At 64.8% G+C, this 56,749-nt stretch carries 53 protein-coding genes (2 of these 53 only partly in view); 40 read left to right on the top strand and 13 right to left on the bottom strand.

All coding sequences use genetic code 11. The annotated features are described in order from the left end of the window. Positions 1-358, top strand: the 3' portion of a protein-coding gene (locus tag C1A13_RS13335) for a prolyl-tRNA synthetase associated domain-containing protein (RefSeq protein WP_101552809.1). Its footprint begins 131 nt before the window's first position; only the last 358 of its 489 coding nucleotides appear in the window; the start codon falls outside the window, past its left edge; the stop codon is at positions 356-358. An 11-nt stretch (positions 359-369) separates the two neighbouring features. After that, on the top strand, positions 370-978 hold the full coding sequence (locus tag C1A13_RS13330; protein ID WP_101552808.1) for an HAD family hydrolase: 609 nt from the start codon (positions 370-372) through the stop codon (positions 976-978). A gap of 78 nt (positions 979-1,056) precedes the next feature. On the opposite strand, the gene C1A13_RS13325 is transcribed toward C1A13_RS13330, so the two are convergent. Next, the gene (locus C1A13_RS13325) at positions 1,057-2,208 is read right to left on the bottom strand and encodes a DEAD/DEAH box helicase (protein WP_101552807.1); all 1,152 of its coding nucleotides are present in this window, start codon (positions 2,206-2,208) and stop codon (positions 1,057-1,059) included. A gap of 202 nt (positions 2,209-2,410) precedes the next feature. Between C1A13_RS13325 and C1A13_RS13320 the strand changes: the two genes are divergently transcribed. The 6 genes from C1A13_RS13320 to C1A13_RS13295 all read left to right on the top strand — a co-directional run bounded on the left by C1A13_RS13320 (position 2,411) and on the right by C1A13_RS13295 (position 6,896). Further along, positions 2,411-3,673 carry a competence/damage-inducible protein A gene (locus tag C1A13_RS13320; RefSeq protein ID WP_101552806.1) on the top strand — a complete coding sequence of 421 codons (1,263 nt, stop codon included), beginning with the start codon at positions 2,411-2,413 and terminating at the stop codon, positions 3,671-3,673. Positions 3,674-3,854: 181 nt separating this feature from the next. Beyond that, a complete protein-coding gene (locus C1A13_RS13315; RefSeq protein WP_101552805.1) occupies positions 3,855-4,352 on the top strand; it encodes a DNA-deoxyinosine glycosylase in 498 nt (165 codons plus the stop codon). A gap of 2 nt (positions 4,353-4,354) precedes the next feature. Next, on the top strand, positions 4,355-4,816 hold the full coding sequence (locus tag C1A13_RS13310) for an S-ribosylhomocysteine lyase (protein WP_101552803.1): 462 nt from the start codon (positions 4,355-4,357) through the stop codon (positions 4,814-4,816). Next, the gene (locus C1A13_RS13305) at positions 4,813-5,157 is read left to right on the top strand and encodes an MmcQ/YjbR family DNA-binding protein (protein ID WP_101552801.1); all 345 of its coding nucleotides are present in this window, start codon (positions 4,813-4,815) and stop codon (positions 5,155-5,157) included. Before C1A13_RS13310 ends, C1A13_RS13305 begins: the two co-directional genes overlap by 4 nt. After that, positions 5,154-5,855 (top strand): DNA alkylation repair protein, encoded by a 702-nt coding sequence (locus tag C1A13_RS13300; RefSeq protein ID WP_172439291.1) that lies wholly within the window; start codon positions 5,154-5,156, stop codon positions 5,853-5,855. Before C1A13_RS13305 ends, C1A13_RS13300 begins: the two co-directional genes overlap by 4 nt. A 312-nt stretch (positions 5,856-6,167) precedes the next feature. Next, the gene (locus C1A13_RS13295; RefSeq protein WP_101552797.1) at positions 6,168-6,896 is read left to right on the top strand and encodes an NAD-dependent protein deacylase; all 729 of its coding nucleotides are present in this window, start codon (positions 6,168-6,170) and stop codon (positions 6,894-6,896) included. An 81-nt stretch (positions 6,897-6,977) separates the two neighbouring features. On the opposite strand, the gene C1A13_RS13290 is transcribed toward C1A13_RS13295, so the two are convergent. The 3 genes from C1A13_RS13290 to C1A13_RS13280 are packed head-to-tail and all read right to left on the bottom strand — an operon-like array spanning position 6,978 to position 9,535. Next, a complete protein-coding gene (locus C1A13_RS13290) occupies positions 6,978-7,142 on the bottom strand; it encodes a FeoB-associated Cys-rich membrane protein (protein ID WP_101552795.1) in 165 nt (54 codons plus the stop codon). 15 nt (positions 7,143-7,157) lie between these two features. After that, positions 7,158-9,302, bottom strand: a complete 2,145-nt coding sequence (gene feoB, locus C1A13_RS13285; RefSeq protein ID WP_101552793.1) for a ferrous iron transport protein B — start codon at positions 9,300-9,302, stop codon at positions 7,158-7,160. Further along, positions 9,299-9,535 (bottom strand): FeoA family protein, encoded by a 237-nt coding sequence (locus tag C1A13_RS13280; RefSeq protein ID WP_101552791.1) that lies wholly within the window; start codon positions 9,533-9,535, stop codon positions 9,299-9,301. Before C1A13_RS13280 ends, feoB begins: the two co-directional genes overlap by 4 nt. Before the next feature lie 310 nt (positions 9,536-9,845). Here C1A13_RS13280 and C1A13_RS13275 point away from each other — a divergent pair, with 310 nt between their 5' ends. Together C1A13_RS13275 and C1A13_RS13270 are read left to right on the top strand one after the other, a co-directional pair. Then, entirely contained in the window at positions 9,846-10,679 is an 834-nt protein-coding gene (locus C1A13_RS13275) for a DegV family protein (RefSeq protein ID WP_101552789.1), read from the top strand. A gap of 19 nt (positions 10,680-10,698) precedes the next feature. Beyond that, entirely contained in the window at positions 10,699-11,256 is a 558-nt protein-coding gene (locus C1A13_RS13270) for a flavodoxin family protein (RefSeq protein ID WP_158595615.1), read from the top strand. 1,103 nt (positions 11,257-12,359) lie between these two features. Here C1A13_RS13270 and C1A13_RS13260 read toward each other — a convergent pair. The 3 genes from C1A13_RS13260 to dinB form a co-directional block, all read right to left on the bottom strand. Beyond that, complete coding sequence (locus tag C1A13_RS13260) at positions 12,360-14,345, bottom strand: fructose-1,6-bisphosphatase (protein ID WP_101552783.1); 1,986 nt, start codon at positions 14,343-14,345, stop codon at positions 12,360-12,362. A gap of 452 nt (positions 14,346-14,797) precedes the next feature. After that, positions 14,798-16,444: a WG repeat-containing protein gene (locus C1A13_RS13255; protein ID WP_101552781.1), complete on the bottom strand. Its 1,647-nt coding sequence runs from the start codon at positions 16,442-16,444 to the stop codon at positions 14,798-14,800. A 192-nt stretch (positions 16,445-16,636) separates the two neighbouring features. Then, positions 16,637-17,866 carry a DNA polymerase IV gene (gene dinB, locus C1A13_RS13250; protein WP_101552779.1) on the bottom strand — a complete coding sequence of 410 codons (1,230 nt, stop codon included), beginning with the start codon at positions 17,864-17,866 and terminating at the stop codon, positions 16,637-16,639. Positions 17,867-17,976: 110 nt separating this feature from the next. Between dinB and C1A13_RS13245 the strand changes: the two genes are divergently transcribed. From C1A13_RS13245 to C1A13_RS13200, 10 genes are all read left to right on the top strand, one after another. Then, entirely contained in the window at positions 17,977-18,801 is an 825-nt protein-coding gene (locus C1A13_RS13245) for a 4Fe-4S binding protein (RefSeq protein ID WP_101552777.1), read from the top strand. Positions 18,802-18,965: 164 nt separating this feature from the next. Beyond that, positions 18,966-19,805, top strand: coding sequence for an Mrp/NBP35 family ATP-binding protein (locus C1A13_RS13240; RefSeq protein WP_101552775.1), 840 nt, complete (start codon positions 18,966-18,968; stop codon positions 19,803-19,805). A 363-nt stretch (positions 19,806-20,168) separates the two neighbouring features. Next, entirely contained in the window at positions 20,169-20,714 is a 546-nt protein-coding gene (rbr, locus tag C1A13_RS13235) for a rubrerythrin (protein ID WP_101552773.1), read from the top strand. A 476-nt stretch (positions 20,715-21,190) separates the two neighbouring features. Next, positions 21,191-22,147 carry a substrate-binding domain-containing protein gene (locus C1A13_RS13230; protein ID WP_172439290.1) on the top strand — a complete coding sequence of 319 codons (957 nt, stop codon included), beginning with the start codon at positions 21,191-21,193 and terminating at the stop codon, positions 22,145-22,147. A gap of 165 nt (positions 22,148-22,312) precedes the next feature. After that, on the top strand, positions 22,313-23,182 hold the full coding sequence (gene pstC, locus C1A13_RS13225; protein WP_101552771.1) for a phosphate ABC transporter permease subunit PstC: 870 nt from the start codon (positions 22,313-22,315) through the stop codon (positions 23,180-23,182). Continuing rightward, on the top strand, positions 23,182-24,075 hold the full coding sequence (pstA, locus tag C1A13_RS13220; protein WP_101552769.1) for a phosphate ABC transporter permease PstA: 894 nt from the start codon (positions 23,182-23,184) through the stop codon (positions 24,073-24,075). The genes pstC and pstA overlap by 1 nt, the downstream gene beginning before the upstream one ends. 8 nt (positions 24,076-24,083) lie before the next feature. Further along, entirely contained in the window at positions 24,084-24,836 is a 753-nt protein-coding gene (gene pstB / locus C1A13_RS13215) for a phosphate ABC transporter ATP-binding protein PstB (protein ID WP_101552767.1), read from the top strand. After that, positions 24,837-25,493, top strand: coding sequence for a phosphate signaling complex protein PhoU (gene phoU, locus C1A13_RS13210; protein WP_101552765.1), 657 nt, complete (start codon positions 24,837-24,839; stop codon positions 25,491-25,493). It abuts the gene before it with no gap. A 22-nt stretch (positions 25,494-25,515) separates the two neighbouring features. After that, a complete protein-coding gene (locus C1A13_RS13205) occupies positions 25,516-26,193 on the top strand; it encodes a winged helix-turn-helix domain-containing protein (protein ID WP_101552763.1) in 678 nt (225 codons plus the stop codon). A gap of 26 nt (positions 26,194-26,219) precedes the next feature. After that, on the top strand, positions 26,220-27,941 hold the full coding sequence (locus C1A13_RS13200) for a sensor histidine kinase (RefSeq protein WP_101552761.1): 1,722 nt from the start codon (positions 26,220-26,222) through the stop codon (positions 27,939-27,941). 145 nt (positions 27,942-28,086) lie between these two features. On the opposite strand, the gene C1A13_RS13195 is transcribed toward C1A13_RS13200, so the two are convergent. From C1A13_RS13195 to C1A13_RS14950, 3 genes are all read right to left on the bottom strand, one after another. Beyond that, positions 28,087-30,648, bottom strand: coding sequence for an ATP-dependent helicase (locus C1A13_RS13195; RefSeq protein ID WP_172439289.1), 2,562 nt, complete (start codon positions 30,646-30,648; stop codon positions 28,087-28,089). A 297-nt stretch (positions 30,649-30,945) separates the two neighbouring features. After that, complete coding sequence (locus C1A13_RS13190; RefSeq protein WP_101552758.1) at positions 30,946-31,524, bottom strand: xanthine phosphoribosyltransferase; 579 nt, start codon at positions 31,522-31,524, stop codon at positions 30,946-30,948. Between the two features lie 84 nt (positions 31,525-31,608). Then, entirely contained in the window at positions 31,609-31,854 is a 246-nt protein-coding gene (locus C1A13_RS14950; RefSeq protein ID WP_172439288.1) for a helix-turn-helix domain-containing protein, read from the bottom strand. Positions 31,855-32,011: 157 nt separating this feature from the next. Between C1A13_RS14950 and C1A13_RS13180 the strand changes: the two genes are divergently transcribed. From C1A13_RS13180 to C1A13_RS13095, 18 genes are all read left to right on the top strand, one after another. Further along, a complete protein-coding gene (locus tag C1A13_RS13180) occupies positions 32,012-32,560 on the top strand; it encodes a helix-turn-helix domain-containing protein (protein ID WP_101552754.1) in 549 nt (182 codons plus the stop codon). 39 nt (positions 32,561-32,599) lie between these two features. Then, positions 32,600-34,264, top strand: coding sequence for an AMP-binding protein (locus tag C1A13_RS13175; RefSeq protein WP_101552752.1), 1,665 nt, complete (start codon positions 32,600-32,602; stop codon positions 34,262-34,264). Between the two features lie 1,114 nt (positions 34,265-35,378). Continuing rightward, positions 35,379-35,987 carry an FMN-dependent NADH-azoreductase gene (locus C1A13_RS13170; RefSeq protein ID WP_101552750.1) on the top strand — a complete coding sequence of 203 codons (609 nt, stop codon included), beginning with the start codon at positions 35,379-35,381 and terminating at the stop codon, positions 35,985-35,987. A gap of 173 nt (positions 35,988-36,160) precedes the next feature. Continuing rightward, positions 36,161-36,649: a ribosome maturation factor RimP gene (gene rimP / locus C1A13_RS13165; protein WP_101552748.1), complete on the top strand. Its 489-nt coding sequence runs from the start codon at positions 36,161-36,163 to the stop codon at positions 36,647-36,649. A 42-nt stretch (positions 36,650-36,691) separates the two neighbouring features. After that, on the top strand, positions 36,692-37,750 hold the full coding sequence (nusA, locus tag C1A13_RS13160; RefSeq protein ID WP_101552746.1) for a transcription termination factor NusA: 1,059 nt from the start codon (positions 36,692-36,694) through the stop codon (positions 37,748-37,750). 46 nt (positions 37,751-37,796) lie between these two features. Further along, a complete protein-coding gene (rnpM, locus tag C1A13_RS13155; protein ID WP_101552744.1) occupies positions 37,797-38,072 on the top strand; it encodes an RNase P modulator RnpM in 276 nt (91 codons plus the stop codon). Continuing rightward, positions 38,065-38,391 carry a L7Ae/L30e/S12e/Gadd45 family ribosomal protein gene (locus C1A13_RS13150; protein WP_101552742.1) on the top strand — a complete coding sequence of 109 codons (327 nt, stop codon included), beginning with the start codon at positions 38,065-38,067 and terminating at the stop codon, positions 38,389-38,391. The genes rnpM and C1A13_RS13150 overlap by 8 nt, the downstream gene beginning before the upstream one ends. Positions 38,392-38,482: 91 nt before the next feature. Further along, on the top strand, positions 38,483-41,083 hold the full coding sequence (gene infB, locus C1A13_RS13145; RefSeq protein WP_101552740.1) for a translation initiation factor IF-2: 2,601 nt from the start codon (positions 38,483-38,485) through the stop codon (positions 41,081-41,083). Between the two features lie 45 nt (positions 41,084-41,128). Then, complete coding sequence (rbfA, locus tag C1A13_RS13140) at positions 41,129-41,470, top strand: 30S ribosome-binding factor RbfA (protein ID WP_101552738.1); 342 nt, start codon at positions 41,129-41,131, stop codon at positions 41,468-41,470. A 10-nt stretch (positions 41,471-41,480) separates the two neighbouring features. Then, positions 41,481-42,455: a DHH family phosphoesterase gene (locus C1A13_RS13135; protein ID WP_172439287.1), complete on the top strand. Its 975-nt coding sequence runs from the start codon at positions 41,481-41,483 to the stop codon at positions 42,453-42,455. 26 nt (positions 42,456-42,481) lie between these two features. After that, on the top strand, positions 42,482-43,387 hold the full coding sequence (truB, locus tag C1A13_RS13130) for a tRNA pseudouridine(55) synthase TruB (RefSeq protein ID WP_101552733.1): 906 nt from the start codon (positions 42,482-42,484) through the stop codon (positions 43,385-43,387). Positions 43,388-43,390: 3 nt separating this feature from the next. Continuing rightward, positions 43,391-44,335, top strand: a complete 945-nt coding sequence (gene ribF / locus C1A13_RS13125) for a riboflavin biosynthesis protein RibF (protein WP_101552731.1) — start codon at positions 43,391-43,393, stop codon at positions 44,333-44,335. 165 nt (positions 44,336-44,500) lie between these two features. Next, positions 44,501-44,767, top strand: a complete 267-nt coding sequence (rpsO, locus tag C1A13_RS13120) for a 30S ribosomal protein S15 (RefSeq protein ID WP_101552729.1) — start codon at positions 44,501-44,503, stop codon at positions 44,765-44,767. A gap of 186 nt (positions 44,768-44,953) precedes the next feature. Continuing rightward, positions 44,954-47,077 (top strand): polyribonucleotide nucleotidyltransferase, encoded by a 2,124-nt coding sequence (locus tag C1A13_RS13115; RefSeq protein ID WP_101552727.1) that lies wholly within the window; start codon positions 44,954-44,956, stop codon positions 47,075-47,077. A gap of 397 nt (positions 47,078-47,474) precedes the next feature. After that, positions 47,475-48,785: an HlyC/CorC family transporter gene (locus C1A13_RS13110; protein WP_242970878.1), complete on the top strand. Its 1,311-nt coding sequence runs from the start codon at positions 47,475-47,477 to the stop codon at positions 48,783-48,785. 37 nt (positions 48,786-48,822) lie between these two features. Continuing rightward, positions 48,823-49,797 (top strand): glutamate 5-kinase, encoded by a 975-nt coding sequence (gene proB / locus C1A13_RS13105; RefSeq protein WP_437177255.1) that lies wholly within the window; start codon positions 48,823-48,825, stop codon positions 49,795-49,797. After that, positions 49,700-50,896 carry a glutamate-5-semialdehyde dehydrogenase gene (locus C1A13_RS13100; protein WP_437177257.1) on the top strand — a complete coding sequence of 399 codons (1,197 nt, stop codon included), beginning with the start codon at positions 49,700-49,702 and terminating at the stop codon, positions 50,894-50,896. The genes proB and C1A13_RS13100 overlap by 98 nt, the downstream gene beginning before the upstream one ends. A 23-nt stretch (positions 50,897-50,919) precedes the next feature. After that, positions 50,920-51,681, top strand: coding sequence for a hypothetical protein (locus C1A13_RS13095; protein WP_101552720.1), 762 nt, complete (start codon positions 50,920-50,922; stop codon positions 51,679-51,681). A gap of 63 nt (positions 51,682-51,744) precedes the next feature. Here the strand turns inward: C1A13_RS13095 and C1A13_RS13090 are convergent, their stop codons facing one another. From C1A13_RS13090 to C1A13_RS13080, 3 genes are all read right to left on the bottom strand, one after another. Beyond that, positions 51,745-52,668, bottom strand: a complete 924-nt coding sequence (locus C1A13_RS13090) for a hypothetical protein (protein ID WP_101552718.1) — start codon at positions 52,666-52,668, stop codon at positions 51,745-51,747. 170 nt (positions 52,669-52,838) lie between these two features. Beyond that, positions 52,839-53,213: a hypothetical protein gene (locus tag C1A13_RS13085; protein ID WP_101552716.1), complete on the bottom strand. Its 375-nt coding sequence runs from the start codon at positions 53,211-53,213 to the stop codon at positions 52,839-52,841. 59 nt (positions 53,214-53,272) lie between these two features. Next, complete coding sequence (locus tag C1A13_RS13080) at positions 53,273-54,652, bottom strand: citrate synthase (protein ID WP_101552714.1); 1,380 nt, start codon at positions 54,650-54,652, stop codon at positions 53,273-53,275. Positions 54,653-54,809: 157 nt separating this feature from the next. Here C1A13_RS13080 and spoIID point away from each other — a divergent pair, with 157 nt between their 5' ends. Then, positions 54,810-55,901 carry a stage II sporulation protein D gene (gene spoIID / locus C1A13_RS13075; protein WP_101552712.1) on the top strand — a complete coding sequence of 364 codons (1,092 nt, stop codon included), beginning with the start codon at positions 54,810-54,812 and terminating at the stop codon, positions 55,899-55,901. A gap of 68 nt (positions 55,902-55,969) precedes the next feature. Beyond that, on the top strand, positions 55,970-56,749 hold the 5' portion of the coding sequence (locus C1A13_RS13070; RefSeq protein WP_101552709.1) for an aminotransferase class I/II-fold pyridoxal phosphate-dependent enzyme. The gene runs 387 nt beyond the window's last position; 780 of the gene's 1,167 nt are visible here — the first part of the coding sequence; its start codon is at positions 55,970-55,972; the stop codon falls past the right edge of the window.

The raw sequence follows: 56,749 nt of genomic DNA, 5'->3' as shown, positions 1-56,749 counted from the left end.
CAAAAACCTCTTCCTGCGGGACGCGAAGGGCAGGCGGCACTTTCTCGTGGTGGTGCCGGGGGAGGCGCGCGCCGACCTGCGCGCGCTTGCCGCACAGCTGGAAAGCTCCAAGCTGAGCTTCGCGTCGGCCGAGCGGCTGGAAAAATACCTCGGCCTCAAACAGGGGGAGGTCACGCCGCTCGGGGTCCTCAACGACGCGGACGCGGCGGTGGAGGTCGTCTTCGACCGGGGGCTCGAACGGTTCCCGTGTCTCGGCGTGCACCCGAACGACAACACGGCGACCGTGTGGCTGTCCCTCGCGGACATCCTGCGGGTGGTGGAAGGAAACGGAAACGAGATCCGCTGGGTGACGCTGTAAAGGAGAAGGATATGATCAGAAACATCGTCTTTGACATGGGAAACGTCCTGATGCGCTGGGACCCGGACTCCTTCCTGCGGGAGTTCTTTTCCGATGAGGAGGACTGCCGCGCGGTGGGCGCGCGGCTCTTCGGCGGGGCGGAGTGGCCCGCGCTCGACGCGGGCGCGATGGAGGAGGACGAGGCGATCGTCCGCGTGCTCCGGGACCTGCCCGAACGGCTGTGGCCGGGGACGGCGCGCCTCTTCCGGGAGTGGCACCTGCACTTCCCGCCCATCCCCGGGGTGAACGCGCTCGCGCGGGAGCTCAAGGGCAGGGGCTACCGCGTCTACCTGCTCTCCAACGCGGGCACGCGGTTCACCGCCTACCGGGAGGCGATCCCCTGCCGTGACTGCTTCGACGGGGAGGTGGTCTCCGCCTTCGTGCGGCAGGTGAAGCCGGACCCCGCGATCTACGAAACGCTGCTCACCCGGTACGGGCTTTCGGCGGCGGAGTGCTTCTTTATCGACGACATGCCCGCCAACATCGCCGCGGCGAAGGACGCCGGCATGGCGGGGTTCGTCTACGGCGGCGACGTCGACGCGCTGCGGCGCGCGCTGCGCGAGGCGGGCGTGGAGATCTAGCGGGACCGCCCGGGAACGCAAAACAGAAAAAGCCTCCCGGCGTTTCCAAGGGAAACGCCGGGAGGCTTTCGATCGTTCTTACGCCTGGAAGAGGCCCTTTTCGACCAGGTCGCCGTTCTCGTCGAATTCGAGTTCGGTCACCTGCGAGCGGGTGTAGCGGATGATGTTGCGCAGCCGCTTGAGGTCGTCCTGGCTGTAGAAGATGTAGGAGGCGCCCTCCTTCTTCGCGCGGCCGGTGCGCCCGATGCGGTGGGTGTAGTACTCGTTTTCGAGCGGGATCTCGTAGTTGACCACCGCGTCGACGTCCTCGACGTCGATGCCGCGCGCGGCCACGTCGGTGGCGACCAGAATTTCGATCTTGCCCGCGCGGAAGTCGGCCATGATCTTGTTGCGCTCCGACTGGCGCATGTCCCCGTTGAGGCAGTCGGCGTTGAAGCCGCGCTCCCGCAGCAGGTTGCTGATGCTGGTGGTCGTGTACTTGGTGTTGCAGAAGACCATGACCCGGTGGTAGTCGTTTTCTTTCAGGATATAGCAGAGGTCGGCCATCTTCTGGCGGCCCACCGTTTCGAGCATGTATTGGCGGATCCTGGGCTGGCTGTCCTGCACCGGCTCGACGGTCAGCTCGACGTTGTCCCGCTGGTAGAGCCAGCCGATGTCCATGACCTCGCGGGAGATGGTGGCGGAGAACATCACCATCTGGCGCTCCTTGGGCAGGCGGTCGAGGATTTTGCAGACGTCCCGGTAGAAGCCCATGTCGAGCATCTCGTCCGCCTCGTCGAGCACCGCGATCTTCACCTGCGTAAGGTTGATCGTGCGGCGGTGCATGTGGTCGAGCATCCGCCCCGGCGTGGCGACGACGATCTGCGCCCCCCGCTTGAGGGCGTTGATCTGTTTATCGATCGGCTGGCCGCCGTAGACGGCCACCACCTTGATGTCGGGCCGGAAATAGGCGAGCTGGCGCAGCTCCTCCACGATCTGGGTGGAGAGCTCGCGGGTCGGGCAGAGGACGATCGCCTGCACCGCGGGCTTTTCGGGGTCGATCTTCTCCATGATCGGGATGCCGAAGGCGCAGGTCTTGCCTGTGCCGGTGGGGGCCTTGGCGATGATCTCCCTGCCCTCCATCATGACCGGGATCGCCTTCTCCTGGATCTCGGTCATCTCGGTGAAGCCCATCCGCTCCACCGCTTTCAACGTCTCTTCCGAAAGATTGAAATCACTGTATTGTGCCATTCCTTATAACGCTCCTTCATCATAAACCGCTTTATTATATCATAACGGACCCGCATGAGTAAAGGGGATGCGGCCTTTTTTCCCGGTCCGCGCGCCAAAAAGAGGGGTTTTGCGGCGCGCTTTCCCGAAAAGCCGATGCAAATACCGGGGGGACTGTGATATAATAGCTGTGTATAAACCAATTGGATTGGAGATAGCAAGCATGTCAGAATCGGCGGAAATCCTCTGTATCGGAACCGAGATCCTGCTCGGCAACATCGTCAACACCAACTCCCAGGTGCTCTCCCGGGGGCTGGCGGAGCTGGGGGTCAACGTCTACCGCCACACGGCGGTCGGCGACAACCCCGAACGCCTGCGCGAGGCGCTCGACGAGGCGTTCGCGCGCAACGACATCGTCATCACGACGGGCGGTCTCGGCCCCACCTACGACGACCTCAGCAAGGAGACGATCGCCGACTGGTTCGGCCTGCCGCTCGAGATGCACGAGCCGTCGGCGCGCGCCATCGAGGCGTATTTCGGCGGCATGAAGCGCCCGATGTGCCAATCGAACCTCAAGCAGGCGATGATGCCGCGCGGCTGCACCGTGCTGGAAAACCGCAACGGCACCGCGCCGGGCGCGATCATCGAGGGGAAGGGCAAGACGGCGATCATGCTGCCCGGTCCGCCCCGCGAGATGACCCCCATGTTCGAGCGGCAGGTGCTGCCCTATCTGGCGAAGCGCGCCGACCATGTACTGCGCTCCCACTGCATCTACTTCTTCGGAATCGGCGAGAGCACGCTCGAAAGCCAGCTGCGCGGCGAGATGCAGGCGATGAAAAATCCCACCCTCGCCCCCTACGCCAAGGACGGCGAGGTGATGCTGCGCGTCACCGCCTCGGCTCCGACGGAGGCGGAGGCGGAGCGGCTGATGGAGCCGGTCATCGCCAGCCTCAGGGAGCGGTATCCGCAGTACATCTACGGCGTGGACGTCGACAACCTCCAGACCGCCGCGGTGCGCGCCCTCAAGGACGCGGGGCTCACGGCGGCCGCCGCGGAGAGCTGCACGGGCGGCTACATCGCCAAGCGGCTGACCGACGTGCCAGGCAGCTCGGAGGTGTTCGGCTGCGGCGCGGTCACCTACGCGAACGGGGCCAAGGAGCGCCTGCTCGGCGTGCAGGGCTCGACGCTCGCGCGGTACGGCGCCGTCTCCCCGCAGACCGCGCGGGAGATGGCCGACGGCGTCCGCCGGCTCTCGGGTGCGGACATCGGCGTTTCGACCACCGGCGTCGCCGGGCCGGACGGCGGCACCGACGAAAAGCCGGTCGGGCTCGTCTATGTCGGAATCAGCAGCGAATGGCTGAACGACGTCGTCGAGCTGCGCCTCGGCAGGGGCTTCGATTACGGCGAGCGGGAGTTCATCCGCTATCTCGCCTCCTCCCACGCGCTCGCGCAGATCCTCCGGGCGGCGCAGAGCCGTCCGGAATAAACGGGGCGCCGTGCGGACACGGGGCCGGGCGGCGGGATTGCGGGGGCCGCAGGCCCCCGCGCGCGGACGCGAAGCGTCCGCGGCCCGCGCTCCGCGCGGGCATCCCGCCGCCGCCCCGCGTTCCCGCCGCGCCCCGCAAAGTCCAGCCGCACCCCATCACCCGGAAAGGGAGGCGTCCGCCATGCCCGCGCACATCGTACATACCATCCCGCCCGTCTATGACGCGCGCTCCCGCGTGCTCATCCTCGGGACGATGCCCTCCCCCAAGTCGCGGGAGCAGGGCTTCTATTACGGCCACCCGCAGAACCGCTTCTGGCGGGCGCTCGCCGCGGCGCTGGACGAGCCCGCGCCCCAAACGGTCCCGGAAAAGCGCGCGCTCGCCCTGCGGCGGGGGATCGCGCTGTGGGACGTGCTCGCCTCCTGCGACATCGAGGGCGCGTCGGACGCGAGCATCCAAAACCCCGTCGCCAACGATCTCACGCCGATCCTCGCGGCGGCGGACATCCGCGCCGTCTTTACGACGGGCAGGCGGGCCGCCGGCCTTTACCAAACCCACATCCGGCCGCGCACGGGGCTTTCGGCCCTGGCGCTGCCCTCGCCCAGCCCCGCGAACTGCGCCTGTTCCTTTGAGCGGCTCGTGGAGGCCTACCGGGCGGTACTTGATTATCTGGAGGACTGAATATGAACCGGATTGCCAGCTTCTGCGTCGACCACACCAAACTGGAAAAGGGCCTCTACGTCTCCCGCATCGACGGGGACGTGGTCACCTACGACCTGCGCATGTGCACCCCCAACGCGGGGATCTATCTCGAAAACGGGGCGCTGCACACGATCGAGCACCTCTTCGCCACCTATGTGCGCAACAGCCGCTGGACCGACGGGATCGTCTACGTCGGACCGATGGGCTGCCGCACGGGCTTTTATTTCCTGACCCGCGACAGCATCCCGAAGGAGGAGGTCATCTCCCTGCTGCGGGAGACCTTCCGGTTCATTGCGGGCTTCGAGGGGGAGATCCCCGGCGCGGCGGAGGCCGAGTGCGGCAATTTCCGTGACCACGACCTCGCGGGCGCGAAGGCTGCGGCGGCGGACTACGCGGCGGTGCTCGACGGCTGGACGCCCGAGCGGATGGCGTACCGCGCATGACCGGCCGGGAACTGACCGGCCTCTGCCTCACCTGGCCGGACGCCTATGAGGACTACCCGTTCGGCGACGAGTGGGCGGTCCTGCGCCACCGGGGCACCCACAAGATTTTCGCCATGGTCTTCGAGCGGGAGGGGAAGCTGCTCATGAACCTCAAATGCGAGCCGATGCAGGCGGAATTCTGGCGCAAGGTCCATCCGCAGGTGACGCCCGGCTACCACATGAACAAGACCCACTGGAACACCGTCGACGTAAACGGCGGGCTGGAGGAGGAGACGCTGCGCGGGATGATCGACCACAGCTGGGAGCTGACCGCGCCGAGGGAGAGGAGGAAATCCCGGTGACGACGGAAGAATATGCGGCGCTGAAAGAGCGCCTGCGCGCGATGGCCGATCCCGGCTACCGCGCCTTCCACCAGAAGCTGGTGCCCGAGGTGGAAAACCTGCTCGGCGTGCGCATCCCCGCGCTGCGCCAGCTCGCGCGGGAGCTCGCCCGCGGGGACTGGCGGGGCTACCTCGCCGCCGCCCAAACGGACACCTACGAGGAGACGATGCTCCAGGGGCTCGTGTTCGGGTGCGCGAAAATGGAGCCGGACGAGCTGTTCGGGCGCCTGCGGGAATTCATCCCCAAGATCGGCAACTGGGCGGTGAACGACAGCGTCTGCGCCGGGCTCAAGCTGGTGAAAAAGCACCGGGCGGAGACGCTCGCCTTCCTGCGGCCCTATTTTGCGGGCGGGGCGGAATTCGAGGTTCGCTTCGCGGTGGTCATGCTGATGGACTACTACGTCGACGAGGAGTACATCGGCGAGGTCCTGTCCCTTCTGCGGGCGGTGCGCCACGAGGGGTACTATGTCAAAATGGCGGTCGCGTGGGCGCTGTCCGTCTGCTATGTCAAGTTCCCCGAACGGACGCTGCCCCTGCTCGAGGGGGAGGCGTTCGACCCGCAGACCCGCCGCATGGCGCTGCAGAAGATCGTGGAATCCAACCGGGTGGACGCCCGGACGAAGGCGGAGATCCGCGCGCTGCGCAAGGCGGTCCGTTAAAAAAGGGCGGAAAAAAGCGGACTGTGCGACACAGCCCGCTTTTTTCGATCTATGTGTGTGTGGAAGAGAGAAGTAAGTCGAGTTTGATCAATTTTGATTATTTTTTAACAAGATTAGTCTATCACATTTTTCAGGAAAAATCAACCCCTTTTTGAAAATTTTTACAATTAAAGGGTTGTTTTACAGTTAATGTCAGGAGATTTTTTACAAGCGGGACGGACAGGAAAATCACTGGGACAATCAGGCATGTTCTACCAAAATTGATATTACAGTTAGAAGATTTTCGACAAAATGCTACAAGGAGGAATTTCGATGACCGGCACGGAAAAACTCCAGGAATTGATCGACAGGAGCGCCAGAATCGTCTTTTTCGGCGGGGCGGGCGTCTCGACCGAAAGCGGCATCCCCGATTTCCGCAGCGTGGACGGGCTCTATAACCAGCAGTACAAATACCCGCCCGAAACGATCATCAGCCACACCTTTTTCACGCGCAGGCCGGAGGAATTCTATGAATTTTACCGCGCCAAGATGCTTGCGCCCGACGCCAAGCCGAACCCCGCGCACCTCAAGCTCGCCGAGATGGAGGCGGCGGGCAGGCTCTCCGCCGTCATCACCCAGAACATCGACGGCCTGCACCAGGCGGCGGGCAGCAGGGAGGTGCTCGAGCTGCACGGGTCGGTCCACCGGAACTACTGCATGGACTGCCGCAGATTTTACGACGCGCGCTTCATCCTCGCGTCACAGGGGGTGCCCCGGTGCGTCTGCGGGGGCGTGGTCAAGCCCGACGTGGTGCTCTACGAGGAGAGCCTCGACGGCGGCACCCTCGAACGCGCGGTGCAGGAGATCTCCGCCTGCGACCTGCTGATCATCGGCGGCACCTCGCTGGCCGTCTATCCGGCGGCGGGGCTCATCCGCTACTGCGGCGGGAAGATCGCCGTCATCAACAAGTCCGCGACGCCGATGGACGGCCAGGCCGACCTGCTGGTCCAGGAACCGATCGGCCGGGTGCTCGGCGCGATCCGGGTGCGCGCCCCCCGTTAGCGTGGACGCGCCGTCCGGGCAAAAGAACGGCTCCCCCACCGCGCCCGGCGCGGTGGGGGAGCCTTGGTTTATAAAGGCGCGTTATTTCGGCCCGGGGTCCCGCTTTCTCGGGGAGCGGCACCCGTCCGCGTGGGGGCAGCCGGCGCAGCCGCCCCCGCACCTGCCCCGGTGGCGGACCGCGTAGCGCACCGCCAGCACCACGAGCAGCGCGAGCAGGCCGAGAACCAGATAATCGATCGGATGCATGGAAAACTCCTTTCGTCAGACGAACAGCAGGGCGGCGCGGTAGACGAAGAACGCCACCACCCACGCGAGCCCGCTCTGGCAGACCGCCATGGCCGCCGCGTGCCCGCCGCCGAGCTCCCGCTTGACGGCCGCGACGGCCGCGACGCAGGGGGTGTAGAGCAGTGTAAAGGTGAGGAACGCGACGGCCGCCGCGGGGGTGAAGATGCCGGCGAGCGCGGCGGGGAGGGTCGCGGTATTGGTGCCGGTGAGCACGGCCAGCGTGCTGACGACCGCCTCCTTGGCGGAAAAGCCGGTCAGCAGCGCGGTGGAGGCGCGCCAGTCGGTAAAGCCGAGCGGCGCGAAGATGGGCGAAAGGAACCGCCCGAAGGAGGCGAGCATGCTCGCCTCGCCGCCCGCGGCGACCACGTTGAGCCGGGTGTCGAAGGTCTGTAAAAACCAGATGACGATCGTGGCGATGAAGATCACCGTGAAGGCGCGGGTCAGAAAGTCCTTGGCCTTGTCCCACAGCAGCAGGAAGACGCTCTTGGGGCTGGGCATGCGGTAGTTGGGCAGCTCCATGACGAAGGGCACCGGCTTGCCGTGGAAGGCGGTGTTTTTGAGCACCAGCCCGCAGAGCACCCCGACGGCCATGCCCCCCGCATAGAGGCAGATCATGACGAGCGCGCGGTGGCTGGGGAAGAAGGCCATGGTGAACATCGCGTAGATCGGCAGCTTGGCGCTGCAGGACATGAAGGGGGTGAGCAGGATGGTCATGCGGCGGTCCCGCTCGCTCGAGAGGGTGCGGGTCGCCATGATGGCGGGCACCGAGCAGCCGAAGCCGATGAGCATCGGCACGAAGGAGCGGCCCGAAAGACCGATCTTGCGCAGCAGCTTGTCCATGACGAAGGCGACGCGCGCCATATAGCCGCTGTCCTCGAGCATCGAGAGGAAAAAGAAGAGCACGACGATGATCGGCAGGAAGGAGAGCACGCTCCCGACCCCCGCGAAGACGCCGTCGATGACCAGCGAGTGGACGACGGGGTTGAGCCCGTAGGCGCCGAGCGCCGACGAGACGGAGGCGGTGACGGCGTCGATGCCCGTCGACAGCAGGTCGCTCAAAAAGCTGCCGATCACCCCGAAGGTCAGCCAGAAGATGAGCAGCATGATAGCCAGGAAGATGGGGATGGCGAAATATTTGTGGGTGAGCACCGCGTCCATCCGCACGCTGCGCACGTGCTCGCGGCTTTCTCCCGGCTTGACCACCGCGGTGCGCACCAAATCGTCGATGAAGCAGTAACGCATGTCGGCGAGCGCCGCCTCCCGGTCGGTGCCCAGCTCCTGTTCCATCTCGGTGACGCTGTGCTCGACCATGTCCTTCTCATTTTCCGAGAGCGCCAGCCGCTCCATCATCGGCGCGTCCCCCTCCACCAGCTTGGTGGCGGCAAAGCGCGGCGGCACGCCGATGCGTTCGGCGTGGTCCTCGACGAGGTGGGCGACCGCGTGGATGCAGCGGTGCACCGCGCCCGAGCAGAAGTCGAGCCGCGCGGGGAGCTGCCGCGCGGCGGCGGTCGCGGCCGCCGCGTGGATGAGCTCGTCGATGCCCTCGTTTTTGACCGCCGAGATCGGCACGACGGGAACCCCCAGCTCCTCCGAGAGCTTTTTGATCTTGATCGTGCCGCCGTTCGCACGGAACTCGTCCATCATATTGAGCGCCACGACCATCGGGATGTGCAGCTCGATGAGCTGGAGCGTCAGATAGAGGTTGCGCTCGATGTTGGTCGCGTCGACGATGTTGATGATCCCGTCGGGGTGGGAATCCAGCAGAAAATCGCGCGTGACGATCTCCTCGTTCGTATAGGGGGAGAGGGAGTAGATGCCCGGCAGGTCGACGACCCGGATCTCGCCGAGGCGGCGGCGGTCCTCGTGCGCCTCCCGCATGGCGTCCCGCGCCTCGCGCAGCGCGTTGTCCCGCGCCGCCTCATGGAACGCGCGGTGCCGCTCCTCCTGCCGCATCCGGTGCCACAGGCGGGGAATCGCCCCGCGTCCCGCGCGGGTGACGACCCCCTCCTTGCGCTCCACCGTCACGCCGGGGAAGTTCCCCACGTGCTGGTTGGAGCCGGTCAGCTGGTTGAAGAGGGTGGTCTTGCCGCAGTTCTGGTTGCCCGCAAGCGCGAAGATCATTGCGCGTCCTCCTCTGCTTCCAGTTCGATCTCCCGCGCGTCCTCAAGCCGCAGGGTCAGCTCGTACCCGCGCAGGTGCAGTTCGATCGGGTCGCCCATCGGCGCGACCTTGCGCACCATCACCCGCGTCTTCGGGGTGAGGCCCATGTCGAGCAGCCGCCTGCGCAGGGCGCCCGCGCCGCCGACCTTCAAAATGATGCCGCTGTTTCCCACGCCCAGTTGATCCAGTGTCATATGTACCCCTCATTGCCTGCGGTTGCAGGACGTTTCCAATCGAATTGTTAGCCACGGCTTACATGATACGCCATCCCATATCCTTTGTCAAGTGGAGCGGGCGGCGGCTTTTTGCACAACATTCCCTGCCACGCGCATTGATTTATCGGGCAAACTGCGGTATGATAAACCTAACTGTAAATTTCGCGGCGCGCACGCGCCGCAATCGTCCGCCGTGGGCGGACCGGCCGCCGGGGCGGCCGCAAAACGGCGGGTCCGTTTTGGATTGCGGCGGAGGGCGCTGGGGCCGCGGTGGAAAGGACCTGAAACGATGGAATACAAACTGGTTGCCGACAGCTGCTGCGAGCTGGTTCCCGCGCTTACCGGGCCGCTGAACGCTCGGACGGCGCCGCTGACCATCCTGCTCGACGACGTGAGCTACGTCGATGACGATTCGATGGACATCCCGCGGTTTCTCGCGGCCATGAAGCAGAGCCGCCACATCCCGAAATCCGCCTGTCCCGCGCCCGACGTGTGGGCGAGGCTCTTTCTCGAGGCGGAGGAGGTCTTCGCGGTCACCCTTTCCTCCAAGCTGAGCGGCTCCTACAACAGCGCGATGGTCGCCAGGGAGATGGTCGAATCGGAGCATCCGGGCCACCGTGTGCACGTCTTTGATTCCCTCTCCGCGTCCGCCGGGGAGATCGCCGTCGGCATCCGGATCAAGGAGTGCGCCGAGGCGGGGATGGCGTTCGACGAGATCGTCCGCGAGGTCACCGCGTTCATCCACGGGATGAAGACCTATTTCATCGTGGAGAACCTCGACACCCTCATCAAGGCGGGCCGTATGGGCAGGCTGACCGGCTATGTCGCGTCCGCGATGTCGCTGCGTCCGATCATGATGGGGGACGCCGGCGAAATCAAGCTCTATGAAAAGGCGCGCGGCTCGGTGCGCGCCTTCACAAGGCTGGTCGACATCATCGGCGAGCGGCGGAGTAATTTCTCCGACCGCACCCTCGTCATCACCCACTGCAACAATGAACGGCAGGCGCATTTCATCCGCGCGGAGGCCGCCCGCCGCTACAACTTCAAGGAGATCGTCGTCGCCCCCACCCGCGGCATCAGTACAATGTATGCGAACGAAGGCGGCGTCATCATCGCATTTTGACCGGACGGAGGAATGTGGCATGAAAAAGAACATCCTGGTATTGGTGGGGAGTCCGCGCCCAAAGGGCAACAGCCAGGTCCTCGCGGAGGCGTTCGCCGCCGCGGCGCGGGAAAAGGGGCATGAGACCGAGGTCCTGCGGGTCAGCGGCATGAAGATCGCGGGCTGCCAGGCGTGCGAGCGCTGCTGGAAAAAGGACGGCCTGCCCTGCGTCCAGCAGGACGACATGCAGAAGCTCTATCCCAAACTCAATGTGGCGGACATGATCGTCTTTGCCGCGCCGATCTATTACTTTGGATTTCCCGCCCAGCTCAAGGCCGTCATCGACCGGTTCTACCCGCTCTGCCACGGCGACGACAAGCGCCGGGCGTTCGCGGACAAGGAGAGCGCGCTCATCCTCTGCGGCGCCTCCGAGGAGGAGGACGACTTCGAGCCCGCCGTCGCAAACTACGAGGTCATGGCCGACTATCTCGGCTGGGAGGACCGCGGTATCCTCGTGGCGTCCGGCCTCGGCGACATCGGCGATGCCGCGAAGAGCGAATGGCTGGAGGCCGCGCGCGATTTGGCAATGGACTTGTAGGGGTTTGCCGCTCGGCGAGCGGCGGAGGTTGTCGGTGGCCGACCGACGGCGGTTTTAGATTGTCCGCTCATCGAGCGGCGTAGCTTGTCGGTAGTCGACCGACAGCGACCCCTTAGACATACCGCTCGTCGAGCGGCGTAGTTGCCGGGTCCCGCCCCGGCGGGCGGCCCCATTTCTTGTACGGACAAGAAATGGGGGAAAGAAGCCGCAGGGGGCCATGCCCCCTTGACCCCCGCGTCGCCTCCAGTTGGCCTACGGCCAAAGTCGGCGGCGCCCTGTCACGGATCAGCGAACAAGCTTACAGCATCCCGTCAGCCGCCGCGCCGCGGGCGCAATGCCTCTGCCGGCGAGTCTCCAGAACCGAATCGGACGTGCGTTCGGGGAGGCACGTCCGCTTTTGCGTGGCGCGCATCTCCCACGGGGAGGCGGAAAACTGCGCGGCTACGCCGCGCACGCGCGCAAGGCGCGCGAACGCCCGGGACGGGCGTTGTTTTCCGCCGTGCGTCTTCGGCGAGCCATCCGGCTTCGGTCGTTGGGAGCGCAGGGCGTATGTCAGCTGCGGCCCCTGCCCGCAACTGACCCCGCGATCGGTCAAGCGATGCATGTGCCCCTACCCGACAAGCTCGCCGCGCCTTCCATTCCTACCTGTTGGGAGCACCCGCAACCTGAGTTGTGCCCACAGCTGGTGTACCCGTGGGGTGTGACGGTAACCTGCGGGTACTGGCAAGGTACTCCCGGAGATTCCTAAGAACCCGGCGGAGGGTTCTTAGGCGGACTTTTGGTTCCTTTTCGTCCGTCCGAAAAGGAACCCGTGGCGCGCGGCGGAACGCGCTCGTGATTCTTGCCGCTTGGAAAGCGGCAATTCCCGTGAAAGCCCCGCCGGGCGCAGCGCGGCAAATCTAAAACCGCCCGCCGGGGCGTGACCCGGCAATCTATGCCGCCAAAGGCGGCGCATTGAAAGCGCCCCAGAGGGGCGCGTAAAAGGCTTGCCAGACGCAGTGCGGCAAATCCAAAGCGCCCTGGAGGGGCGCAAAAAAGCCTCTGCCCGCAGGGCGGAAAATCAAAAAAAGGAAAGGCCGCCCAAAAGGGCGGCCTTTTCAAAATCAATAGGAATTCCTCTCTTTGATCTCTCCGGTTTTAAAGGCGATAAGCAGCCATTTGAGGTCCTCGATGTTGCGCCGAAGTTCCTCGCCGATGTCGGTCTCGGCGATCTTGATGCGGGATTCCATCCGCTCGAACACCACCGAGGTGGAGACGATGTCCTTGTTGTTGCGGATGGCGTTTTCCCGCCCGGAGAAGGGCTCGTGGGAGGCGATGCGGATGCCCCAGGAGTTGTAGATCAGGGTGTAGCCCGCGATGCCGGTGGTCGGCTGGTAGGCGCGGCAGAAGCCGCCGTCGATGACGATCAGCCGCCCGCCCGCCTTGATGGGATTCTCCCCGTCCTTCGACTTGACCGGCACATGGCCGTTCACGATGTGGCAGTGGGGGCCCTCCAGGCTGAACTCCCGCAGAATGCGGATGCAGACGTCCGCGTCGTTGTAGTAGGAGTAATAGGGGTTTTTGCGCTCCACCCACGTCGTCTCGTCGGGGACGAGCGCCCGCTCAAAGGTGGCGATGTGGTCCCGCCCGAAGAGGGGGGAGTTGCGCCCGCACCAGAGGAACCACAAAAAGTCCTTGCCTGACTGTTTTTCGGACGAGCCCTCGGGGGCGTAATAGCCCTGCCGGGCCAGCGCCTCCGCGTGGTCGAAAAAGGCCCGGCCCGCGAGCTTTTCGCAGCCGATGGAAAATTCCATGAAGGAACTGTCGTCGTTCATCGGGATGCAGCCGTGATAGAGCAGGTTGCCGTTGTAGCATTTGTAAAGCCCGCCCTTGGTGTAGAGGAAGCGCGCGTGCCGCTGGAGCTTCTCGCTGCTGAGGAAGGCCGCCTTGAGCTGCGCCATGACCCGCTCCTCCTCGGGGGAGAGGGCGTAGGGGTTCGCGCGGTCGACGGTGGGAAGCTCGGTGTCCCGCAGCGGGAAGTCGGCCCCCCCGATCCGCACGGTGCGGTTCGCGTAGTCGATCTTGTCGAGCAGGAGCCGGTCGTCCATGCCGAATGCCGGGTTGCGTAAAATGATCTGCCCCTCGAGCTTGAAGAGGATGACCGCGATCGCCTTGTGCATCCGCGCGGCGAGCGCGGCGTCCTTGGCGTCGAAGGTGGCCGCGTCGACCGGCCCCTTGGGCAGGAAGCGCGAGACGTCCACGTCGCGGTAAACCTCGTTGGCGAAGAGCGCCAGCGGGCGCAGGCTGATGCCGTAACCGGTCTCGATCACCTCGAGGTTGTTGTAGGTGATCGAGTTGTTGAGCACCGTCGCGATGCAGGTGCGGCTGCCGGTGGCCGCACCCATCCAGAGCACGTCGTGGTTGCCCCACTGGATGTCCACCGAATGGTGCGCCATGAGGGAATCGAGGATGATGTCGGCGCGGGGGCCCCGGTCGAAGATGTCCCCCACAATGTGCAGGTGGTCGACGATCAGCGTCTTGATGACCCCGGACACCGCGGTGATGAAATCCTCCGCGCGGCCGAGATGGATGATCGTCGAGAGGATGTTTTCATAGTAGTCCTTTTTGTTGTGCACCTCGTAGTTGGTGTTGAGCAGCTCGTCGATGATATAGGCGTAGTCCGCGGGCAGCGCCTTGCGCACCTTGGACCGGGTGTATTTGGAGGTGACGAGCCGGCAGATCTCGATCAGCCGGTGAAGGGTGAGCTTATACCACTCCCCGATGTCCCCGACCGTCTCGTGGATCTCCCGCAGCTTCTCCTCGGGATAGTAGATCAGCGTGGCCAGGCGCGCGCGCTCCTCCCGCGTCATCGTGTTTTCAAAGAGGATGTCGCATTTTTCCCGCACCGCGCCCGACGCGCTGTTGAGGATATGTAAAAACGCCTCGTACTCCCCGTGCAGGTCGGACATGAAATGCTCGGTGCCCTTGGGCAGGTTGAGGATCGCCTGGAGATTGATGATCTCGCTGCTTGCCGCCCGCGTGTTCGGGTATTGCCGGGCAAGCAGCTGCAAATACCGCAGGTCGCTCACCCGTCCGCTCCCTTTGTCCATCTGTTTTCTCCTCCTTCCGGCCTTCCTGAAGGAAAGCCTGCCGTACACAACGACCGCCCGGATGGGGACGCCGTCCGCCCGAAGGGCAGGCGGCGGCAAAGAACCGTTGATACAGGCCGCCCGCCGCCCTTGGCGCGAACGGCTTTTATTCATTCAGCCGCGCCCGCGCGCAGGACCCCCGCCCTGTGTGTAAAGGACTTTTGGCACGGCCTGCCGGTGACGCCGCGGCATATCCCGTTTCGGGGCAATGACCGCTCTCCGGCTATTATCCCATAAATCCCCGGCGTGTTCAATGCATTTTTTGGCAAAGGTTGATGCACGGAACCGACTTCGGGACCGGCGGGCACGGATGGCGCCCCGCCTGGACCAAAATTTCACGGCGCTTTTCAAAAGCGCCAAAAAGGAAAGCCGCCCTTGCGGGCGGCTTTTTTTCTTTTTCTCAGCTTTCGGAACTAGGCGGGGAGGTTCACCTTGACGAGGCAGCCCTTGACGGTGCCGTCCGCGGCGGTATACTCCATGGCGCAGACCATGGTATCGGGGTTGTAGCCGATGAGGTCGCTGAAGACGGTTTTGAGCACGAGCTCGCCCTTGCGGTTGACCAGGCAGATTTTGCCGTCCTTCTGGACGAAGGCGACGTTTTTGCCGCTGATGAAGGGGGAGGCGTTTTCAAACTGCGCGTCGATGACGAACTGCCCGCGGTCGTTGGCAAAGCCCCACTTGCCCGAGGGGGTCAGGACGAGGTTAAGCTTTTCCCCGTCCGCGCCCGGCTGGACGTAGTGGTCGGTCGGGATGATGACGCGGCCCCGGCCGTCGACGATGCCGCTGTTAAAGGGGCCGTCGCCGCTTTCGAGGATATAGTAGCCCTTGTCGAGCGAGCGGGAGGTCGAGAGGGTGCCGTCGTACCGCGCGGGAACGATCTCGTTGCCCTCCTTGTCCATGATGCCGAACTTGCCGTTGCGCTCGAAGCAGGCGTAGCCGTAATCCCCGAAGCCCATGATGTAGTCATAGGAGGGCTTGACGGCGGGCTCGCCGCTGTCGATGTCGGTGATGACGCCCCAGCGGTTGTCCTTGCAGACGCTCGCGCTGCTTTTATAGAGGGTGATGTCGTCCCATTCGGGCTTGACGACCACCTTGCCGCGGTCGTTGATGATGCCGCGCTTGCCGTTCTGGGTGACCACCGCGTAGGAGCCGGTGAAATAGCCGATCTCGTCGTAGACCGGGTCGGTCAGGAATTTGCCGTCGCTGTCCGCGAGGCCCCACGCGCCCTCGTAATCAAAGGCGATCAGGTCGCGGCCCCCCTCGTTGGTGCGGGGGCTGGAGACGACCTCCATCCCGTCGCAGGCGAAGTTGGCGATGGGGGAGTACTGCTGGTTATAAAAGCGCAGCATCCCGTCCTTATAGAGCACGAACCGTTTTTTGAGCGCCGTGAAGTCGTCCCCGCGCTCCATCGAAAAGCGGGTGACGCCCGTGCGGTCGATCATCTCGACGGCGTCGCCCTTCTGCACCCTGTAGAGGCCGCTCCCGTCGCTGCCGCTGGCGCACCACACGTCGTCGTATTCAAACGGCACGAGCACGGAGCCGTCGGCCGCGTCGATCGCGCCCGCCTTGCCGTCCTTTTTGAGCGGCACCATGCCGTCGATCGAGTTCCAGCCCTCGATGCCGAGCTCGTATTCCACGTTGGTCAGCAGCCTGCCGTTCCGGTTGGCGACGGCGTATTTGCCGCCCTGCCCCAGCGGGAAGAAGTCGGCGGTCTGGAACTGCCGGTAGCCGCCCCGGTTGAGCGGGTAGTAGAGGTCGTACTGCGCGGGGGTGAGCAGGTCGACCGAATAGCCGGCGTCGGAGGAGGCCGGTTCGGCGGGCAGCTCGATCGCGCCGACCGTCGTCTGCGGGGGCTCGTCCGGCTCGGGCGCGTCGACGTAGGAGGCGTCCGCCTGCGGGGCGGGGTTCTCCCGGGAGTCCTCGTCCGCCGGGCCTGACGCCGGGGCGGACTCCTCCGCGGCGGAGGAAGCGCTCCCGCCGTTCTGCGCCTCGACGGGCGCGGCGGGCTGGCAGCCGGAGAGGGCCAGCAGCAGCGCCAGCAGCAATGCGGTCTTTTTCATATGACAGTCCCCTTTCTAGGGCGAATTCGCCGTCCGTGCGGGTTTCACAGGAACAGTGCGCAATTCCGGGCGTTTTCCTGCCCGCTCCCGCGATTTCCCAATTTCATTATAGCACCGCGCGTCCACAAAACATGGCGGAATTATGAACGAAGCCGCAAAAGATTCTTACGGCATTCTTACGGAAACGGGGCGTCATTCGTCCTTGTTCCAGCCCGCCCCGCCGATGCCGATGTCGTTGCCGAGCACCCCGGCGGGGCCGATGGCGTCCTGCCCGAACTTCTCGCGGATGCCGTCCATCGCGGCCTCGAGCCGCTCCCGCTTCTCCCGGCTCTCGTCGTCGGGCGGCGCGAAGAGGGAGAGCTGCTCCCCCGCGCCGCCGGCGTCGGTGAGGTTCGCGCCGGTGATCGTGATCATGCGGATGGGCGCGCGCAGGTCCCACGCGTCGCGGATGATCGAAAGCGCCGCCTCGGCGATCTCCTTTCCCAGATGGGTGGGCGCGGGCAGCGCGCGCTGGCGGGAGATCGATTTGAAGCCGGGGTCGCGGATGAGCACCTGCACCGTCCGGCATTTGACCCCGTGCCGCCGCATCCGGGCGGACACCGAATCGCTGAGGGTCAGGACCGCGAGGCGGATGTCCTCCAGCCCCACGAGGTTGCGGCGGTAGGTCATGCCGTTGCCGACCGATTTGATTTCCCGCGCGTCGTCCGCCGCGCGCACGGGGCTCATATCGAGCCCGTTGGCGTAGTCGTGGATCATCTCGCCCATCTTGCCCAGCCGCTTCGCGACGAGCGCGCGGTCGCAGGCGGCCAGCTGGCCGATCGTGCGCACCTGGAGCTGCGCGAGCGTCTCCTGCGCGGCCTTCCCCACGTAGAGCAGCGCGCCCACCGGCAGCGGCCAGACGATCCGGCGGAAGTTTTCGCGGGAGATGACGGTGGTGGCGTCGGGCTTTTTGTAGTCGCTGCCGAGCTTGGCGAACGCCTTGTTGAAGCTGACCCCCACCGACACGGTGAGCCCCAGCTCCTCCCGCACGGTCCGGCGGATCTCGTCGGCGATCTCCGGCCCCGTCCCGAAGAGGTTCTGGCTGCCCGTCACGTCGAGCCAAGACTCGTCGATGCCGAACGGCTCGACCTGGTCGGTGTAGCGCTGGTAGATCTCGTTGACCAGCCGGGAGTATTTGACGTACTCCCCCCGGTGGGGCGGCACGAGGGTGAGGCCGGGGCATTTGCGCTTTGCCTGCCAGATCGTCTCGGCGGTGGCCACGCCGAATTTTTTGGCCCGCTCGTTTTTGGCGAGGATGATGCCGTGACGGCTTTCCGGGTCGCCGCACACCGCCATCGGCACCCTTTCCAGCTCGGGACGCAGGAGCGTCTCCACCGAGGCGTAAAAGGCGTTGCAGTCGCAGTGCAGGATCACGCGGTCCATGAAATCCCCTCCCGGCGCTTGTTCGTTCAAAATGGTGGAAATCTTCGCGGTTTTGCGGTAAACTGATACGGACGGCACGGCGACCGCGCCGTTGAAATGAGGAAACGATCGTGAAAAAATACGGATTCCCGGCGCTGCTGTGGCTTCTGTTCGAGGCCGTCGCGGTGACCCTCTGGCTCACGCTCGGCAGCCGGTTCTACCTGTTCAATTTTACCTACATTGGCGCCTGCCTCGCGCTCGGCGTGTTTTTCTACGGCCGGCATGTCAAATACGCCCGCCGCCTGGTGCAGTTCGCCGTCGGCCTCTACATGCTGCTCTACCTCGGCGTCCTGCGCGGGGAAAACATGCAGATCGAAGGCTTTTGGTACTACCTTTTTTCCGGCGTGTTCGAGGCGGCGACCATCCACTACGCGGTTGCGAAAATCTTCGGGCCGCTCCTCTTCGGGCGGGGCTGGTGCGGGTACGCCTGCTGGACGGCGATGGTCCTGGACCTTTTGCCCTTCCGGGTTCCCCGGGGGCCCCGGAAAAAGCTCGGCTTTGTCCGGTACATCGTGTTCGCCGCATCCCTCGTCTTTGTGGGCGGCCTCTTCCTGCTGGGCGCCGCCGGCAGGGACAAGATCCTGTTTTGGAGCTTTCTCGCCGGGAATCTCCTCTACTACGCGGCTGGCGCCGCGCTGGCGTTCGGCTTCCGGGACAACCGGGCGTTCTGCAAATATCTCTGCCCGGTTACGGTTTTTTTGAAGCCGACAAGTTATTTTTCCCTCCTGCGCGTCAAGAATGATACCAGCCGGTGCGTGTCCTGCGGCCGGTGCAGGAAGGTCTGCCCGATGGACGTGGATATGGTGGACAACTCCCGCGGGCGGAAAAACGGCACCGAGTGCATCCTCTGCTTCCAATGCGTGGAGGAGTGCCCCCAAAAGGCGCTGCACATCTGACCCGGCCGCGCGCCGCCCGCGCCTATTATAGCACACTTTCGCGGAATTTTTAATTCTACCGTTTTGGTGGAGGACGTTGACAAACCCGCCCGCCCGCAATATACTGTTAGCTATGGTATTCGGGCCTGTTTTCAAACGGGGCCCTGTAAAGGAGTTCTGATTGCATGAGCGAATGTACACACAACTGTGAGTCGTGCGGCGAAAACTGCGCCGAACGGCAGATGAAGCCGGAGGATTTCCTCGAGAAGCCCCACGAGCTGAGCAGCGTCCGCAAGGTGGTGGGCGTGGTCAGCGGCAAGGGCGGCGTGGGAAAATCCCTGGTCACCTCGATGCTGGCGGTGCTGCTCAACCGGCGCGGCCACCACACCGGCATCATGGACGCCGACGTGACCGGCCCGTCGATCCCCAAGGCGTTCGGCCTGCATGAAAAGGCGTCGGGCATGGGCGAGGCGATCCTGCCGGTGCGCACCAAGACGGGCGTCGACGTGATCTCGATCAACCTGCTGCTCGAGAACGAGAGCGACCCGGTCGTGTGGCGCGGCCCGGTGATCGCGGGGGTGGTCAAGCAGTTCTGGACCGACGTGATCTGGAACGACGTCGACTTCCTCTTCGTCGACATGCCGCCCGGAACGGGGGACGTGCCGCTGACCGTCTTCCAGTCGATCCCGCTCGACGGGATCGTCGTGGTGGCCTCCCCGCAGGAGCTGGTCGAGATGGTCGTCGAGAAGGCGGTCAAGATGGCCCGGCTCATGAACATCCCCATTCTGGGCATCGTGGAGAACATGAGCTATGTCGAGTGCCCCGACTGCGGCAGGCGGATCAACATCTTCGGCGAAAGCCACGTCGACGAAATCGCGGCCCGCTACGGGCTGCCCGTGCTCGCCAAGCTGCCGCTCGACCCCGCGCTGGCGTCCGTCTGCGACAAGGGCGTCGTGGAGCTGTTCGAGGGCGACTGGATGGATTCCGCCGCCGACGCGGTGGAGGCGCTGGGGAAACCCTCCTGAAAGCGTTCCCCCCAGTGAACTTTCGATTCCGGCGTGGCGCCGCCCGTGAGGGCAAATAAAACGTTTCGCCGCCACTTGCCCTGCGGGCAAATGGTGTCCCCATTCGGGCCGTCGCTTCGCGACACCTTTTTAAAGGCGGCGGGTGAGAAAATGCCCGGCGTTCCGGAAGGAACGCCGGGCATTTTCGAGGGCGGAGCCCTTGACCCGGGCCCGCAGGCCCCGCTTTGGGAACCTTTTCCTTGCTTCTTTCTTTTGCGATAGAAAAGAAAGAAGGCCCCTCCCGCAAATTTTTCGCCCGCCCCGTATGAAACGGATCGCGCATGGGAATTCTATGGATAGAATTTTGGCAAAGGAGATTTGACCATGCAGCAGAAAATTTTAAAGGGTTCCAAAACCGAGGCAAACCTGCTGGCGGCCTTCGCGGGCGAAAGCCAGGCGCGCAACAAATACACCTTTTTCGGGGCGAAGGCGAAGGAGGACGGTTTCCAGCAGATCGGGGACCTCTTCCTCGAGACGGCGAACAACGAGAAGGAGCACGCGGAGATCTGGTTCAAGATCCTGCATAACGGCATGCAGCCGACGACCGACAATCTACAGGCGGCGGCGGACGGCGAGCAGTACGAGTACGAGACGATGTACCCGACCTTTGCGAAGGAGGCGCGCGAGGAGGGCTTCGACCGGATCGCGACGCTGTTCGAGCTGGTGGCGAAGATCGAGCAGGAGCACATGCAGCGGTTCCAGCACCTCAAGGGCAACGTGGACGGCAACACCGTCTTCCAGAAACCGCAGAGCGTCACCTGGATCTGCCTCAACTGCGGGCACATCTATGAGGGCACCACGCCCCCGCCCAAATGCCCCGTCTGCGAAAAGCCGCAGGCGTGGTTCCAGGTCAAGGCGGAAAACTACTGAGCACTCAAAAAAGGGGAACGGCCCGCGGGCCGTTCCCCTTTTTTATCTATCTGAAACTGCGCGCGAGGCGCAGGCGGACGTTGGTCTGTCCCGCCCGCCGGGCCGGTATTCCGGCCGCCCGGCGGGCTGACAGTATTGTATGAGGAGAAGAAAGAAAAGATCAGGATCGGTATTGGGAAAATACAGCTGGGTCTCGTCCCGATGGCATCCCGCCTTTCGTTTTGGAGTGGCTTCAGTATACCGGGCAGATGTGAAACCCGTTTGAAGATTTTTTGACATTTATCGGGGGATTGTCTGTCCAAATTGTTTCGTAACAATGAAGCCTGTCGGGTTCGCCAAACGGCAAGCCGGTTTTTTGGCGGTTTGCACATAATTTTACGCAGTTTTTACACGGCGCGGCTTGCGTTTTTACATGGGGAAGGTATTCTTATCGCGTACCTCAGGAACGGAACAACCAGTAAAGAAAGGTGAAAACAATGAAAAAGATTTTTGCGACAGCGCTTGCTTCCCTGATGATGCTCTCCGCGCTGGCAGGCTGCTCCTCCGCCCCCGTCGGCGAACCCGCCGCCCCGGACGCGGCGGCTCCCGCCTCCGGGACCCCGGCCTCCGAGGCCGCGCCGTCCGAGGCGCCCGCCTCCGACTTTGACGCCTCCAACCCGATCTCGGTCATCTCCCGCGAGCCCGGCTCCGGCACGCGCGGCGCCTTCATCGAGCTCTTCGGCATCGAGGAGAAGGGTGAGGACGGCACCAAGGTCGACCGCACCACCGAGGAGGCCACGATCGCCAACCAGACCAACGTGGTCATGACGACCGTTGCCGGCGATCCCTACGCGATCGGCTACATCTCGCTGGGCTCCCTCAACGACACCGTCAAGGCTGTGAAGATCGACGGCGCCGAAGCGACCGCCGCGAACGTCGCCTCCGGCGTCTACAAGGTCGCGCGCCCCTTCAACGTCGCGGTCAAGGGGGAGGCGTCCGGCATCGCGAAGGACTTCCTGGATTTCATCATGAGCGCCGAGGGCCAGCAGATCATTGAGGACAACGGCTACATCAGGGCCGCCGCCGACGCGGCCGCCTATGCGGGCGGCAAGCCCGAGGGCAAGATCGTCGTGGCCGGCTCCTCCTCCGTCTCCCCGGTCATGGAGAAGCTCAAGGAGGCCTACACCGCGTTAAATCCCGCCGCCGTGATCGAGATCCAGACAAGCGATTCCACCTCCGGCATGACCGCCGCGATGGACGGCACCTGCGACATCGGCATGGCCTCCCGCGAGCTTAAGGACGAGGAGGCCGCGGCCCTCTCCGCGACCGTCATCGCCAACGACGGCATCGCGGTCGTGGTCGCCCCCGGCAACCCGGTCGGGGACCTCACCAGCGCGCAGGTAAAGGAGATCTTCACCGGCGCGGCGACCGCGTGGAGCGCGGTGGCCGGCTGAGCCGGTTCCCGCTTCCGATAGAACGCTTTCTTCCTTTTCATTTCTTTCCTCCGGAAAAGGGCGGATGAGCATCCGCCCCTTTCCCATGCCGGGGACCGGGCGGGTTTCCCGCCCGGCCGCCCTCCGCCAGACCGCCCCGCGCGGGCAGCAAAGGAGACTTCGCCGATGTCCGGTAAAATCAAGGAAAAAGGGATGGAAATCCTCTTTTTGGCCTGCGCGCTCGCGTCGATCGCGGCGGTGGCCGTGATCTGCCTCTTCCTCTTCATGGGCGGCATCCCGGCGATCGGGGAGATCGGCGCGGGGGAATTCCTGCTCGGGCGCAAGTGGGCCCCCCAGGACGTGCCCGCCTCCTTCGGCATCTTCCCGATGATCCTCGGAAGCGTCTATGTGACGGGCGGCGCGATCCTCCTCGGCGTGCCGGTCGGCATCCTGGCCGCCGTCTTCCTCGCGCGGTTCTGCCCCCGCCCCGCCTACCGGGTGCTGGGGCCCGCCGTCCAGCTGATGGCGGGCATCCCCTCGATCGTCTACGGCTTTTTCGGGATGGTGGTCATCGTCCCCTTCATCCGGGAGCATTTCCGGAGGCTCGGCGCGGTGAACGGCAGCAGCATCCTGGCCGCCTCGATCCTGCTGGGGATCATGATCCTGCCGACGGTCATCGGCGTGTCCGAATCGGCGCTGCGCGCCGTGCCGCAGAGCTACTACGAGGGCGCGCTCGCCCTGGGCGCGACCCATGAGCGCGCCGTCTTTTTCGCGGTGCTGCCCGCCGCCAAAAGCGGCATTCTCGCGGGGGTGGTGCTCGGCGTCGGCCGCGCCATCGGCGAGACGATGGCGGTCATCATGGTCGCCGGCAACCAGCCGCGGATGCCGGCGGGCCTCTTCAAGGGGGTGCGCACGCTGACGGCGAACATCGTCATGGAGATGGGCTACGCCTCGGGGCTCCACCGGGAGGCGCTTATCGCCACCGGCGTCGTGCTCTTCGTCTTTATCCTGCTCATCAATCTCTGCTTTTCGCTGCTCAAAAGGAGGATGGACTGATGCGCGACATCCACGGCCTCCCCGCCGTCAACCGCGTGAGCCTCCGCCAGCGGGCCCGGTCCTACCTGCGCCGGCCCCTCTCGCTGCTGCTCTTCCTGCTGGTCGGGCTCGCGGCGCTGCTGACGGCCGCGACGCTGCTCTTCATCATCGGGTACATCCTCGTCAGGGGGGCGCCCCACATCACCCCCTCCCTCTTTGAGCTGACCTACAACTCGGTCAACGTCTCCCTCTTCCCGGCGGTCGTCACGACGGTGATGATGACCCTTCTCTCGCTGCTCATCGCCGCGCCGCTGGGTATCTTCACGGCGATCTACCTCGTCGAATACGCCCGCCGCGGCAACCGGCTCGTCGGGCTGGTGCGGATCACCTCCGAAACGCTCAGCGGCATCCCCTCGATCGTCTACGGGCTCTTCGGGATGCTCTTCTTCGTCACCGCGCTGCACTGGGGCTTTTCGCTCCTTTCGGGCGCGTGCACGCTGGCGATCATGATCCTCCCGCTCATCATGCGCACCACCGAGGAGGCCCTCAAATCGGTGCCCGACTCCTTCCGCGAGGCGAGCTTCGGTCTGGGCGCGGGCAGGCTGCGCACCGTCTTCAAGGTGGTGCTGCCCTCGGCGGTGCCGGGGATTCTGGCGGGGGTGATCCTCGCCATCGGCAGGATCGTCGGCGAGACGGCGGCGCTCATCTATACGGCGGGCACCGTCGCGCAGATCCCGGGCGGGAAGGACGCGCTCTTCCTGTCGGGGCGGACGCTCGCCATCCACATGTACGTGCTCTCGAGCGAGGGGCTCCACACCAACGAGGCATACGCGACGGCTGTCGTGCTGCTGGTCACGGTGCTGCTCATCAACACCCTCTCGGCGGTGGTCGCCAGGCGGCTTACGAAAGGCTAGGGAACAGGATGAAGGACAAATTTCAAATCGAGGGCCTCGACCTCTTTTACGGCGACTTCCAGGCGCTTAAAAACGTGGAGCTTTCACTCGGGGAACGGGCGATCACCGCGTTCATCGGCCCGTCGGGCTGCGGCAAGTCGACCCTGCTCAAATCCCTCAACCGGATGAACGACCTCGTGGAGGGCTGCCGCATCACCGGGCGGGTGCTGCTCGACGGGGAGGACGTCTACGGGGACATGGACGTGAACCTGCTGCGCAGGCGGGTGGGGATGGTTTTCCAGAAGCCCAATCCCTTTCCGATGAGCGTCTACGACAACATCGCCTACGGGCCGCGCACCCACGGCGTCCGTTCCCGCGCGCGGCTCGACGGGATCGTGGAGAAATCCCTGCGGGACGCGGCGATCTGGGAGGAAGTGAAGGACCGGCTCAAAAAGCCGGCGCTCGGGCTGTCGGGCGGGCAGCAGCAGCGGCTGTGCATCGCCCGCGCGCTGGCGGTCGAGCCGGAGGTGCTCTTGATGGACGAACCCACCAGCGCCCTCGACCCGATTTCCACTTCCAAGATCGAGGACCTTGTGTTAGAATTGAAAAAGAATTACACGATCATCATCGTCACCCACAACATGCAGCAGGCCACCCGCATTTCGGACGAGACGGCGTTTTTTCTGCTGGGCGAGGTGGTTGAGTTCGGCGCGACCGAAGACCTCTTCTCGATGCCGAAGGACAAGCGCACCGAGGACTATATCACGGGGAGGTTCGGATAGATGAGGAACCGGTTTGACCAGGAGCTTTCCGCGCTCAACAACGAGCTGATCGAGATGGGCGCGCTCATCGAGCGGGCGATCGACGACGCCTCCCGCGCGCTGCTCGAAAAGGACCCCGCGCTCGCCCGGCAGGCGATCGGGCAGGGCGCGCGGGTGGACGAGAAGGAAAAGCAGATCGAGCGCCGCTGCCTGCGGCTGCTGCTCCAGCAGCAGCCGGTCGCGGCCGACCTGCGGATGATCTCCACCGCGCTCAAGATGATCACCGACATGGAGCGGATCGGCGACCAGGCGGAGGACATCTCCGAGATCGCGCTCCGCCTGATCGACGACGGCTGCGCCGGCTCGCTCGAGCACATCCCGCAGATGGCGTGGGCGACCGTCCGCATGGTCACGGGGGCGGTCGACGCGTTCGTGGCGCGCGACCTCGACCGGGCGCGGGCGGTCATCGCCTGCGACGACATCGTCGACGACCTCTTCAACCAGGTGCGGGACGATATCGTCCGCCTCATCCGGGAGGACGGCGCGGACGGGGAAGAGGCGATCGACCTTGTGATGGTCGCCAAATACTTCGAGCGGATCGGCGACCACGCGACCAACATCGCCGAGTGGGTGGTCTTTTCGATCACCGGCGAACACGGCAACGAGCGGGTCATCTGACCCGGAAACGGAGGGGACTTGAATGGCCGCGAGGGTCTATCTGGTGGAGGACGACGAGAGCATCCGCGAGCTGGTGCTCTACGCGCTGGTGAGCAGCGGCTATGAGGCGCGCGGCTTCGAACGCGCCGACGCGTTCTGGGAGGCGTGCGACGCGTTTGCGCCTTCCCTCGTGCTGCTCGACATCATGCTGCCGGGGGACGACGGGCTGGCCATCCTGCGCCGCATGAAGGAATCGGTGCGCACGGCGGACATCCCCGTCATCATGCTGACCGCGCGCGCCACCGAATACGACAAGGTGAAGGGCCTCGACGCGGGCGCCGACGACTACGTCACCAAGCCCTTCGGGGTCATGGAGCTGCTCTCCCGCGTGCGCGCGGTGCTGCGCCGGGCGGGTCCCGGCGAGGAGCCCGCGCCGCTCCTTTACGGGGAGGTCTCCCTCGACCCGGGCAGGCGCGCCGTCACGGCCGCCGGGGAGCCGGTCGCCCTCACCTACAAGGAGTTCGAGCTGCTCGCCTTCCTGCTCAAAAACCAGGGCCTCGTGCTCACCCGCGAAAAGATTATGGAACGGGTGTGGGGCTTCGACTACGAGGGGGAGAGCCGCACCGTCGACATGCACATCAAATCGCTCCGCCATAAGCTGGGCGCCTGCGGGGAGATCATCCGCACGGTGCGGGGCGTGGGCTACAAGATCGGGGAATAGGCGCGCGGCGCCAAAAGGAGACCAAGATGAAACGGAACGTATATTGGAGCCTGTGCGCCGCGGCGATCGGCATGGCGCTGCTCACGGCGGCGCTGACCCTCTGGTCGGCCCACGGGTTGCTCGTGCGGCAGGTGCAGCAGGAGCTGCGCGACGAACACAAGCTAATCGCCCGGTCGGTCGCCTACACGGGAGAGGAGAGGCTGGACTACCTCTCCAGCCTGGACATCCGGTTCGATAGCTTCCGCGTCACCCTCATCACCCCGGAGGGCGGGGTGCTCTTCGACTCGGACAACGACCGCGCGGGCATGGAGAACCATCTCGACCGCCCCGAGGTGCGGGAGGCGCTCAGCGTGGGCAGCGGCGAGGACATCCGCCGCTCCGAGACGATGGGGCTCGACACCTGCTACTACGCGGCCGCCCTGCCCGACGGCAGCGTCCTGCGCGTCTCCAAGCAGACCCGCAGCATCGGCGCGGTCTTCGCGGGGGTGATCCCGCTCATGGCGGGCATCGTGCTCGTCACCCTGCTGCTGAGCATGCTGCTGGCCTCCCGCCTGACCCGGCGGCTGGTGCGGCCGGTGGAGGCGCTGGCGGAGGACCTCGAAAACACCGACAGCCTGCGCGGCTATGAGGAGCTCGAGCCCTTCTACCGGAAGCTGCGCGAAAAGAACCGCCTGATCGGCGAGCAGATGGAGCGGCTGCGCGCCGAGCGCGACACGATCAAAACGATCACCTCCAACATGAAGGAGGGGCTGCTCCTGCTCGGCCGGGAGAAGGAGGTCCTCTCGGTCAACGCGGCGGCCCTCTCCCTGCTGGGAAGCCCGGCGGGGGAATACGGGGGGAAAAACGTCCTCGTCGTCACCCGCGACGCCGAGCTGGGCGCGTGCATCGAGCGCGCGGCCGGCGGCGAAGGCGCCGACGTGGTCCTCGAACGGGACGGGCGCGCCTGCCACGCCTTCGCCAGCCCCGTGCGGGAGGACGGCGGACAGGTCGCGGGCACGATCGTCCTGTTGCTCGACGTCACCGAGCAGCAGCGGGCGGAGCAGGTGCGCCGCGAGTTCACCGCCAACGTCTCCCACGAGCTCAAAACCCCGCTCACCTCGATCTCCGGCTTTGCCGAGATGCTCCAAAACGGCATGGCCTCCGGGGAGGAGGACGTCAAGCGGTTCGCCGGGCGGATCTACAGCGAGGCCCGCAGGCTGATCGCGCTGACCGACGACATCATCCGCCTCTCCCGCATCGAGCAGTCGGGCGCCGTCGAGGACGAGCCGGTCGAGCTGCGCGCCCTCTGCGAGGGGGCGGCCGAGGCGCTGCGCTTCCCCGCGGAGCAGAAGCAGGTGGCGATCGCCGTCTCGGGCGATCTCGTCACGGTGCGGGGCAGCCGGCAGATGCTCGACGAGCTCGTCTGCAACCTCGCGGACAACGCCGTCAAATATAACCGCCCGGGCGGCCGCGTCGACCTGAGCGTCCGCCGCGAGGGAGACTGGGCCGCCGTCACGGTGGCGGACACCGGCATCGGCATCCCGCGCGAGCACCAGGCGCGCATCTTCGAGCGGTTTTACCGCGTGGACAAGTCCCGCTCCAAGCAGACGGGCGGCACCGGGCTGGGCCTTTCGATCGTCAAGCACATCGTCGAGCGCCACGGCGGCTCGATCTCGCTCGAATCCGCGCCCGGCGCCGGCACCTCCGTCACCGTGCGCCTGCCTTTCTCGGGGGGCTTTGAAAAGCCCCCTGAAACCCGAAACCTTTGATTCGGGCAGTGCTCCCGGCGCGCCCGCAGGCGCGGAATCCCCATCCTTCAGGCGTGTTTTTCGGTTCCTTTTTACAGGATAAAAAGGAACATCGGAAAGGGGGCCGCTTCCCGGCTGGGAAGCGGCCCCCTTGGCGTCCTCTTTTTCACCCCAGCATCCCGAGGAAGCGGCTGGGCTTGGATGGGTAGTTGTTCATCCCGCAGCGCGACCAGGTGAGGAAGAGCTTTTTCCGCGCGCGGGTGATCGAGACGTAGAAGACCCGCTTCTCCTCCTCCAGCTCGCCCGACCTGGCCGCCTGGAAGGTGGGGAAGACCCCCTCCTGCAGGACGGGCAGGAAGACGTAATCGAACTCGCACCCCTTGGATTGGTGGGCGGTGATGACCGCGACCTTGTTGGCGGAGCGGCTCATGCGGTCGAGCTCGCTCGACGAGAGGGCGGAGAGCTCGAGCAGGGCGGAGAGCTGCCGCGCGGGCGGCTGGGCGGGATCGCAGAAGTCGTCCGCGAAGTCGAGGAAGAGCTGCAAATTCGCGCGCTTTTCGGGCGCGCCGTCATAGAGCTCCCACACCCCGAACCGGTCGAGCAGCATCCGCGCGGCGGCGGGCCCGCCGAGCCCCTCCGCCTCCCGGCGGGCGGTCTCCACGAGGGAGGCCGCGCCCGCGAGGCGGGGCAGGTATTTCGCGTAGAAGGCGCGCCGCGCCTCCTGCCCCGGCAGGAGGTATCCCTTTACAAGCGCGCAGAGCACATCGGCGGTGGCGAGGATGTCGTCCATCGCGTTGTGGGTGGGGTCGTTTGCCGCGCCGAGCGCCGCCGCCACGGTCAGGAGCTTGTGGTTTTCGAGGTTTTTGAGGTAGCGGCGGGAGAGGTCGAGGGTGTCGTACCAGACGTTGCCGAACTCTCCCGGCGCGCCGCTGCGCGCGAGGTTCCGGCGGGTGATCGCAACGTCGAAGGCGACGTTGTGCCCGACGATCACACACCCCTCGCAGAACCGGAGGAAATCCCCCAGCGCCTTCGCGGGGTCCTCCCCGCGCTCCGCGAGGAAGCCGTCGGTAAAGCCGTGGACCTTTTCGGAGTCCCCGACCGGCCTCGACGGCCGCAGAAACCGCTCGAACCGCTCGGAGACATTCCCGGCGGGGTCGAGGCGCACGGCGGCCATCTGCACGATCTCGTCGGAATAGACGTCGGTGCCGGTGGATTCCACGTCGTAGACGACGACGCGGCCCTCCGCGAGCGCGTCGAGCAGCGGGGAAAAGAAGTCGCCGGTATTTCTGGTGCGCGGGTCGAAAAAGTCGGCGAGCGCGGCCCCGCCGCCCTCGCGGTAGTTGGCGGCGACCGCGCCCACCGTCGCGGGGCCGACCCCCTTGACCAGCCGCTTGAGCACGCGGGCAAGCGCCTCCCCGTCCCGGGGGTTCGCGGCGACGGAGACGCAGGCGAGCGCGTCCTTCACCTCGGCGCGCTTGAGCAGCCGCAGCTCGTCCGCGAGCATGAACCGCACGGGCGGCAGGCTGTCGTCGAGGCGGCTGGCGCGCAGGATGCCGCACACGTCGGCGCAGACCTTGTTGGTGCGGGTGATGATCGCGGCGCGGGAAAAGTCGGTGAGCCCGAGGGAGGCGATCTGCCCGTAGATCCAGTGGATTTCGTCGGCCGGGGTGTCGAAGGAGCGGACGACCACGTCGCCGCCGAATTCCACATGCCCCCCGCCGCCCGGCCCCCGCCCGAAGGCGTTCGCGAGAAAGGCGTTCCCGGCGGCGAGCAGGCCGGGGCTGCTGCGGTAGTTGACGGTGAATTCAATCACGCGCGGATGGAATTCCTCGGTAAAGCGCGCGATAAGCGCGCCGGGGTCGGAGCCGCGCCACTGGTAGATCGTCTGGTTGAAGTCGCCGCAGAGGAGCACCCGGGCGTTCCCGCAGAGCTTGGAGAGAAGCCCGTATTCCGCGAGGCTCACGTCCTGCACCTCGTCGACGTGGACAAAGCGGAACCGCTCCCGCCAGAGGGCGGAGGCGCGCGGGTCGGCGAGCAGCGCAAAGGCGCGGATGAGCAGGTCGGAAAAGTCGAGCAGGCCGTTCGACAGGAGCTTCAGGTTGTAGAGGCGCACGACCGACGCGCCGTATTTGACGAGGAAGCGGTGGAATTTGGGGTCGAACCGGCGGTCGGGGCCGACGCACACCCGCTCGACCTCCTCCCGCCGGTGGACAAACGCCCACGCCGCGGCGGCGGAGCAGTCCTCCTGCGGGCGGGCGAGCCAGCAGTCCTTGACCAGCCCGGTGAAATCCTGCAAAACCCGCAGCGCCTGGTCGCCCGGCTCGCGCCCCACCACCTCGAAGACGACCTCCCGGAGGATCTCCCGCGCGTCGTCGGCGTCGCAGACGGAAAAGTCCGGCCCCACGTCGGTGAAAACGCCGGGGGTCTCCCGCAGCAGCCACGCGCAGAAGGCGTGGACCGTCTTGACCGTCACGCCGCGCGCCGCCTCCCCCGCCATCCGCTCCACCCGCTCGGTCATCTCGCGGCAGGCGCGGTTGGTGAAGGTGAGGCAGAGAATCTCCTCCGGTTTTGCCAGCCCACCGGAAAGCAGGTTCGCCACCCGGCAGGCAAGCGTGTTCGTCTTGCCGGTGCCCGCGCCCGCGAGCACCAGCAGGTTGTCCGTAAAGGTTTCGGCGGCGATCCGCTGCTCGTCGTTGAGCGTGAACGCCGGCGCTGTGACCGCGGGCATCATAGGCCCCCCTCCGAAAGAAATGCGAGCCCGCCGCGAGCGCGTCGCGGCGGGCCCCTGTTCTTTTTTTTCTTGAAAAAGAACCACAAGGGGCTCCGCCCCTTGACCCCGCCGCCTTTAAAAAGGTGTCGCGAAGCGACGGCCCGAATGGGGACACCATTTGCCCGCAGGGCAAGTGGCGGCGAAAATTTTTGTCTGGTGAGTTCATTATCTCACGGGACGCGCGCGCGGAGTGGAAAGCGCCGCGCCTGCATCAAAAGTTTTGAGGGGTCCAGGGGAACTTTTTCAAAAGTTCCCCTAGTCTCTAAACGTAACCGACCCCGTTTCCGGGTCCATCGCGTCGACGATGGCGAGCGATTCCACCCGCACGCCCCGTCCGCGGATGAGCTCGCCGCCCTCCTGGAAGCCCTTTTCGATCACGATGCCCGCGCCCACAAGCGTCGCGCCCGAATCCTCGACGAGCTGGCAAAGCCCGTTGAGCGCGCTGCCCTTGGCGAGGAAGTCGTCGATGAGCAGGACGCGGTCCTCGGGGGAGAGGAACTTTTTGGAGACGATGATGTCGTAGACCCGCCCGTGGGTGAAGGACTCCACACGGGTGGTGTAGACCTCGCCGTCGATGTTTTTCGACTGGCTCTTCTTGGCGAAGACCACCGGCACGCCGAACTGTTCGGCGGTCAGGCAGGCGATGCCGATCCCGGACGCCTCGATGGTCAGAATCTTGGTGACGCCGCAGCCGGCAAAGCGGCGCTTGAACTCCTTGCCGATCTCGGCAAAAAGGGCCACGTCCATCTGGTGGTTGAGGAAGTTGTCCACCTTGAGGACGTTGCCGGCCTTGACGTGGCCGTCTTTGAGGATGCGCTGTTTCAGCAGTTCCATAGCGGGTTCCCTCCTAAATTCGACACGGTTCGTTGTCAACAGTTTAGCGCATCCCGCCGATTTGTTCAATGGGGAAAGAGAATTTTATTGCCCCATCCGCTCGTCGACCCGCCGGAAGACCTCGTAAGGCGTCACGCCGAACGCATCGGCAAGCCCCATGATTTTTCCAGCGCCGACCCGCCCCACGTCGGTGCCGCGTTCGAGCTTGCGGATGAGCCGCTCGCTCATCCCGCTTTCCCGCGAAAGCTCCCTCACGCTCCATCCGTGTTCCGCCCGCAGCTCCCGCAGCACCTCCGCCAGACATAAATAAAACCGTTCCTTGTCGGTCATTTTTTCATCCCTCCCGCGGTCATCATAGCACGAAATTTTTGCGGGCTCGGGTTTTGGCCCAATATGAATCAAAAAATTTTCCTTGCCATTTACCCTGTTAAAGTGTAAAATATGGGATATCCCTTTTCGCACGACTTTTGAAAGAAGGAGGAGCATCATGAACGACCAGATCAAGCAGATTGCCCAACGCATCCGCGAGCTGCGCGAGATCCTCGACGTAGACGCGGCCGACCTTGCAAAGCAGGTGAACGTATCGGTAGCGGAGTACAACCAGTACGAGAACGCCGAATCCGACATTCCGATAGGAGTGATCTACGCGGTAGCGGCGGCGCTGAACGTCGACCCCACGGTGCTCCTGACCGGGGACGCCCCCCGCATGAGCGACTACACCATCGTGCGCCAGGGGCGGGGCGTGTCGGTGGAGCGGTACAAGGGCTACAAATTCAGTTCTCTCGCCTTCAACTATATCGGCCGCCAGTTCGACCCGATGGTGGTCGATCTGGAGCCGATGGAAAATCCCCCCGAGCTCGTCGTGCACGGCGGGCAGGAGTTCAACTACGTCTTAAAAGGCACCGTACAGCTGGTAATCGGTTCCCGGGAATTTCTTCTCGAGGCCGGCGACAGCGCGTTCTTCAACCCGATGACGCCGCACGGACAGCGCGCCGTGGGCGGCCCGGTAAAATTCCTGACCATCATCAACGAATGAACGCGGACCAGAGAATTTAAGAAAGCGGTGCAAAAAAACATGATCGAAAAATTTTTACCCCGTACCGGGTTTGACTCGTACGAGGATTTCAAGGCGAACTACCGCCTCAACGTGCCCGGGGATTTCAACTTTGCCTATGATGTGATCGACGAGTGGGCCAAAGACCCCGAAAAGCCCGCGCTCGTCTGGGTGAACGACGCCCGCGAGGAGCGGCGCTACACCTTTAAGGACCTCTCGGAATATTCCTGCCGCATGGCGAATTTCTTCACGCATTACGGCGTCGAAAAGGGCGATTTCGTCCTGCTCGTGCTCAAACAGCGGGTGGAGGCGTGGGTGTGCATGCTGGCGCTCCACCGCATCGGCGCGGTGGTCATCCCGGCCACCTTCCAGCTCATGCCGCACGACATCGAATACCGCTGCAACAAGGCGGGCGTCAAGATGATCTGCACGGTGGACGACGACGAGCTGCTCCGCAACATCGCGCAGGTGCGTCCCGCCTGCAAGACCCTCGAACAGGTGGCGGTGGTCGGGGCGCATGTCCCGGCGGACTGCATCGACCTGCGCGCCGAGGCGGCGGCGTATCCCTCCGTTTTTCCGCGCCCCACGGGGGTGGCGGCCACCGACGTCCACGACCTCATGCTCGGGTATTTCACCTCCGGCACCACCGGGATGCCCAAGCTCATCGTCCACAACTACGCCTATCCGCTCGGGCACATCACCACCGCCAACTACTGGCACCAGGTGGAGGAGGGCGGGCTGCATTTCGTGTCGGCCGATTCGGGCTGGGCGAAATTCGGCTGGGGCAAGATTTACGGCCAGTGGATCTGCGGCGCGGTGATCGTGGCATACGACACCGAGGGCAAATTTGACCCCAGGCATATGCTTGAGACGGTCGAGCACCTGCGGCCGACGACCTTCTGCGCGCCGCCTACCGTCTACCGCTTCCTCATCAAGGAGGACCTCTCGAAATACGATCTCTCCTCCCTCAAAAAATGCACGATCGCGGGCGAGCCGCTCAATCCCGAGGTCTTCAACCGCTGGAAGGAGGCGACCGGGCTGGAGCTCACCGAGGGCTTCGGCCAGTCGGAGACGACGGTCATCATCGCGAACTTCCCGTGGTTCCCGATCAAGCCCGGCTCGACCGGCAAGTTTTCGCCCCTCTACGACCTCGACATCGTCGACGAGGACGGCAACTCCTGCGAGGACGGCATCGTCGGCACGATCGTCGTCAAAAACCTCGACAAATTCCGTCCGGCGGGCCTGCTCGTCGAATACCGCGACGACCCCGCCGCCAACGAGGACGCCTTCTTTGACAACATGTATTCCACCGGCGACACCGCCTGGCGGGACAGCGACGGCTATATCTGGTTTGTCGGCCGCAACGACGACGTGATCAAGTGCTCGGGCTACCGCATCGGTCCCTTCGAGGTCGAATCGGCGCTCATGACCCATCCGTCGGTGCTCGAGTGCGCCGTCACCGCCGCGCCCGACCCCGTGCGCGGACAGGTCGTCAAGGCCACCGTCGTGCTCGCCCGAGGCTACGAACCCTCCGACGCGCTCAAAAAGGAGCTCCAGAACCACGTCAAAAAGGAGACCGCCCCCTATAAATATCCGCGCATCGTCGAGTTCGTGAGCGAGCTGCCCAAAACCACCTCCGGCAAGATCAAGCGCAAGCAGATTCGGCTGGAGGACTCTCAGAAATAATTTTTTTGCCGCGCCCGGCAGGGTGCGGCGATTCTTTTTTTGCCGCTCAGGGAGCGGCAGAGCTTGTCGGTAGTCGGCCGACGGCGGATTTAGATTATCCGCTCATCGAGCGGCAGAGCTTGTCGGTAGTCGACCGACGGCAGGCTTAGATTTGCCGCTCAGGGAGCGGCGGAGCTTGTCGGTAGTCGACCGACAGCGAGTTCCTTTCTTGCTTGCCCAAGAAAGGAACCAAAGAAGGGCACGAGGGGCTTTGCCCCTGCGACCCCCGCGCCGCCTCCGGTTGGCCTGCGGCCAAAGTCGGCGGCGCCCCGTCCACGGATGAGCGAACGAGCCTACAGCATCCCGCCGGCCGCCGCGCCGCGGGCGCAATGCCTCTGCCGGTGAGTCTCCGGAACCGTATCGGAAGTGCATCCGGGGAGGCACGGCCGCTTTTATTTCGCTCGCATCTCTCACAGGGAGGCGGAAAACTGCGCGGCTTCGCCGCGCACGCGCGCAGAGCGCGCGAACGCCCGGAACGGGCGTTGTTTTCCGCCGTGCGTCCACGGCGAACCATCCGGCTTCGGTTGTTGGGTGCGTCCGTAACCTGAATTGAGCCCTCAGCTGGTGTACCCGTGGGGAGCGGCGGCAGTTTGCGGGTTATGGCAAGGCACTCCCGGAGATTCCTAAGAACCCGGCGGAGGGTTCTTAGGCGGACTTTTGGTTCCTTTTCGTCCGTCCGAAAAGGAACCCGTGGTGCGCGGCGGAACGCGCTCGTGATTCTTGCCGCCCACGGGCGGCAATTCCCGTCTAAGCCCCGCCGGGCGCAGCGCGGCAAATCCAAAACCGCCGCCGGGGCGGGCCCCGGCTAAAACGCGCTGCCCGGCTTCGCCGGAGCGCCGCTGCGCGGCGACGCGCGTTCAAAGGGGCTTACGCCCCTTTGGATTCCCATAGAGGAACTGCCTGCGGCAGAATCTCTTACAAGGTGCGCCCCGGAGGGGCGCAAAAAAGGCCCTCCGGCCCCTGGGCGGAAAATCCAAGGAGAATCCCCGGCAATTGACTTCATTTCGGCGGTACCCTATAATGGAGAAAAGGATCATCATCCCGGGGGAACGCCCGAGAAACAGGAGGAACACGCATGTCAAAGGTACTTTTTGTCGACGCCTGCGCGCGCGGGTGGGAGGTCTCCCGGACCTACGCGGTGGCGGAGGCGTTCATGAATGCCTACCGGGAGCAGCATCCGCGGGATGAAATCGAGGAGCTGACGCTGGCGGGGCTGGGGCTCGCCTATTTCACGGGTAAGGAGCTGGAATACCGCGACGCGCTGCTTGCGCGGGGCGGGCAGGCGGACGACTATTTCAAGCTGGCGCGGCAGTTCGCGGCGGCGGACAAGATCGTCATCGCTGCGCCCTATTGGGATTTGAGCTTCCCCGCGCTGCTCAAGGTCTATATCGAGCGGGTGAGCGTGAGCGGCATCACCTTTTCGCCCGAGCCGGACGGCAGGCTGCGGGGGCTGTGCCGGGGGGAGAAGATGCTGCTGATCACAACGAGCGGCGGCGACTTCACGCACGAGGACCTGTCGCTGTACGGGACGGCGCTTTCCTACCTGCGGGGCATCTGCGCGATGTTCGGGGTGGACGGGTTCGATTACCTGTGGACGCACGGGCTGGACATCGTCGGCAACGACCCCGAAGCGATCCTGCGTGGCGCGAAAAAACAGGCGGCGGCCTTCGCCGAGAGCTGGTAAGGGCGGATTTTCGGACCAGAAAGGGCCGCAAAGCCCCTGAAATCGCAGGAAAAAGGGGATAACCGCTTGCAATCCGGAAAAAATTGTGATAGAGTATATTACTGTAAGAATAGTAACAACTGTGAAAGAGTGAGGTTGACCTCACTCTTTCCTTTGTGTATGGAGGGATTTGGTTGACCCAGCCAAAGGGCAAGCGCCCCAACACGGCCGCGGTCTGCGCGGAACTGGCCGCGCCGGTGGCCGAGGGGATCGGCGTCTATCTGTGGGACGTCGTGTTTGAAAAGGAGGGCGCGGGCTGGTACCTGCGCTACTTTATCGACAAGGACGCGGACGGCGGCGTGACGATCGACGAATGCGAGGCGTTTTCCCGCGCGATGAGCGACCTGCTGGATGAAAAGGACCCGATCCCCCAGAGCTATACGCTGGAGGTCGGCTCGCCCGGCGTCGAGCGGCGGCTGACGAAGGACTGGCATTTCAGGAAGTACCTCGGCTCCGACGTGCTGGTGCGGCTCATCCGGCCGGTGGAGGGGGAGCGCGACTTTATCGGGACCCTTTCCGCATACCATGAGGATGGGACGATCTCGGTCGAGCTGGACGGGGACGTGGAGATGGCCTTCACCCTGGCCGAGACCGCGTTTGTGCGGCTGTACGAAGAATTTTAACGGGAAAGCCCGGATTACGACATTGATGGAGGCAACCGAAAAATGGAAACGAGCAACACCGAATTTTTTGAGGCTCTGGCGCTTCTTGAAAAGGAAAAGGGCATCCCGCGAAGCCTTCTGGCGGAAAAGATCGCGACCGCGATCGGCAACGCGATCCGCCGGGACATGGGCGCGTCCGAGGACAGCGTCGTGGAGATCGACCCCGGCACCGGCCGGTTCTATGTGGCGATGCGCAAGACGGTGGTCGACGACGTGCTCGACCCGGCGCAGGAGCTCCTCCCGGAGGAGGCCGCCAAATACCAGAGCGGCGCGACGCTCGGCGACGTGGTGGAGATCCCGCTCGACACCAAGCAGTTCGGCCGCATCGCGGCCCAGACCGCCAAGCACGTCATCCGCCAGGGCATCCGCGAGGTGGAGCGCGGCCAGCTCTTTGAGGAGTATTCCTCCCGCCAGCACGACATCGTGACCGCCACGGTCATCAAGACCGACCCCAAGAAGGGCAACGTCACGCTGGAGATCGGCAAGTCGGAGGCGATCCTGCCCAAGAGCGAGCAGGTCCCCGGCGAGGAGTTCCCTGACAACTCGCGCGTCAAGGTCTACGTCGTCGACGTGGTCAACGGCGAAAAGGGCCCGCGCATCATGATCTCCCGCACCCATCCGGGGCTGGTCAAGCGCCTCTTCGAGATGGAGGTGCCCGAGATCTTCGACGGCACGATCGAGGTCAAGTCGATCTCCCGCGAGGCGGGCAGCCGCACCAAGATTGCCGTCTGGTCGAACGACGAGAACGTCGACCCGGTGGGCGCCTGCATCGGTCCCAAGGGCCAGCGCGTGTCGGCGATCGTCGACGAGCTGGGCGGGGAAAAGATCGACGTGGTCAAATATTCCGCCGACCCGGCCGAATTCATCGCGGCGGCGCTCTCCCCGGCCGACGTGCTGGGGGTCGAGCTCGACCCCGAGGGGGCCAAGAGCTGCAAGGTCACGGTGCCCGACCACCAGCTTTCGCTGGCGATCGGCAACAAGGGCCAGAACGCCCGCCTCGCCGCCAAGCTGACCGGCTGGAAGATCGACATCAAGCCGGAGAGCGGCTTCTACGGCGAATAACTTCCCGACCCCGGCCCGCGAGCGCGGGCGCGACAAGGAGGAAAAGATGGTACAGAAAAAACAGCCGGTGCGCATGTGTTCGGGATGCGCCGAGCACAGGCCGAAAAAGGAGCTCGTGCGGGTGGTTCGCACGCCGGAGGGGGAGATCCTGCTCGACCCGACGGGAAAAAAATCGGGCCGCGGCGCCTACCTCTGCCAGAACCCCGACTGCCTCAAAAAGGCGCGCAAGGCGCGCCGGCTCGAGCGCGCGTTCGACTGTAAAATCCCCGACGAGGTGTACGAGCGCCTCGAGCGAGAAATGGGGGAACCTCCGGATGAATGATAAGCTGCTCTCGGCCCTCTCCCTCTGCCGCAAGGCGGGCAGGCTCAAAATGGGCGGGGACGTGGTACGGGAAGAGATTATGAAAGGCGGCGCCCGGCTGGTGCTGCTCGCGTCGGACGCGGCCGAACGCACGGTGCGCCAGATGCGGTTCGCGTGCGAAGAGGGGAAGGTCCCCCTGCGGATGATCCCGCGCACGATGGATGAGCTGTGGGCCACGGCGGGCAAGCGTTACGGCGTGTTCGCGGTGTGCGACGGCGGTTTTGCAAAGATGATCGCCGGCCTGCTCCCCCCGGAGGGGGCGGAGACGGCCGAACAATAGATCCCGGGAAAGCGTTCCAACTCCGCGGTGACGGCTGTGGTTTGCGAACGTCAGGTACCGTCACTACGGACTAAGAGGAGGATTTGATTCTATGATAGAAAAGTACAGGGTCCACGAGGTCGCGAAGGATCTCGGCGTTGCGAGCAAGGAGGTCGTCGACCTGCTCGCGGCGAATTTCCAGGGGGAGCGCAAGAGCATGACCGCCCTCAACGAGCAGGAGCTCAGCGTGATCTTCAACCACTACACCAACCAGAACCAGGTGGAGAGCTTCGACGAATACTTCGCGGCGGGGCGCGCCAGGAAGGAAGCCGCGCAGGAAGCCGCCCGGCAGGCCGCCGAGCAGGCGCGCGCGGCCCAGGAGGCCGCCCGTCAGGAGGCGGCGCGCCAGGCCGCGGCCCAGCGCGCGGCGCAGCAGCCGAAGGCCCCCGCCCCGCAGGCGGCGGCCCCCGCGCGTCCGCAGCAGCAGGGCGGCCAGCAGAACCGCCCGCAGCAGAACGGGCGTCCGCAGCAGGGCGGCCAGGGCCAGAACCGGCCGCAGCAGAACGGCAGGCCCCAGCAGGGCGGCTTTAACCAGAACCGCCCGCAGCAGGGACGTCCGGCGCCCCAGCAGGGCCAGGGCGGCCAGCAGAACCGCCCGCAGCCGCCCCGCCCGGCGGCGCAGCCGCCGCAGCAGCCCAACCGGAACCAGCCGCCGCGCCAGCGCGGCTCCGCGACGGTGGATATGCGCGCGGGCGCCACGCAGGTGGAGCTCGACCGCTACAACGAGAAATACGACACCCTCGCCCAGCAGAAGGTGGGCAACCAGAATATGACCGCGCAGAAGCAGAAGCTGACCCAGCGCAGCGCCGAGCGCCGCCGCGGCAAGCCGGTCATGTCCCGCAAGGAGCGGGAGGACGCCAAGATGCGCCGCCTGGAGCTGGAGCGCCAGCGCCGCAAGAACCTCGAGGTCGCCCTGCCCGAGGAGATGACGGTGGGCGAGCTGGCCGCGCGGCTGCACCTGACCGCCTCCGAGGTCATCAAGCGGCTCATGACGCTCGGCGTGATGGCGTCGATCAGCGACACGATCGACTACGACACCGCCGCCATGGTCGCCATGGAGATCGGCGCGAAGGTCGAGAAGGAGGTCGTCGTCACGATCGAGGACCGCCTCTTCCAGGTGGAGAACGAGGACGACGACTCCACCCTCGTCGAGCGCCCGCCCATCGTCGTGGTCATGGGCCACGTCGACCACGGCAAGACCTCCCTGCTCGACGCGATCCGCAACACCAACGTGACCGAGGGGGAGGCCGGCGGCATCACCCAGCACATCGGCGCCTACCAGGTCATGGTCAACGACCGCCCGGTCACCTTCCTCGACACCCCCGGACACGCGGCGTTCACCTCGATGCGCGCCCGCGGCGCGCAGGTCACCGACATCGCGGTCATCGTGGTCGCGGCGGACGACGGCATCATGCCCCAGACGGTCGAGGCGATCAACCACGCCAAGGCGGCGGGCGTCTCGATCATCGTGGCGATCAACAAGATGGATAAGCCCCACGCGAACCCCGACAAGGTGATGCAGGAGCTGACCGAATACGAGCTGGTGCCCGAGGCGTGGGGCGGCGACGTGCCCTGCATGCCCGTCTCGGCCAAGAGCGGCGACGGCATCCCCGACCTGCTCGAGATGATCCAGCTCGTCGCGGACACGAGCGAACTCAAGGCCAACCCCGACCGCATGGCGCGCGGCACCGTCATCGAGGCGAAGCTCGACAAGGGCCGCGGCCCCGTCGCGACGATCCTCGTCCAGACGGGCACGCTGCATGCGGGCGACGCGGTCATCGCGGGCAGCACCTTCGGGCGCGTGCGCGTCATGCTCAACGACCGCGGAGAGCGGGTGGAGGAGGCCGGCCCCTCGACGCCGGTGGAGATCACCGGCCTGGACGACGTGCCGGAGGCGGGCGACGTGCTCAACGCCGTCGAGGACGAGCGCCTCGCCAAGGAGCTCGTCGAGCAGCGCAAGCACGAGCAGAAGGAGGCGCAGTTCAGCGCCTACGAGAAGGTCACCCTCGACAACCTCTTCAGCCACATCTCCCAGGGCGACGTCAAGGAGCTGCCCATCATCGTCAAGGCCGACGTGCAGGGCTCGGTCGAGGCCGTCAAGCAGTCGCTTGAAAAGCTCTCGAACGAAGAGGTGCGCGTCAAGGTTATCCACGGCGCGGTCGGCGCGGTCAGCGAGAGCGACGTCATGCTCGCCGACGCGTCCAACGCGATCATCGTCGGCTTCAACGTCCGTCCCGACCCCGTCGCCAAGGAGAACGCCGAGCGCGACGGCGTCGAGCTGCGGTTCTACCGCATCATCTACGACGCCATCAACGACGTCGAGACGGCCATCAAGGGCATGCTGACGCCCAAGACCCGCGAGGTCGAGCTCGGCCGCGCCGAGGTCCGCCAGGTCTACAAGATCACCGGCGTGGGCACCGTCGCGGGCTGCTACGTGCTCGAGGGCAAGATCACCCGCAACGCGGAGATCCGCGTCGTGCGCGACGGCATCATCATCGCCGACGATAAATTGGCCTCCCTCAAGCGCTTCAAGGACGACGTCAAGGAGGTCGCGAAGGGCTACGAGTGCGGCACCGGGCTCAACAAGTTCAACGACATCAAGGAGGGCGACATCTTCGAGGCGTATGAAATCGAGGAATATCGCGAATCCTAACAGCGCGGGGCTTCCCCGCGAAAGTGACCGGAAGGAGGGCTCGTCATGGGCTCTTACAGGGCTTCCAGAACGGAAGAGGACGTCAAACGGGAGTTGAGCGACATCATGCGCTCCCTCAAGGACCCGCGCATCACGGGGCTGCTGTCGATCGTAAAGCTCGACCTTGCGAAGGATCTGAGCTCCTGCAAGGTCTACATCAGCTCGATGGACGGCCTCGAGGCGGCCAAAAGCGCCGTCAAGGGGCTCACGAGCGCGGCCGGCTTCATCAAGCACGAGCTGAACAGCCGGCTCAAGCTGCGCAGGCTCCCCGAGTTCAGCTTTGTGGCGGACGATTCGATCGCCCACAGCGCGGATATCGCCAGGATGTTAAACGACCTTCAGAAGTGAGGTGACGCAATTGGGAACCAGCAGACCGGTGGACGCCGCGGGCGCGGCCGCGATCATCCGCGGGGCGGACCGTATCGTGATCCTCTGCCACCAGAAGCCGGACGGCGACACGCTGGGCAGCGGCTTCGCGCTGCTCGGCGCGCTGCGCGCGCTCGGCAAGACCGCGCGGATCGAATGCCCGGACGGGTTCCCGCCGCGCTACTGCTTCATGTACCCCGGCTTCACCGGGGAGGACCAGCCGGCGTTTGCCCCCGAGCTGGTGGTCGCGGTGGACATCGCGGACGTGCAGCTTCTGGGGGACCTGCGCCCGCGGTATGAGGGGAGGATCGGCCTCTGCGTCGACCACCACCCCTCCAACACCCGCTACGCGGAAAACCTGCTGCTCGACACCGGCGCCGCCGCCACGGTGGAATCGATCTACTGCATCATCCAGGAGCTCGGCGTGGGGATCGACTACCGCATGGCGGTGTGCATCTACACGGGGCTGGCGACCGACACGGGGTGCTTCCGCTACTCTAACACGACCGCCCGCACCCACATCCTCGCGGCCGAGATGATGCGCACCGGCATCGACAGCTACCGCATCAACAAGATGATGTTCGAGACCAAGTCGGTCGCGCGCATGGAGCTCGAGCGCCGGGTCATGGACACGCTGGAATACCACTACGACCACCGCATGGTGATCACCGTCATGACCCGGCGGGCGATCGTGGAGACGGGCGTGCCCGAGGAGGATATGGAGGGCATCGCGGCCGTCCCGCGGCAGATCGAAGGGGTGGACGTCGCGGTGATGCTCCAGCAGAAGGAGGAGCGCCGCTGGCGCGTCTCGATGCGCAGCAGCGAGCATGTGAACTCGTCCGCGGCCTGCGCCCGCCTGGGCGGAGGCGGACATGCCCGCGCGGCGGGCTGCACCCTCGAGGGGACGCTCGAGGAGGTCAAGGCCCGCCTGGTGGAGGAGCTCCGGACCGAACTCACCCCCGTTTGAGGGAAGGATAAGGGACAGGAAGACATATGGCGGAACAAAACGGGATCCTTTGCATAGACAAGCCGGAAGGCTTTACATCGTTTGACGTGGTGGCGAAGCTGCGCGGGATCGCGGGCACCCGCCGCGTCGGCCACGCGGGGACGCTCGATCCGATGGCGACGGGCGTGCTTCCGCTTTTTTTCGGCCGCGCGACCAAGGCGTGCGACATTCTGCCCCGGCAGGACAAGCGCTACCTCGCGGATTTCCGGCTCGGCGTGACCACCGACACGCAGGACGCGACGGGCAGGGTGCTCTGTGAGCGGGACCCTTCGGGGGTCTCAGAGGCGGACGTGCGAAAGGCCGCCGCGCGTTTCACGGGGGAGATCATGCAGGTGCCGCCCATGTACTCCGCCCTGCGGGTGGAGGGCAAACGCCTTTACGAGCTTGCGCGGCAGGGGGTGGAGGTGGAGCGCAAGGCCCGCCCCGTCACCATCCATTCGCTCGACTTCGTCTCGTGGGACGGGGCGTCCCACACCTGCCGGATCGACGTGCACTGCTCCAAGGGGACCTACATCCGCACGCTGGTGGCCGATATCGGCGAGGCGCTCGGATGCGGCGCGGTCATGACCGGGCTGCGGCGCACGATGGCGGCGGGCTTCACGCTCGCCGACTGCGTCACGATCGGGGAGGCCGGGGATCTCGCGCGGGAGGGCCGGTTTGCGGAAGCGCTGCTCCCGGTGGGCGCGGCCTTCGCGGGGCTGCCCAGGGCGCGCCTCAGCGAAAAGCAGGCGAAGATGTTTTTAAACGGCGTGCGCCTCGACCCGGCGCGCGTCGCCCGCCCCGGGGGGGAGGGCCCCTTCGCGGTCTATCTGGGGGAGGAGACCTTCCTCGGGACGGCGGAGGTGAAAAACGGGGAATTCCGGATGGTTAAACTATTTACGCTGGAGGTGTAGCCCTTGCGGGTCTTTCATACGATCGCCGAGGCGGCCCCGGCCGGCCGGTCGGCCGTCGCCTGCGGCTTTTTCGACGGGCTGCACATCGGGCACGCCGCGGTGATCGGCCGCGCCGTCGAACGGGCCGGGGAGGCGGGGCTCACCCCCGGCGTCTTCACCTTTACGATCCACAGCGGGCACCCCGCCCGCAAATGCGACAACTGCGAGATCATCACCGAGACGAAAAAGTTCCACATGCTCGAGAAATGGGGGGTGCGGCTGCTGCTCTCCCCCGACTTCACCGATTTTTCCGCCATGCCGCCGGAGGAATTCGTCGACGAGGTGCTCGTGCGGCGGCTCGGCGCGGCGGTCGTCTGCTGCGGCGACGACTTCCGGTTCGGGCGGGACGCCGCGGGGGACGTGCCGATGCTGAAAACCCTCTGCGCGGCGCGCGGCGTCGAGGTGGACGTCGTCCCGGCCGTGCTGTGGGGGGGCGAGCGGGTGAGCAGCACCCGCATCCGCCGTCTGCTCGGCGAGGGGGAGGTCGAAACCGCCGGCGAGCTGCTCGGGCGGGCGTTCGGTTACGACTTCACCGTCGTGCACGGCAAGCGGCTCGGCCGCACGATCGACTCCCCGACGATCAACCAGCGGTTCCCCGCCGATTTTGTGCGGCTGCGCCACGGGGTCTACGCGGCGGCGGCGCGGGTGGACGGGGTCCTGCGCCCGGCGGTCACCAACATCGGGCTGCGCCCGACGGTGGAGAACGCGTCCGCCGTCAACTCGGAGACCTACATCATCGGCTTTTCGGGCGACCTCTACGGGCAGGCGGTCGAGGTGCGGCTGCTGCGGTTTCTGCGGGGGGAGCGGAAGTTCCCGTCGGTCGGGGAGCTCAAACGCCAGATTCAGGCGGACGCGGCGGCCTCCCTGCCCGTCGCGGAACGGTACATTGCCGAAAAAAACGGAAAATAAAGGGGCATGATCCCTTTACATTCGGTCAACACTATGCTACAATAAACAATTGATGTGACCTTTTTCACGGAGACAGGGTTTTACGCCCGGGCGAAGAGCCGAACGGGATGTCACCCGCCTGTCCCTGAGATCAAGGCAAATTTAACATGAAAGGTGATTCCCAACATGATCCGCAAGGAAGAAAAACAGGAAGTCATTCTCCAGAACGCCACCCATGAGGGCGACACCGGTTCGCCGGAAGTCCAGGTTGCCATCCTCACCAAGAGGATCGCCGACCTCACCGAGCACCTCAAGACCCACAAGAAGGACCATCATTCCCGCCGCGGCCTCTTTAAGATGATCGGCCAGCGGAGAAACCTGCTCAACTATCTGGCCAAAAAGGACATCAACCGCTACCGCGCGCTGATTGCCAAGCTGGGCCTGCGCAAGTAAGTCATAAACGAAAGGCAGGCGGAGCGTCCGCCTGCCTTTCGATGCATCATCCAGAAGAATTTTACGGAGCTGTGGGCGTCCTTTTAGCAGTTACTTGAGCGCTCGAATTCCCCTCGAACGCTGAAATACTTGCTAAAAAGTACGCAGCTCCGTGAGATAAAATATTTTGATTACGGAGGAACTGCAATGTTTGAAAACTACAAGGTATACGAAATCGAATACGGCGGCAAGAAAATGACCTTTGAAACGGGCAAGATGTGCTGCCTGTCCAACGCGTCGATCCTCGTGCGCTGGGGCGAGACGGTCGTGCTCTGCAACGTCACCGCCTCCAAGAAGCCCCGCGAGGGCATCGACTTTTTCCCGCTGTCGGTCGACTTCGAGGAGAAGCTCTATTCGGTCGGCAAGATCCCCGGCTCCTTCATCAAGCGCGAGGCGCGCCCCTCCGACAAGGCGATCCTCAACTCCCGCCTCGTCGACCGCCCCATCCGCCCGCTCTTCCCCAAGGACATGCGCAACGACTGCTCGGTCGTCATGACCGTCATGTCGGTCGACGCCGACTGCCCGCCCGAGATCGCCGGCATGTGCGGCGTTTCGCTCGCGCTGACCATCTCCGATATCCCCTGGAACGGACCGATCGCCGGTGTCAACGTCGGGCTTGTCGACGGCGAGATCGTCGTCTGCCCGACCGCCGAGCAGCGCGCGAAGAGCGACCTGCACCTGACCGTCGCGGCGGACGAGGACGTCATCTGCATGATCGAGGCGGGCGCCAACGAGGTCGCCAACGACGTCATGCTCGACGCGATCATCCAGGGCCACACCGAGATCAAGAAGATGGTCCGCAAGATCAAGGAGATCCAGGCCGAGATCGGCAAGCCGAAGTTCGCCTTCGAGTCGGTCAAGGTCCCCGCCGACCTCTTCGAGGCGGTCAAGGAGTTCGCCATCGAGGACGTGCGCGCCGCGCTCGACACCGACGACAAGAGCGTGCGCGACGAGCGCCTTGCCCCCGTCGAGGAGCGCGTCCACGCGCAGTTCGACGACGAGGAGAAGTCCAACGCCGCCCAGATCGACGAGGCGTTCTACCAGCTCCAGAAATTCGTCGTCCGCCGCTGGCTGCTCGACGAGCAGAAGCGCGTCGACGGCCGCAAGATGGACGAGATCCGCCCGCTGGCCGCCGAGGTCGGCCTGCTGCCCCGCGTCCACGGCTCCGGCATGTTTACCCGCGGCCAGACCCAGGTGCTGACCATCTGCACGCTCGGCACCGTCAGCGAGGCCCAGAAGCTCGACGGCATCGACGACCAGGACCAGAAGCGCTACATCCACCACTACAACTTCCCCTCCTATTCGACGGGCGAAACCAAGCCCAGCCGCGGCCCCGGCCGCCGCGAGATCGGTCACGGCGCGCTCGCCGAGCGCGCCCTCGAGCCGATGATTCCGTCGCTTGAGGAGTTCCCCTACACCATCCGCCTCGTCTCTGAGGTGCTCTCCTCCAACGGCTCCACCTCGCAGGGCTCCATCTGCGGCTCCACGCTGGCGCTGATGGACGCGGGCGTGCCGATCAAGCGCCCCGTCGCGGGCATCTCCTGCGGACTGATTACCGAGGGCGACCGCTGGATGACGATGGTCGACATCCAGGGGCTCGAGGACTTCTTCGGCGACATGGACTTCAAGGTCGGCGGCACCGAAAAGGGCATCACCGCCATCCAGATGGACCTCAAGATCAAGGGCCTCAACTACGACATGATCAAAGAGGCGTTCGAGAAGACCTACCAGGCGCGCATGTATATCCTGAACGACATCATGCTGCCGGCCATCCCCGCGCCGCGTGAGGAGCTCTCCAAGTACGCGCCCAAGGTGAAGAGCATCCACATCAACCCCGACAAGATCCGCGAGGTCATCGGTTCGGGCGGCAAGGTCATCCAGAAGATCTCCGCCGACTGCGGCGTCAAGATCGACATCGACGACGACGGCACCGTCGTGGTCTCGTCGGTCGACGCGGACGGCATCCGCCGCGCCGTCTCGATCATCGAGACGATCGTCAACGACCCCGAGGTCGGCGCGATCTACAAGGGCAAGGTAACCCGCCTGATGAACTTCGGCGCCTTCGTCGAGCTCGCCCCCGGCAAGGAGGGCCTCGTGCACATCTCCAAGCTCGATATGGGCCGCGTCGAGAAGGTCGAGGATGTCGTCGCCCCCGGCGACGAGGTCATCGTCAAGGTCACCGAGATCGACCAGCAGGGCCGCATCAACCTCTCCCGCCGCGACGCGCTCATCGCCATGGAGGCCAAAAAGAACGCCGCCAAGCAGCAGTAAAAGACCAGTTTCACGGGCCCGCCTTCCGGCGGGCCCGTTCTTTTTTTTCTTGAAAAAAAGAACCAAAAAAAGCGCTTCTCAGGATAAGCTGCCGCGCTTTGCGAAGCGCGGCAAGGGGCTCCGCCCCTTGACCCCGCCGCCTTTTGAAAAAGGCGGGCGAAAACTTTGAGCGGGCGGGCGAAAACGTTGAATCAAAAGTTTTGAGGGGGTCCGGGGGAACTTTTTCAAAAGTTCCCTGGGAGGGGCTTCCAGGGGCCTTTTGCAAAAGGCCCCCTGGAAAAATTGAATTTTCGGTGAATATATGCTATAATCAATTGTTATCGGGCGGGATATTTGCTATGATAGCATCTGTACACCCGTACAAAATTCTAACGACAATATGGAGGTTGGTTTTTTCTTGGACAGTACAAGCGGCATATTATACCTGGTTTTGGTGGTACTGCTTTGCTTCTCCGCCTTTTTCTCCGCGAGTGAGACGGCCTATTCGTCCCTCAACAAGATCCGCATGAAGAACTACGCGGACGGCGGAAACAAAAAAGCGAAACGGGCGCTCGCGGTCGTGGACGACTTCGACCGCCTGCTCTCGACCATCCTGGTGGGCAACAACGTCGTCAACATGGCGAGCGCGTCGATTGCCACGGTGATCGCGACGGCGGTCTTCGGCGCCTCGGGCGCGGCGATCGCTACAACGGTGATGACCATCCTGGTACTGATCTTTGGAGAAATCCTGCCGAAAACGCTGGCGAAGGAGAACAGCGAGTCGATCGCCATGAAGACGGGCGGCCTGCTCCAGTTCTTCATCAAGCTGCTGACCCCCGTGGTCTTCTTCTTCGTCAAGATCAAGGAGCTTTCCCTGCGCCTTTTGAAGGGCGCGGAGGCGCAGCCCTCCGTCACCGAGGAGGAGCTCAAATACATCGTCGAATCGATCGAGCAGGAGGGCGTGCTCGAGGAGCAGGAGAGCGATCTCGTGCAGTCGGCCCTCGACTTTGACGAGATCACCGTGCAGGAGATCCTGACCCCGCGCGTCGACCTCGTCACGATCGACGTCGAGGACCCGCTCGACGAGGCGCTCGAGGTGGTGCTCGGCGCGCACTTCTCCCGCATCCCCGTCTACCGGGGCACCGTCGACAACATCATCGGCGTTTTGCAGGTGCGCGACCTGCTCAAGGCGGTCGTGCAGAAGTCCGACACCCGCCTTTCCCACCTCGTGACCGACTGCGTCTTCGTGCACAAGACGATGCGGATCTCCACCCTGCTCGCCGAGTTCAAGGCGAAAAAGCTGCACTTGGCGGTCGTCACCGACGATTACGGCGGCACGATGGGTATCGTCACGATGGAGGACGTGCTCGAACAGCTCGTCGGCGACATCTGGGACGAGTCGGACGAGGTGCGGGACGACTTCGTGCAGGTCGGCCGCGGCACCTATATCGTAAGCGGCGACATGAACGTCTTTGAGATGCTCGAGGAGCTCGGCGAGGACGACCGGAGCTTTGAGAGCGATTACAATACCGCGGGCGGCTGGGCGATGGAGATGCTCGGCCACATCCCCGAGGCGGGCGAGCAGTACGGCTACCGCGACCTGGTGGTCACCGTGTCCGAGGTGGAGGAGCAGCGGATCCTTTCGCTGCGCGTCGAGCGGATCCCGACCCTCGAGGAGGAGCCCGGCCCCGGCGAGGGGCGGCGGGCGGACAAAAAGAAAGACGAATAATATCGTTCCCGCTTCGCGGGACGGGGAGCAGATGAATATGAGGGATTTTTCAAAGGCCAGGCGGGTCGTGGTGAAGGTCGGATCGTCCACCCTCACCCACGAGAGCGGGCTTCTCAACATCCGGCGGGTGGAGCAGCTCGTGAAGGTGCTCGCCGACATCGAGAACAGCGGCCGGCAGGTCGTGCTCGTCTCCTCCGGCGCCATGGCCGTGGGGGTCGGCAAGCTCGGGCTGCATGAGAAGCCCGCCGACATGCCCGGCAAGCAGGCGGTGGCCGCCATCGGGCAGTGCGAGCTGATGTACATCTACGACAAGCACTTTTCCGAATATAACCACGTCACGTCGCAGGTTCTGCTGACCCGCGACGTGGTCGACGACCCGATGCGCAAGCGCAACGTCCAGAACACGTTCGAGCGGCTGCTCGGCCTGGGCACGATCCCGATCGTCAACGAGAACGACACGGTCTGCACGGAGGAGATCGAGCACGCGGCCACCTTCGGCGACAACGACACCCTCTCGGCGACGGTGGCGGAGCTGGCGGGCGCGGACCTGCTGGTCATTTTGAGCGACATCGACGGCCTCTACGACGGCGACCCGCGCGAAAACCCCGGCGCGAAGCTGCTGCACGAGGTGGACGAGATCACGCCCGAGATCGAGGCGTGCGCCGCGGGCGCGGGCAGCGCGCGCGGCACCGGCGGCATGATCACCAAGCTCCACGCCGCCGGACTCGCGACGGCGGCGGGCATCGACATGGTCATCATGAACGGTGCGCAGCCGAAAAAGCTCTACGACCTGTTTGAAAACGCGGAGATCGGAACCTACTTCCCCGCGGCGAAACGGACACCCCCATCAAAAGGAGGCGGCGCAGATGAACAGCCTGACCGAAACCGGAAAACGCGCCCGCGCGGCGTCCCGCGTGCTCGCGTGCACGACCACGGGGCAGCGGAACGCGGCCCTTACCGCGATCGCCGCGGCGCTCGAGGCGAACGCGGCGGCGGTGCTGGCCGAGAATGAAAAGGACCTCGCGGCGGCAAAGGAAAACGGCATGATCGCGTCGATGCAGGACCGCCTGCGGCTGACTCCGGCGCGCATTTCGGACATCGCGGAGGCGGTGCGCGACCTCGTGAAGCTGCCCGACCCGGTCGGGCAGATCATCGGCGGCGGCAGCCGCCCCAACGGGCTCAAGATCGAAAAGGTGCGGGTGCCGCTCGGCGTGGTCGGCATGATCTACGAGGCGCGCCCCAACGTCACCGTCGACGCGGCCTGCCTCTGCCTCAAATCGGCCAACGCCTGCATTCTGCGGGGCGGCAAGGAGGCCATCCGGTCGAACACCGCGTTCGCCGAGATCATGTGCGGCGCGCTCGAGGGCGCGGGGCTCCCGCGCGACGGCATCCAGCTCGTCACCGACACCTCCCGCGCCTCCGCGGGCGACCTGATGACCCTCGACGGCTACCTCGACGCGCTCATCCCGCGCGGCGGCAAGGGGCTCATCCAGGCGGTCGTCAAGGGCGCGAGCGTCCCCGTCATCGAGACGGGCGCGGGCAACTGCCACATCTATGTGGACGACTCGGCCGATTTGGAGATGGCGGTGCGCGTCTGCGACAACGCCAAGACCTCCCGCCCGTCCGTCTGCAACGCGGTGGAGACGGTGCTCGTGCACCGGGAGATCGCGGCGGCGTTTTTGCCGAGGCTCAAGGAGGCGCTCGACGTCCACCATGTCGAGCTGCGCGGCTGCGCGCGCACGGCCGCCCTCATCCCCGGCGTCGTCCCCGCCGCCGAGGAGGACTACGACACCGAGTTTGACGACTATATCCTCGCGCTGCGGGTGGTCGACAGCCTCGACGAGGCGATCGAACACATCCAGCGGTACACCACCGGGCATTCGGAGGCGATCCTCACCGAAACTTATTCGCACGCGCAGGAGTTCACCTCGCGCATCGACGCGGCGGCCGTCTACGTCAACGCGTCCACCCGCTTTACCGACGGCGGGGAGTTCGGCTTCGGCGCGGAGATCGGCATCTCCACCCAGAAGCTGCACGCGCGCGGGCCGATGGGCCTCAATGAGCTCTGCTCCTGCAAATACATCGTGACCGGCAGCGGCCAGACCCGCTGACGGACCGCGGAAAGGACACTGGCATGGAGAAAACGAATCAGGCCCCGCGGCGGGACCCCGCCGAAGGGCTTCACTACCGGAAAAATAAATATGCCGCGCCGGTCGGGGGGATCTTCCTCTTTCTGGCGGCGGTGGGGCTCGTCGCGGTGGGCATCTTCTGCGTACGCTTCACCCAGAGCCTGCTCGACAATACCCGCGAAAAACAGAAGTTCGAGCAGATCATCACGCCGGTGCTGATGTTCGACCCGCTGCCTTTCGAGTCCCCCTCCGACGTGAACCCCCTCTTCCTGCTGCAGTCGTCGCTTTGGAGCGCGATGCTCGGGGAAAAGCGCGCCAGCTACCAGGAGGACCCGCTCGAGCGCGTCATGGTGCCCGCGTCCGACGTGGATGTGGCGTGCGCCCGGCTCTACGGCCCCGACGTGAAGCTGGAGCACCAGACCTTTACGATCAACTACGTCGACAACTACGTCTACGACGAGGAGACCAGGACCTACTACGTGCCGGTCACCGGCCAGGTGGGCATGTACACGCCGAGCGTCGAGCGGGTGGTCAAGAAGGGGGACGTCTACACGCTGACGGTGGGCTACCTCCAGCCGACGACCGCCTGGACCCAGGCCACCGCCGACAAGGACGGCAAGCCGGAGGCGGACAAATACATGATCTACGAGCTGAAAAAGGTCAAGGACCACTACCAGCTCACGGCGATCCGCGACCTGCCCTCCGAGCTGCTCCCCGAGTACGGCCAGCAGGTGCAGGCCGATTCGGCCGCCCAGCCCGCCGCGTAATCAAAGAGATGAGAAAAGCCCCGTTCCGCGAAAGCGGAACGGGGCTTTTTTGGCGTGAGCAGATCACCGGCCGGAGCGCCTGAGGGAGAGGCAGAGGGCCGCCGCGTAGAGCCCCGAGAGGAAGTAGAAGACGGCGGCCGCGGGGGAAAGCCCGAGCGCGACGGTCTTCCCGGCGAGCGCGGCCGCGATCATGCCGCCCGGCACGGCGATCGCGAAGAGGGCGAAGGCGGGCCCGAAGAAGAGAAGCTGGCGCACGCCCTTTTCGGCGCCGACGCCCGACAGGATGCGCGCGTGCGCGAGCAGGAAGGGGGCCATCAGGATCAGCATGACGATCGTGAGCATCTGGTCGGAGACGTTGCGCAGCGCGGTGTAGGCCATAAAGGAGCTGAGCAGCTCCCCGATCTCCCACACGAGCGGCAGCAGCATCAGCCAGCCGTTCATCCGCAGATAACCGTGCGCCTCCCTAAGGTCAAACGGGTTGATTGGGTGGGCAAAATCCGGTTCGTCCTTTCCGGGTAAGTCTTTCCATAGTTTCCGATTCGGGACGAATCCGGCAATACACTCAAGAACATAGATGAAGACTATTGGCAGGACCAACCGGAACAGAACGACGAAGAGACAATAGAATAGTTTAAACAACAGTCGGGAATCGGGGGTAAGGACCTCGGGGAGGATTTCCAAGATCCCCTCCACATTCAGAAACGCCCAGACGGCGAGCGAGATTCCCGCCGCAAAGGCGAGCGCCCGGAGCGGGATGGTGAAGGTGACGGACGCGCCGCGCGTCCTCCGCCCGGAGAGGTACCCGGCCGCCAGCAGCAGAAGGACCGAAACGCCCAGCAGGATGTTGAAAACGAGGGGGAGCGCGCCGCCGCCCTCGTAAAAGCCGGTGGCGGGGTCGACCGCGGTGAGCTTGAGCACGACGCGCAGGATCAGGCAGACTGCGGCGCAGCCCGCGAGGGAAAAGAAGAGCGGACGGTTTTTCGTCATGGCGGCCTCCGTGAAACGGGGGCGCGAGCGCCCCCGGAATTGATTTTCAGAAAATGGATATCTAAATAATTATACCGCCTGACCGGGTCCCGGTCAAGCGGTATTGTATTTCCCTCATTTTGGATGGGCCGCCGCGCCGGGGGAGCGGATGAGACCCATCCGGATAAAAATCAGATGCCGGCCTTTTGCGCCATAAAGTCGATCCACTTGTCGCGCTTCATCATGGAGATCTTGTCGGTGACGAGCTTGCCGGTCTCCATCTCCTCGTAGGTGATCGTGATGCCGATCGGGACGAGGAGTTGGGAGCATTTCCCGAGCTCCCGGATGTTCCGGTAGGGGACAACGATGTTGTCAGCCAGAAGCCCGGTCAAAACGATCAGCCGCTCCTCCGTGAAGTAGGCCCACCCCTGTTTCCAGGGGCCCATCTTTCCGACCAGCCGCTCCACGTAGCTCGCCTGCAAATAGTCGACCAGGGTGTCCGACGGGTCCATGACGCCCAATTCCACCAGATTCTGCTTCTGCTTTTCCAGTTTTGCTTCGTTCATGATCCTTGCCTCCTTAAAATCGACCGGATGCCTCAGCTCCGGAAAATTTGACGGCTGGTTCAGCCGCGCTGCGCGAGGGGGACGTAGGAATGCGCGCCGACGATCGACTTGTAGGCGGGACGGATGATCTTTTTGCCGGTCGAGAGCTCCTCCAGCCGGTGGGCGCACCAGCCCGCCGTGCGCGCGATTGCGAAGAGGGGGGTGTGCAGCTCGTCGGGGATGCGCAGCATCCGGTAGACAAGCCCCGAATAGAGGTCGACGTTGGCGCAGGTGATCCGGTCGCTGCCCCACTTTTCCCGCAGCACGTCGGGCGCCAGCCGCTCGACCGCGTCGAGCAGGCGGAACTCGCCCTCGTAATCGGTGCCCTTGGCCAGCTTCATCGCGTTCTGCTTGAGCACCCGGGCGCGCGGATCGCTTTTCGTGTAGACCGCGTGCCCCATCCCGTAGATGAGCCCCGAGCGGTCGCCCGCCTCCCCGGCGACGGCCTTGCGCAGGTATTCGCGAATCTCGTTGTCGTCGTCCCAGTCGTAGACGTTCGCCTTGAGGTATTCGAGCTGCTCGATCACCTTGTGGTTCGCGCCGCCGTGGCGGGGGCCCTTGAGCGCGCCGATGCCCGCCGCGATGGCCGAGTAGGTGTCGGTCTGCGCGGAGGTGAGCACCCGCACCGCGAAGGTGGAGCAGTTGCCGCCGCCGTGTTCGCTGTGCAGCGTGAGGCAGAGGTCGAGCAGGTGGGCCTCCTCCTCGGTGAACTGTTTGTCCGAGCGCAGCATCCGCAGGATGTTCTGCGCGGTGGAAAACTCGGGGTTGGGATTATGCAAATACATCGAGCGGCCGTCGTACACCCGCTTCTTCACCTGGTAGGCCGCCGCCATGATCGACGGCATCCGCGCGATCAGCTCGATCGACTGGCGCATGACGTTTTCGATCGAGTAGTCGTCCGGCCGGGGGTCGTAGGTGTAGAGCGCGAGCACCGAGCGCGCGAGCATGTTCATGATGTTGGGGCTCGCGACCTTCATGATCATGTCCTCGGTGAAGTTTTCGGGCAGCTCGCGGTTGTCCGCGAGGATCTCCGAAAAACGGTTGAGCTGCGCGCCGGTGGGCAGGAAGCCGAGCAGCAGCAGCCAGGCGGTCTCCTCGCAGCTGTAGCGGTTTTCGGCCTGCGCGCCCGCGATCAGGTCGGTGATGCTGTAGCCGCGGTAGGTGAGCTCGCCGTCGATCGGCAGCTTTTCCCCCTCGCTGAGCAGGTAGCCGTGGACGTTGCAGACCTGCGTGATCCCGGCGACCACGCCGGTGCCGTCCGCGTTGCGCAGGCCGCGCTTGACGCCGAATTTGTTGCACAGTTCCTCATCGAAACCGTTATACCGCGCGTACTCGCCGCATAGTAATTGAATATCCTGATTGAGCTGCTCATTGGGTGCAGCAGGCGTTTTGCCGTACATAACGGGAGCGCTCCTTTCCTCTTTCCACACAGATGCCCGGTGGGCGTTATCTCATATTGTATTCCGGTAACGTGTGAAAGTCAATAGACGTTTCCGCCGAAAAGCGGCAAAAATGAAATTTCCAAATAGAAATCTTGCATAAATAGGAGGAAGTGCAATGCGGTTCAGGGTGGCGGCAGGGCTGGTATTCGCCCTTTTGATGTTTCTGATCCCCCTTTTGGCGCTTGTGGGAAATGTGGACATGGTGCAGTATTCTCCCCGGGAAGATGCATCCTTGCCGCAGGCGTCCGCGCCCGCCGGGACGGGACAGGCCGCGCCCGAAAAGGACCCGTCCGCGCCCGCGGCGTCCTCCGGGACAACCCCCGCGGTGACGGTGGCGGACGACGGCTTCCGGATCCTGGACGATCGGACGGGGAAGGTGTTCGAGGTGAGCGCGCGGGACTATGTGCGAGGGGCGCTCGCGGCCGAGATGCCGCCGACCTTCCACCCTGAGGCGCTCAAGGCGCAGGCGGTGGCGGCGCACACCTACGCGCTGCGCCTGCGGGAGCAGAACCGCGCCGCGCCCGACGAGTCGCTCAAGGGGGCGGACTTCTCCGCCGACCCGCAGGGCTGGAAGAGCTATACGACCGAAAAGCTCTTCCGCGAGCGGTACGGCGATCTGGCGGACGCCTACTGGAAGGCGATCTGCGGCGCGGCGGACGAGGCGTGCCCCTACCTGCTCACCTGGGAGGGGGAGCCGATCGTGGCGGCCTACCACTCGATGAGCAGCGGCACCACCGAGGACGCCTCCAACGTATGGACGGGCAGCGAGCCCTACCTCGTGCCGGTCGAGAGCTTTGGGGACACCCTCGCGCCCGACTATGAGACGACCGAACGGTTCCCGGTGCAGGAGGTGGCGGAAAAGCTGCAAAACGCCTGGCCGGACATCTCGCTCGGGGAGGACCCGGCCGGGTGGCTCAAGGTGACCGAACGCTCGGAGGGGGGCTATGTCACCGGCATGACGGCGGGGGACCGGGCCATCCACGGAAAGGAGCTCCGAAGCCTGCTCGGCCTGCGCTCCTCCGACTTCACGGTCGCCTGCGACGGCGCGTCCTTCACCTTTACCGTGCGGGGCTACGGACACGGGGTGGGGCTTTCCCAGTACGGCGCCGACTATCTGGCGCGGCAGGGCGCCACCTTCGACGAGATCCTCGCGCACTACTATCCCGGCGCGACGCTCGGCGTCATCGCCGGGGAGGCGGCGTCCTGAGGGTTGCAAATCGGCCAGAATATGTTAAAATGAAGGCTGTATACGGACGTGAAAAGGGGAAAAGAGACGTGGAATTTGCAAAACGCATGGACCGTTTCGGTGAGGGCATCTTTTCGGTGCTGCTGGGCATGAAGAAGGAGCAGCTCGCGCAGGGCAGGCATGTGGTGGACCTGAGCGTGGGCACCCCCAACATCCCGCCCGCGCAGCACGTTATCGACGCGCTGGTCTCCGCCGCGCAGGACAGGGGCAACTACGTCTACGCGATCAGCGACACCGCCGAGCTCCAGGACGCGGTGGCGGCGTGGTACCGGCGGCGGTACGGCGTGGAGGTCGACCCGCGCCGTGAGGTTGTCTCGCTGCTCGGCTCGCAGGAGGGGCTCGCGCACATCGCGCTTTCGGTCGTGGACGAGGGGGAGACGGTGCTCGTGCCCGATCCCTGTTATCCCGTCTTCGGCGGCGGGCCGCTCATCGCGGGCGCGAAGCTCTGGTACATGCCCCAGCGGCGGGAGAACGGCTACATCATCGACCTTGCGGAGATCCCCGAGGAGGTCGCCCGCGCGGCTAAGCTGATGGTCGTCTCCTATCCGAACAACCCCACCACCGCCATCGCGCCCGACAGCTTCTATCTCGACCTGATCGCGTTCGCGCGGAAATACGGCATCATCGTGCTGCACGACAACGCCTACAGCGAGCTCGTCTTCGACGGCGAGAGCTGCGGCAGCTTTTTGCGCTTTCCGGGCGCGAAGGAGGTCGGCGTCGAGTTCAACTCCCTCTCCAAGACCTACGGGCTGGCGGGCGCGCGGGTCGGCTTCTGTATCGGCAACCGCGAGGTCGTGTCGATGCTCTCC

It is taken from the genome of Anaerotruncus massiliensis (ex Togo et al. 2026) (genome assembly GCF_900199635.1).
Classification (GTDB): Bacteria; Bacillota; Clostridia; order Oscillospirales; family Ruminococcaceae; genus Anaerotruncus; species Anaerotruncus massiliensis.
Note: the sequence above shows the minus strand (reverse complement) of the source record. Positions and strands in the feature narration are given on the sequence as shown.

What these genes read in the sequence shown, in the direction of transcription:
- C1A13_RS13330 (WP_101552808.1), top strand. Translation starts at nt 370, where the DNA reads ATGATCAGAAACATCGTCTTTGACATGGGAAACGTCCTGATGCGCTGG.
- C1A13_RS13325 (WP_101552807.1), bottom strand. Translation starts at nt 2,208, where the DNA reads ATGGCACAATACAGTGATTTCAATCTTTCGGAAGAGACGTTGAAAGCG.
- C1A13_RS13320 (WP_101552806.1), top strand. Translation starts at nt 2,411, where the DNA reads ATGTCAGAATCGGCGGAAATCCTCTGTATCGGAACCGAGATCCTGCTC.
- C1A13_RS13315 (WP_101552805.1), top strand. Translation starts at nt 3,855, where the DNA reads ATGCCCGCGCACATCGTACATACCATCCCGCCCGTCTATGACGCGCGC.
- C1A13_RS13310 (WP_101552803.1), top strand. Translation starts at nt 4,355, where the DNA reads ATGAACCGGATTGCCAGCTTCTGCGTCGACCACACCAAACTGGAAAAG.
- C1A13_RS13305 (WP_101552801.1), top strand. Translation starts at nt 4,813, where the DNA reads ATGACCGGCCGGGAACTGACCGGCCTCTGCCTCACCTGGCCGGACGCC.
- C1A13_RS13295 (WP_101552797.1), top strand. Translation starts at nt 6,168, where the DNA reads ATGACCGGCACGGAAAAACTCCAGGAATTGATCGACAGGAGCGCCAGA.
- C1A13_RS13290 (WP_101552795.1), bottom strand. Translation starts at nt 7,142, where the DNA reads ATGCATCCGATCGATTATCTGGTTCTCGGCCTGCTCGCGCTGCTCGTG.
- feoB (WP_101552793.1), bottom strand. Translation starts at nt 9,302, where the DNA reads ATGATCTTCGCGCTTGCGGGCAACCAGAACTGCGGCAAGACCACCCTC.
- C1A13_RS13280 (WP_101552791.1), bottom strand. Translation starts at nt 9,535, where the DNA reads ATGACACTGGATCAACTGGGCGTGGGAAACAGCGGCATCATTTTGAAG.
- C1A13_RS13275 (WP_101552789.1), top strand. Translation starts at nt 9,846, where the DNA reads ATGGAATACAAACTGGTTGCCGACAGCTGCTGCGAGCTGGTTCCCGCG.
- C1A13_RS13270 (WP_158595615.1), top strand. Translation starts at nt 10,699, where the DNA reads ATGAAAAAGAACATCCTGGTATTGGTGGGGAGTCCGCGCCCAAAGGGC.
- C1A13_RS13260 (WP_101552783.1), bottom strand. Translation starts at nt 14,345, where the DNA reads ATGGACAAAGGGAGCGGACGGGTGAGCGACCTGCGGTATTTGCAGCTG.
- C1A13_RS13255 (WP_101552781.1), bottom strand. Translation starts at nt 16,444, where the DNA reads ATGAAAAAGACCGCATTGCTGCTGGCGCTGCTGCTGGCCCTCTCCGGC.
- dinB (WP_101552779.1), bottom strand. Translation starts at nt 17,866, where the DNA reads ATGGACCGCGTGATCCTGCACTGCGACTGCAACGCCTTTTACGCCTCG.
- C1A13_RS13240 (WP_101552775.1), top strand. Translation starts at nt 18,966, where the DNA reads ATGAGCGAATGTACACACAACTGTGAGTCGTGCGGCGAAAACTGCGCC.
- rbr (WP_101552773.1), top strand. Translation starts at nt 20,169, where the DNA reads ATGCAGCAGAAAATTTTAAAGGGTTCCAAAACCGAGGCAAACCTGCTG.
- C1A13_RS13230 (WP_172439290.1), top strand. Translation starts at nt 21,191, where the DNA reads ATGAAAAAGATTTTTGCGACAGCGCTTGCTTCCCTGATGATGCTCTCC.
- pstC (WP_101552771.1), top strand. Translation starts at nt 22,313, where the DNA reads ATGTCCGGTAAAATCAAGGAAAAAGGGATGGAAATCCTCTTTTTGGCC.
- pstA (WP_101552769.1), top strand. Translation starts at nt 23,182, where the DNA reads ATGCGCGACATCCACGGCCTCCCCGCCGTCAACCGCGTGAGCCTCCGC.
- pstB (WP_101552767.1), top strand. Translation starts at nt 24,084, where the DNA reads ATGAAGGACAAATTTCAAATCGAGGGCCTCGACCTCTTTTACGGCGAC.
- phoU (WP_101552765.1), top strand. Translation starts at nt 24,837, where the DNA reads ATGAGGAACCGGTTTGACCAGGAGCTTTCCGCGCTCAACAACGAGCTG.
- C1A13_RS13205 (WP_101552763.1), top strand. Translation starts at nt 25,516, where the DNA reads ATGGCCGCGAGGGTCTATCTGGTGGAGGACGACGAGAGCATCCGCGAG.
- C1A13_RS13200 (WP_101552761.1), top strand. Translation starts at nt 26,220, where the DNA reads ATGAAACGGAACGTATATTGGAGCCTGTGCGCCGCGGCGATCGGCATG.
- C1A13_RS13195 (WP_172439289.1), bottom strand. Translation starts at nt 30,648, where the DNA reads ATGCCCGCGGTCACAGCGCCGGCGTTCACGCTCAACGACGAGCAGCGG.
- C1A13_RS13190 (WP_101552758.1), bottom strand. Translation starts at nt 31,524, where the DNA reads ATGGAACTGCTGAAACAGCGCATCCTCAAAGACGGCCACGTCAAGGCC.
- C1A13_RS14950 (WP_172439288.1), bottom strand. Translation starts at nt 31,854, where the DNA reads ATGACCGACAAGGAACGGTTTTATTTATGTCTGGCGGAGGTGCTGCGG.
- C1A13_RS13180 (WP_101552754.1), top strand. Translation starts at nt 32,012, where the DNA reads ATGAACGACCAGATCAAGCAGATTGCCCAACGCATCCGCGAGCTGCGC.
- C1A13_RS13175 (WP_101552752.1), top strand. Translation starts at nt 32,600, where the DNA reads ATGATCGAAAAATTTTTACCCCGTACCGGGTTTGACTCGTACGAGGAT.
- C1A13_RS13170 (WP_101552750.1), top strand. Translation starts at nt 35,379, where the DNA reads ATGTCAAAGGTACTTTTTGTCGACGCCTGCGCGCGCGGGTGGGAGGTC.
- nusA (WP_101552746.1), top strand. Translation starts at nt 36,692, where the DNA reads ATGGAAACGAGCAACACCGAATTTTTTGAGGCTCTGGCGCTTCTTGAA.
- rnpM (WP_101552744.1), top strand. Translation starts at nt 37,797, where the DNA reads ATGGTACAGAAAAAACAGCCGGTGCGCATGTGTTCGGGATGCGCCGAG.
- C1A13_RS13150 (WP_101552742.1), top strand. Translation starts at nt 38,065, where the DNA reads ATGAATGATAAGCTGCTCTCGGCCCTCTCCCTCTGCCGCAAGGCGGGC.
- infB (WP_101552740.1), top strand. Translation starts at nt 38,483, where the DNA reads ATGATAGAAAAGTACAGGGTCCACGAGGTCGCGAAGGATCTCGGCGTT.
- rbfA (WP_101552738.1), top strand. Translation starts at nt 41,129, where the DNA reads ATGGGCTCTTACAGGGCTTCCAGAACGGAAGAGGACGTCAAACGGGAG.
- truB (WP_101552733.1), top strand. Translation starts at nt 42,482, where the DNA reads ATGGCGGAACAAAACGGGATCCTTTGCATAGACAAGCCGGAAGGCTTT.
- rpsO (WP_101552729.1), top strand. Translation starts at nt 44,501, where the DNA reads ATGATCCGCAAGGAAGAAAAACAGGAAGTCATTCTCCAGAACGCCACC.
- C1A13_RS13115 (WP_101552727.1), top strand. Translation starts at nt 44,954, where the DNA reads ATGTTTGAAAACTACAAGGTATACGAAATCGAATACGGCGGCAAGAAA.
- proB (WP_437177255.1), top strand. Translation starts at nt 48,823, where the DNA reads ATGAGGGATTTTTCAAAGGCCAGGCGGGTCGTGGTGAAGGTCGGATCG.
- C1A13_RS13095 (WP_101552720.1), top strand. Translation starts at nt 50,920, where the DNA reads ATGGAGAAAACGAATCAGGCCCCGCGGCGGGACCCCGCCGAAGGGCTT.
- C1A13_RS13090 (WP_101552718.1), bottom strand. Translation starts at nt 52,668, where the DNA reads ATGACGAAAAACCGTCCGCTCTTCTTTTCCCTCGCGGGCTGCGCCGCA.
- C1A13_RS13085 (WP_101552716.1), bottom strand. Translation starts at nt 53,213, where the DNA reads ATGAACGAAGCAAAACTGGAAAAGCAGAAGCAGAATCTGGTGGAATTG.
- C1A13_RS13080 (WP_101552714.1), bottom strand. Translation starts at nt 54,652, where the DNA reads ATGTACGGCAAAACGCCTGCTGCACCCAATGAGCAGCTCAATCAGGAT.
- spoIID (WP_101552712.1), top strand. Translation starts at nt 54,810, where the DNA reads ATGCGGTTCAGGGTGGCGGCAGGGCTGGTATTCGCCCTTTTGATGTTT.